This window comes from Kitasatospora sp. NPDC052896, assembly GCF_044547075.1.
GTDB lineage: Bacteria > Actinomycetota > Actinomycetes > Streptomycetales > Streptomycetaceae > Kitasatospora.
In genome coordinates, this window is the sequence record NZ_JBITZU010000036.1 from 1 (window position 1) to 51,586 (window position 51,586).

Consider the following 51,586-nt stretch of genomic DNA (forward strand, 5'->3'; position numbering starts at 1 on the left):
GGGTGAGGTGATCAAGACCGTGCCGGAGTCGAGGATCGTGGAGACCCTGATCGAGGAGGCCCTCAAGCTCGCCGAGGAGATGCAGGCCGAGGGCGTGGCCTCCGGCACGCCGACCGTGGTCGCCGCCGACTGACCGCTCGTCAATCCGCGCGGGGTCGTCCGTCCGCGGACGGACGACCCCGCGCCCGCCGTGTGCTGCCCTGGGGATAGGGTGCGGCGGAAGCCGTTGAATGAGGTGCCGTGCTCGATCGAGGTGTGATGCTGCCCAGCTCGCTGCAGGCCGCACGGGGCCGTGGCGGTCCCCCCGGCCGGAGGCTGGGGGAAGCCACCCGGGTCCTGGAGAGCGCGGATCTCGCGGACACCCTCGAGGTGCTGCACCGCGACCCGGTGGCCAACGCCTTCGTCGCCACCCGGGTCGAGGCGGTCGGGCTCGACCCCTGGCGGCTCGGCGGCGAGATGTGGGGCTGGTTCGACCAGGACGGCCGGCTGGAGTCGCTCTGCTACGCGGGCGCCAACCTGGTCCCGGTGAACGCCGGGCCGGAGGCGGTCCGGGCGTTCGCCGAGCGGGCCCGTCGGCAGGGCCGCCGCTGCTCCTCGATCGTCGGCCCGGCCGAGGCCACCGCCGGGCTCTGGGCACTGCTGGAGCGCAGCTGGGGCCCGGCCCGCGAGGTGCGCGGGCACCAGCCGCTGCTGGCCACCACCGAGCCGTCCGCCGAGGTCGCCCCGGACCCGCTGGTCCGCCGGGTCCGCCGGGACGAGATCGAGCTGCTGATGCCGGCCTGCGTGGCGATGTTCACCGAGGAGGTCGGGGTCTCCCCGCTGGCCGGCGACGGCGGTCTGCTCTACCAGGCCAGGGTGGCCGAACTGGTCTCGACCGGACGCTCGTTCGCCCGGGTCTCGGAGGACGGCCAGGTGGTCTTCAAGGCCGAGATCGGCGCGGTCACCAAGGGCGCCTGTCAGATCCAGGGGGTCTGGGTCGCCCCCGAGCACCGCGGGCGGCGGCTCTCCGAGAGCGGCATGGCGGCCGTCCTGGAGATCGCGCTGCGCGAGGTCGCGCCGGTGGTCAGCCTCTACGTGAACGACTACAACCTGCCCGCCCGGGCCGCCTACCACCGGGTCGGCTTCCGCGAGATCGGCGCCTTCATGTCGGTGCTGTTCTGAAAGCGGAGTAACGTCCCGGGCATGGAGCAGCTGACCGAGGTGACCATCCAGCCGATCGACCTGGCGGCCTGGGCCCCGTACGCGCTGGAGGTCCAGTCGGCCGCCTTCGGGCTCACCCCGCAGGAGGTCGCGGTCCGACTGCACATCGTCGCCCGGCACGCGCAGCAGCCCGGGGTGCTCGCGCTGGGGGCGCTGCAGGGCAACCGGCTGGTCGGTTTCGGCTACGGGATGCCCAACCGGCGCGAGCACTGGTGGAGCACGGTCATCGAACCGCACCTGGAGGCCGGCGGCTTCGGCGACTGGCTGGACGAGGTGTTCGCGATCACCGAGCTGCACGTGCTGCCCGAGTTCCAGGGACACGGGCTGGGCACCTCGCTGATCCGCAGGCTGTGCGAGCGCTCCGGCCTGCCGCGCAGCATCCTCTCCGCGATCGACGCGGAGACCCCGGCCCGCCGGCTCTACCGCTCGCTCGGCTACCGGGACCTGGCCCGGGCGGTGCGGTTCCCCAACACCGACCGCCCGTACGCGGTGATGGGCGCCCGGCTGCCGCTGCTCGGACAGCAGTAGGGCTCAGAGCCAGCCGGCGAACTCCAGGTGGAGTTCGCCCCGGCCCCGGTCGCCGGCCGCCAGGCTGGCCAGGCCGGCCTCGACCGAGCGGAACAGGGTCCAGCCGCGCAACCGGTCGCGATCCACCTCGACCGCCTCGGAGAGCAGGTGCAGCCGGCGCCGCAGGGCGGCCTGCGGGCCGGGGGTGCCGGCCAGCGTCTCCGAGCGGTCCTGCGCCAGCCAGGCCAGGTCGTAGGCGCGCTCGCCGACCAGCGGTTCGGGGTCGATGGCCAGCCAGGGTGCGCGGTCGGCGGCCATCACGTTGCCGTGGTGGAAGTCGCCGTGCAGCACGAACCGCTCGGTGCCGGAGGCGAGCAGCTCGGCCGCGGTCTCCAGTGCCTCGTCGACCAGCGGCTGGGCGTCCAGCCGCTCGGCCAGCGGACGGCGCTCGCGCAGCCGCCGGCACTCCTCGCCGACCCGCTCGGCCACCGAACCGAACGGGTGCTGGGCGTTCGGCGGCGTCCAGAGGCGCTGCAGCAGGCCGACCGCCTCCAGCATCGCCTTGGCCTCGGCGAGCGAGAGCAGCGGGATGTCGCCGTACAGCCGCTCCAGCAGCAACAGGCCCTCGGCGGGCTCGGAGTTCAGCAGCAGGACGGCGCCGCGGCCGGCCCAGTGGGCGAGCGCGGCGGACTCCTGCGCGGTCTCCGGGGTGACCAGGCCGGCCTTCAGCACCGCCGGACTGCCGTCGTCCCGCCGGACGTAGCCGACCAGGCTGAGCCGTCCGCCGGGCTCGCAGATCCGCTCCAGGGTGAGGTCCCAGCGGGTGAGCTGCTCGGTGAACCGGGCGGGTAGCCGGCTCAGCCAGGCCGCGCCGCGCTCGCCCTCCTGATCGAGGACGTGGTCGCGCAGCCGGTCCGGGACGCTGATCTGCCTTGCTGCTGCCGCCATGCTGGCCTCCCGGCTGGGCGTGCCCCCTGGTACCCGTCCATTGTCGGGTATCGGGGCCTGCGGCGACCGGTCGGCGGCGCTGGTCAGGCGGGCCCGGACGGGCCGGCCGAGGCGGTCGGCGGCCCGCTGTCGGCGGTTTCGGGCAGGCCGGGCAGCGGGCCGCTCGTGGTGCCCCACTGCTGGGCCGTCAGCACGCACTCGCGCAGCGCGGCGGCGGCGGACAGCCGGACCGCCCCGCTGCTGCCGGCGACCAGGTCGGCGTAGACGGCGGTCAGTCGGGTCTCCAGCTCGGCGCCGAGCCGGGCGGCGTCGGCCGCGTCGGTGACGGCGAACGGGAGCTGGTAGCCGGGGGCGGCCTGGACCGGGGTGGCCCCGGCGGCGGAGAGCAGCCGTTGCCAGGCGTCCCGGCGGGCCTGGTGGGTGGTGTAGTCGGCCCAGGCCTGGTCGTGCGCGGGGCCGGTGGGCGGGACCTTGGCACCGATCACCCCGTAGCCGTAGACCGCGGCGTGCTCGGCGGCCAGCGCGGCCTGCAGGGCGGCGGTCCCACCGGTGGACGCCGTGGTGGGGGCGGCACGGACCGGGGACGGGGACGCGGTGGCGCCCGGCACGATGGCCGCGGTGTTCGCGGCGAGCGGGGGGACCACCAGCGCGGTCCGGTCGCCGAGCAGCACCGCGTGCCGGGCGCCGGCCGCCGAGACCGAGGCCAGCAGCCGGGCCAGCCCGGGGGAGGCGGCGGTCAGGTCGGCGAGCCGGTCCTGCGCGGTGGTCCGCTCGGCGGTGGCCAGCGCGGCCAGCGTCGGGGCGGGGGCCGGCGCCCCGGTGGGCGAGCCGGACGGTCGGGGCGGGTGCGAGGCGGACGGGCTCGGCGAGCCGCCGCCGGGCAGTCCGGCGGCCAGCGCCGCGCGTTGCCGCAGGGTCTCGTCCCGCAGCGGCCGCAGCCGGGGGTCGGCGCCGGCCGGCCCGGCCAGCACCGCGGCGTACCGCTCCAGCAGCGCGTCGCTGGCGGCGACCGCCCGCATCCGCAGCGGCTGGTCGGGGTCGGCACGGACCGGCGGGGCGGGGGCCGGCCGCGCCCCGCCCGTGCACCCGGCCAGCAGCGCGGCGACGGCCAGCGTTCCGGCGGTCAGCAGGGTGCGCCGGCTGGGTGACTGCATCGACGTGCTCCCGCGGGATCGTGCGAGTGCCACCGGTGCCCCCGCTGCCGTGTCGGTGAGGGGGTTCTGAGTTCTCGTCAGCCCTCGTCAGCCGTCGCGCCCCCGCCCGGACGCTACCGTCCGGTCGCCGTCCGTGTCACGGCGGTGTCACGCTCGCGACACGGTTGACCGCCTGGGGTGCCGGGCGGAATCGGCGGTTCGGGGGTGGACCCGATAGGCTTTGGGACGAGTTACGACCTTCTGACAACAGCAGACGCGGCCGAGGAGTCACCCGGATGAGCACCACCCCCACCGATCGGTTGCGTGCCCTGTTGGAGCCGCTGGCCGAGCAGGCGGGCCTGGACCTTGAGGACGTCAAGGTGAGCCAGGCCGGTAGCCGCCGCCAGGTCCAGATCGACGTGGACGCCGACGGCGGTGTGGACCTCGACGCGATCGCCGAGTTCAGCCGCGAGGTGGGCCAGGCGCTGGACGAGTCCGATCTGATGGGCAGTGCCGCGTACGTGCTGGAGGTCGGTTCCCCGGGCGTCGACCGCCCGCTCACCGAGCCGCGCCACTGGCGTCGCAACACCGGCCGGCTGGTCAAGGTCCAGCTCGCCGAGGGTGGCGAGCTGGTCGCGCGCATCCTGGAAGCGGACGAGGACGGCGCACTGGTCGAGGTGCAGCCGGTCAAGGGTCGCGGTCGCGCCAAGGAGCGCCGGCTGGCCTTCGCCGAGGTCGCCAAGGCCCGGATCCAGGTCGAGTTCAACCGCAAGGAGGACGAGCAGCTGCTCGCCGACGACGCGGAGGCGGATGTCGATGGCGCCGACGACACCAACGACGACGAGCAGTGAGTAAGAGAGCAGAGGAGGCGTAGCCGTGGACATCGACATGAGTGCCCTGCGCGGGCTGGTGACCGAGAAGAACATCCCGTTCGACCTGTTGGTCGAGTCGATCGAGTCGGCGCTCCTCATCGCGTACCACCGGACCGAGGGATCGCGCCGCCGGGCCCGGGTCGAGCTGGACCGCAAGACCGGCCATGTGACCGTGTGGGCGCTTGAGGACGCGGGCGAGCTGGAGGAGGGCGTCGAGCCCAGGGAGTTCGACGACACCCCGAGCGGCTTCGGCCGGATCGCCGCCAGCACCGCCAAGCAGGTGATCCTGCAGCGCCTGCGGGACGCCGCCGACGACCAGACCTTCGGCGAGTACGCGGGCAAGGAGGGCGACATCGTCACCGGTGTCGTCCAGCAGGGCAACGACCCGAAGAACGTGCTGGTCGACATCGGCAAGCTGGAGGCCATCCTGCCCCCGCAGGAGCAGGTCCCCGGCGAGGACTACAAGCACGGCACCCGGCTGCGCTGCTACGTGGTGGCGGTCCGGCGCGGTGTCCGTGGCGCTTCGGTGACGCTCTCGCGCACCCACCCCAACCTGGTGAAGAAGCTCTTCGCGCTGGAGGTCCCGGAGATCGCCGACGGCAGCGTCGAGATCGCCGCGATCGCCCGCGAGGCCGGGCACCGCACCAAGATCGCGGTGGTCTCGCGCCGTTCGGGCCTGAACGCCAAGGGCGCCTGCATCGGCCCGATGGGCGGCCGGGTCCGCAACGTGATGGCCGAGCTGCACGGCGAGAAGATCGACATCGTCGACTGGTCGGAGGACCCGGCCGAGATGGTGGCCAGCGCGCTGTCGCCCGCGCGGGTGACGAAGGTCGAGATCGTCGACTACGCGCAGCGCTCCGCCCGGGTTATCGTGCCGGACTACCAGCTGTCGCTGGCGATCGGCAAGGAGGGCCAGAACGCCCGACTGGCCGCCCGCCTGACCGGCTGGCGGATCGACATCCGGCCGGACACCGAGGCCGGGACCGAGGACCGGAACGGGGAATCGGTGGCCGAGTAAACACGTTGTCATTCCATAACCACGGCCCCGTCCTGATAGGCGGGGCCGCGGTCAGTCCCTGCGGAGGGGTAGACTTGATGGTGTCCGGCCGGACGCGTGTCCGCGCATGCCCTGAACGCACTTGCGTGGGCTGCCGCAAGCGAGCGGCCAAGCACGAGCTGTTGCGTGTCACGGCGGTCGAGGGCGTCTGCGTCCCCGATCCCCGCGGGACGCTGCCCGGGCGGGGCGCGCACCTGCATCCCGACCTGACCTGCCTCGACCTGGCAGTCCGCCGCCGGGCGTTCCCGAGGGCCTTCCGGCTCCAGGGCGCGCTCGACACGGAGGCGCTGCGCGCACACGTCGAGGCCCGGGCAGAAGGGGCCCCGGCGTCCTGAGGGTCCCCCTCGGGCCGGCTCGGAGGGCGACGCAGACCCCCGCCCGCGGGGGAGAACCACCGCAATGAGCACGGCGCGCGCACCCCGGTGCGGCGCGCCACCAGTCAGGTACCTCGCGAGATGGAAGTAGGTCGAGATTGCGATGAGCACTCGATGAGTACGCGATGAGTACGCCCATGAAGTAGCGACGGTCCGGCGGACGATCACCCCGGACTTATAGACAGGAGCGAAGTGGCTAAGGTCCGGGTATACGAACTCGCCAAGGAGCTCGGTTTGGAGAGCAAGGCCGTGATGGCCAAGCTCACCGAGCTGGGTGAGTTCGTCCGTTCGGCGTCCTCGACGATCGAGGCGCCGGTCGTGCGCAAGTTGACTGACGCTTTGGGAGCGACTCCGCCGTCCGGTGGTTCCTCCGCGAAGCCTGGCCCGCGGAAGCCCGCGGCGCCCACGCCCGCCGGCGGTGCCGGTGCGGCCGCACCCAAGCCGGGTGCCCCCACGCCGGGTCCGCGTCCCACCGCGACCCCCGGCCCCCGGCCCACGCCGGCGGCCGGCCCCGCGGCGGCCGCTCCGGCCGCCCCCGCCGCGCCGCGCCCGGCCACCCCGGCCCCGCGTCCGGCGGCCCGCCCCGCCGCTCCGGCGGCCCCGGCCGCCCCCGCGGCCGAGTTCTCCTCGCCGGCTCCGGCCGGTGACGCCGCCCCCGCCGCGCCGCGTCCGGCCACCCCGGCCCCGCGTCCGGCGGCCGGCCCCGCGGCCGGTGGCGCCCGTCCGGGCCCGCGTCCGGCCGGCCCGCGTCCGGGCAACAACCCCTTCACCTCGGGCAGCGCGACCGGGATGGCCCGCCCCGGCGACCGTCGTCCGGCCGCTCCGGGTGGCGACCGTCCGCGTCCGGCTGGTGCGCCTGGTGGTGAGCGTCCGCGTCCGGGTGGCGACCGTCCGCGTCCGGCTGGTGCGCCCGGTGGCGAGCGTCCGCGTCCGGGCGGCGACCGTCCGCGTCCCGCTGGTGCGCCTGGCGGCGAGCGTCCGCGTCCGGGTGGCGACCGTCCGCGTCCCGCTGGTGGTCCCGGTGCTGGCGCGCCGCGTCCCGGTGGCGACCGTCCGCGTCCCGACGGCATGCCCCGTCCGGCCGGCCCCCGCCCGGGTGCGCCGAGCCCGTCCGGCATGCCGCGTCCCAACCCCGGCATGATGCCGCAGCGTCCCGCCCCGGGCGCCGGCCCGCGTCCGGGCCCCGGCGGCCGTGGCCCGGGTGGCCCCGGCGGCCGTCCCGGTGGTCCGGGTGCCGGTGGCGCCCGTCCGGGCTTCGCCGGTCGTCCGGCCGGTCCGGGCTCGCGTCCGGCCGGTGGCGGCTTCGGCGGCCCGCGTCCGGGTGGCGGCGGTGCCGGCGGTGGCTTCGGTGGCGGCCCGCGTCCGGGTGGCTTCGGTGGTCGTCCCGGTGGTCCGGGCGCCCGTGGCGGCACGCAGGGTGCCTTCGGTCGTGGCCCGGGCGGTCGTCCGGCCCGTGGCCGCAAGTCGAAGCGTCAGCGTCGCCAGGAGTACGAGGCCATGCAGGCCCCGTCCGTCGGCGGTGTGATGCTGCCTCGCGGCAACGGGCAGACCGTCCGCCTGTCGCGTGGTGCCTCGCTGATGGACTTCGCGGAGAAGATCAACGCCAACCCGGCCGCGCTCGTCTCGGTGATGTTCAACCTCGGTGAGATGGTCACCGCGACCCAGTCGGTCGCCGACTCGACCCTCGAGCTGCTGGCCGGCGAGATGGGCTTCGTGCTGGAGATCGTCAGCCGGGACGACGAGGACCGTGAGCTGCTCGAGTCCTTCGACATCGACTTCGGTGCCGACGAGGGCGACGAGGACGAGCTCATGCCGCGTCCGCCGGTGGTGACCGTGATGGGTCACGTCGACCACGGTAAGACCCGCCTGCTCGACGCGATCCGCAAGACCAACGTGGTCGCCGGCGAGGCCGGTGGCATCACCCAGCACATCGGTGCGTACCAGGTCTCGGCGGAGGTGAACGGCGAGGAGCGCCGGATCACCTTCCTCGACACCCCGGGTCACGAGGCGTTCTCCGCCATGCGTGCTCGTGGTGCGAAGTCCACCGACATCGCGATCCTGGTGGTCGCGGCCAACGACGGCGTCATGCCGCAGACGGTCGAGGCGCTCAACCACGCCAAGGCCGCCGGCGTGCCGATCGTGGTCGCGGTCAACAAGATCGACGTCGAGGGCGCCGACCCGACCAAGGTCCGCGGCCAGCTGACCGAGTTCGGCCTGGTGGCCGAGGAGTACGGCGGCGACACCATGTTCGTCGACATCTCCGCGCGCCAGGGTCTGCACATCGACCAGCTGCTGGAGGCCGTGGTCCTGACCGCGGACGCCTCGCTGGACCTGCGGGCCAACCCGGAGCAGGCCGCGCAGGGTATCGCCATCGAGGCGCACCTCGACAAGGGCCGCGGCGCCATGGCGACCGTCCTGGTCCAGCGCGGCACGCTGCGCGTCGGCGACTCGATCGCGGTGGGCGACGCCCACGGCCGCGTCCGGGCGATGCTCGACGAGAACGGCAAGAACGTCGAGGAGGCCGGTCCGTCCCGTCCGGTCCTGCTGCTCGGTCTGACCTCGGTGCCGCGCGCCGGCGACAGCTTCATCGTCGTCGACGACGACCGCACCGCCCGCCAGATCGCCGAGAAGCGCTCGGCCCGTGACCGCAACGCCATGTTCGCCAAGCGTCCGCTGCGGATCTCCCTGGAGAACCTGGACCAGGCGATCGCGGCCGGCGGCATCCAGCAGCTCAACCTCATCATCAAGGGTGACGTCTCCGGTTCGGTGGAGGCCCTGGAGGACGCTCTCGTCAAGCTCGACGTGGGCGAGGAGGTCGAGCTCCGGATCCTGCACCGCGGTGTGGGTGCCATCACCGAGTCCGACGTGGACCTGGCGATGGGCTCGGACGCCATCATCATCGGCTTCAACGTCCGCGCCGAGGGCCGTGCTCGCACGGCGGCCGAGCGCGAGGGCGTCGACGTCCGGTACTACTCGGTCATCTACCAGGCGATCGAGGAGATCGAGGCGGCGCTCAAGGGCCTGCTCAAGCCCGAGTACGAGGAGGTGCGCCTCGGCTCCGCGGAGATCCGCGAGGTGTTCCGCAGCTCCAAGTTCGGCAACATCGCGGGTGTCATCGTCCGCGAGGGCCTGCTGCGCCGCAACGCCAAGGCCCGCCTCATCCGCGACGGAAAGGTCGTGGCGGAGAGCCTCACCATCGAGGGTCTGCGCCGCTTCAAGGACGACGCGACCGAGGTCCGCGAGGGCTTCGAGGCCGGTGTGACCCTGGGGTCGTTCAACGACATCAAGGTCGACGACATCATCGAGACCTTCGAGATGCGCGAGAAGCCGCGCGCCTGAGCCGCGTAGCAGCCGGGGCCGGTCGGCCGGGAAATTTCCCGTCGACCGGCCCCGGTCTCGCTGTGTAGGGTCCTGGCACGAGCTCCCGCTCGGGCGGGGGCGCCCTACGAGGCCTTCAGGTCGGCGAGACCTGCCTTACATGTTCGTGGGAACACTCACCTTCGACCTGCTCCTGGGCGACGTCCACTCGCTCAAGGAGAAGCGCTCGATCGTGCGGCCCATCGTGGCCGAGCTGCAGCGCAGGTACAGCGTGTGCGCAGCGGAAACCGGGAACCAGGAGCTGCACCGCAGGGCCGAGATCGGCCTGGCGGTGGTGTCCGGCGAAGCCGGGTACGTCACCGAGATCCTGGACAGCTGTGAGCGGCTGGTCGCCGGCCGCCCCGAGGTGCAACTGCTCTCCGCACGCAGGCGCTACCACGGCGACGACGATGAATGAGCTCGGGGTGCGGCGGACGACTGGGGAACAGTCGCCACCGTCACACCCGGAGGACGACCGAGAGCGCTCACAAGGCTGGGCGCGGGCCGGTACTTTGGGGCATGGGCCCCGACGGGTGAGCAGTCGACCCGGGTACTGTGCCCACTGCACGAGGAGGCAACGTGACCGACACCGCAAGGGCGCGCAAGCTCGCCGACCGCATCCAGGTGGTCGTCGCCCAGACCCTGGAGCGGCGGATCAAGGACCCGCGGCTCGGGTTCGTGACCATCACCGACACCCGCGTCACCGGTGACCTGCGGGAGGCCACGGTCTTCTACACGGTCTTCGGTGACGACACCGAGCGGGAGGCGACGGCCGCCGCGCTGGAGAGCGCCAAGGGCGTGCTCCGCTCCGAGGTCGGCAAGCAGACCGGGGTGCGCTTCACCCCGTCGCTGACCTTCGTCGCGGACGCGCTGCCGGACACCGCCCGGACCATCGACGACCTGCTCGACAAGGTCCGGGCCTCCGACGCGGCCGTCCGGACCGCCGCGGCGGGCGCGACGTACGCGGGCGAGGCGGACCCCTACAAGGCGCCGGCGTCCGAGCGCGACGCCGCCGACGAGGACGAGTAGGCCATGGCCGGCGAGCCGGCGGCGGCCGGTTCGGTGAGGGCGTCCTCCACCAGCACGGTGGAGGACGCCCTCGCGGTGCTTCCGGGCCCTCGCACCGAGTCACCGCTCGGTTCCGGGCTGTCCGAGCCGTCCGGTCCGGCCGGTTGCGGCCCGGGCGGTCGGTTCGAGGAGGAGTGGCAGCGGGTGGTCGCCGAGATCGGGCGAGCCGGCTCGATCGACCTGATCTGCCACATCAGCCCGGACGGTGACGCGCTCGGCTCGGCCCTGGCGGCCGGGATCGCGCTGCGCGGGCTGGGCCGGGAGGTGCGGGTCTCGTTCGGCGACGACCCGCAGGTGATCCCGGAGTCGCTCTCCTTCCTGCCCGGGCAGGAGCTGCTGGTCCCGGCGGCGCGGGTGCCGGACGCCCCGGACCTGGTGCTCTGCTTCGACGTGGCCGCCGAGGGGCGGCTCGGACTGCTGCACGCCAAGGCCTTCGCGGCCCGCACCCTGGTGGTCATCGACCACCACGCCTCCAACCCCGGCTTCGGCACCCACCGGCTGATCGACCCGACCGCGCCGGCCACCGCCGTGCTGGTGGACGAGCTGCTGCGGCGGCTCGGCGTGCCGCTCGACCAGGAGTTGGCCACCTGCCTCTACACCGGGGTGGCCACCGACACCGGCTCGTTCAAGTACGCCAGCACCACGCCGGCCACCCACGAGCTGGCCGGGCGGCTGCTGGCCACCGGGATCCGGCACGACCTGATCTCCCGGCAGCTCTGGGACACCTCCTCCTTCGGCTACCTCAAGGTGCTCGCCGCCGCGCTGGAGCGCGCGGTCTACGAGCCGGCGGCGGTCGGCGGGCGGGGCCTGGTGTGGACCTGGGTGCCGTACCAGGACCTGGCGCTGTTCAGCGTCACGGTCGAGGAGATCGAGGGCCTGATCGACATCCTGCGCCGCCCGGCCGAGGCCGAGGTCGCGCTGGTGCTCAAGCAGGACCCGGACGGCACGCTGCGCGGCTCCTGCCGCGCCCGGGGAGCGGTCGACGTGGCCGCCGCCTGCGCCGAGCTGGGTGGTGGCGGGCACACCCACGCGGCCGGGTTCGCGGTCCGCGCGGACGTGCCGAGCACGGTGGCCCGGTTCCGGGCCGCGCTCGACCCGACCGGCTGACCCGTGTGGCCGGCCGGCCAGTTGACCACTCGGTCAGTTGACCGATCGCAGAGAAACGAACTGATGAAGCGCAAAGGCACCGGGCCCGACGGCCTGGTCATCGTCGACAAGCCGGAGGGCATCACCTCGCACGGGGTGGTCGCCAAGACCCGTTGGCTGGCCGGGACCCGCAAGGTCGGGCACGCGGGCACGCTGGACCCGATGGCCACCGGGGTCCTGGTGGTCGGGGTCGAGCGGGCCACCCGGCTGCTCGGGCACCTGATGCTCACCTCGAAGACCTACGAGGCGACCATCCGGCTCGGCCAGACCACCGTGACCGACGACCGCGAGGGCGAGGTCACCGCGTCGGTGCCGGCCACGGCGGTGACCCGGGAGGCGATCGACGCCGGGATCGCCGAGCTGACCGGCGAGATCCTGCAGGTGCCGTCCAAGGTCAGCGCGATCAAGATCGACGGGAAGCGCTCGTACCACCGGGTCCGGGAGGGCGAGGAGTTCGAGATCCCGGCCCGGCCGACCACCGTGCACTCCTTCACCGTGCACGAGCAGCGGGCCGCGGTGGCCGAGGACGGCACGCCGGTGGTGGACCTGGACGTCACCGTCGAGTGCTCCTCCGGCACCTACATCCGGGCGCTGGCCCGGGACCTCGGCGCGGCTCTCGGCGTCGGTGGCCACCTGACCGCGCTGCGGCGCACCAAGGTCGGCCCGTACGGGGTGGAGTCGGCGCGCACCCTGGAGCAGCTGGAGGAGAAGTTCGAGGTGCTGCCGATCGCCGAGGCGGCGGCCGCGGCCTTCCCGCGTTGGGACATCGGTCCGGACGAGGCTCGACTGCTCTCCACCGGGGTCCGGTTGAAGGCGCCGGGGCTCGGGGTGGAGGGGCCGATCGCGGTGTTCGGGCCGGACGGGACCTTCCTCGCGCTGGTGGAGGAGAAGGCCGGGCAGGCCCGGCCGGTGGCGGTCTTCGTCGGCTGAGCCGGGGCCGTCGATCGAACCGTCGCCCGTGCCAGCTCGGGGACTTGCCCACGAGTCAGTGGGCTGACGCACCGCTTCACCCGAACGGGCGAGCGCGCGAAGTGAACGCCCGGGGTGAACGGGGTGGCCGGGGTCGCCCGGCCCGCGGCGTGGGCAAGGTTCCCCGCGGCGAGCACGGGAGCGGTCAGAGGGCCCAGCAGGAGCCCGCCCGGCCCGCCGGGGGAGGGCAGCACGGATGGCGGGTGGCCTGGCGGACGGAGCGGCGGAGGGATCCTGGCGGTCCCTGCTGAGGATCCGCGGCCTGGACGGCCGGCCGCGCGGTTACGGGATCGCGGCCGATCCGGACGGCACGGTACTGACCGGCTACGAGGTGGTGGCCGACGGCCGCGGCCTGTTGCTGGAGACGGCCGGCGGGGAGTGCCGGGAGCTGCCGGCGGAGCGGGTGACCGCGCTGCCGGAGCACGGCCTGGCGCTGCTCGACGCGGGCGGGCCGGTCGGGCCACCGCTCGTCCTCGGGCCGTACCGGGCCGGGCAGCCGGTGCTGCTGCTCCGCCCCGACGAACCGCCCGAGTCGTCGTTCGCGTTCCTCGCGCAGCAGGGGCCGACCGGCGCGGTGCTCGCGGGCGCGCTGCTGGGCACCGGTTCGGCGCTGCTGCCCGGCCCGGGCCGACCCCTGCTGCTGGAGGGCACACTGCTCTTCGACCTGCCGGAGGCGGTGGCCGGGCCGATGGCGACCGCGTCGGCCGGGCTGCCGGTGCTGGACGCCGAGTGCGGCGCGGTACTGGGTCTGCTCGCGCCGGGGCTGCGCGGGGTGGCGCCGGGGGTGCCGGCCGCCGTGCCGGTCCAGCCGACCGGAGCCGCCGGTCCGCTCGCCGCCCTGCTGGCGCGCAACGCGGCGACCGTTCCCGGCTACGGCCGGGCGCTCAACCTCGGCGGGGTGCTGGAGCTGGCGTCCCGGCAGCTGGCCGGCGCCGCCGCCGGCCCGGCACGGATCGCCGACCTGGCCGCGGACCGGGTGGACCGGCTGGACGGGCTGGCCGGCGAGGAGCCGCGGGCCGAACTCACCGTGCTGGTCGGCGAGCCCGGCAGCGGCCGCAGCACCGAACTGGCCGCGCTCGCGGTGCGCCGGGCGGACGGCCCCCGGCCGCTGCCCACGCTCTGGCTGCGCGGCGCCGACCTGCGGGCCGGCGACCGCTCGCCGGCCGAGGCGGTCGGCCGGGCGCTGGCCCGGGCCGAGGCGGGCATCCCGGGCGCGCGGGCGACCGGCGGCGAGGCGCTGGCGGAGGCGGTCGCCCGGGTCGCCGCGACGGCGGGTCGGCCGCTGCTGGTCGTGCTGGACGGCCCGGAGGAGGCACCGGCCGCGTTCGGCCCGGCCTGGCACCGGGAGACCGCGCGCTGGCTGCGCGCCCTGGGGGTCCGGCTGCTGCTCGCCTGTCGCCCGGAGACCTGGGAGCAGTACGCCGACGGGGTCGAGGCCGGCAGTGTCCAGCTGCACCGGCTCGGCCCGCTGAGCGGCGAGGCGGCCGAGCGGGTCGCCCGGCGTTACGGCGTGCCGCCGCCGACCGGACCGGTGGACCCGCTCGCGCTGCGGTGGGCCGGCGAACTGCGCGCCGCCGGGGTGGATCGGCCGGCCCCCGACCGTTCGGCGCTCTGCTCCGCCACCCTGGACCTGGCCTGCCTGCGGATCGGCCGGCGGATCGCCGAGACCGCGGCCGCCCAGCCCGGTCGCCCGGGCACCCACCGGCGCGGCGGCCAGACCCGTCCGGCCGCGCCGCCCTCGCCCGGGCAGTTGCGCCGGCTGGCGGCCGTCGTCGCCGGGCGGGTGCACGAGGCGGCCCGGCGGATGCTCGGCCCGGGCCAGGGCGGGCTGGGCCGGGCCGCCTTCGAGGAGCTCTTCCCACCGGACACCGGCTGGGCGCGGGCGGTGCTCGCCGAGGAGCTCTTCGTCCCCGCCGGGGACGGCTACCGGCTGGCGCACGAGGAGCTGGCGGACTGGTTGCAGGGCCTGCACCTGGACCTGGACGGCGCGCTGAGGCTGCTGCTGGACGAGGACGAGGGCCGGTCCGGCGTCCCGGCCGGACCGCCGGGGCGGACCGTGCCGCGGCACCGGCTCGGCGCGGTCGCGGCGGCCCTGCGCACCATCGGCGGGACCCGTGGCCCGGTCGCGCTCGACCTCTGGCTGCACCGGCTGCTGCGGGCGCTGGAGAGCTCCCCACCCGGCGGTGAGCCGCACTGGTGGGCGGCCCGGCTGCTGGCGGTGAGCCTGCGCGCGGTCCCCGACCCGGCGGTCCACCGGGCGCTGCTGGACCGGCTGGCGGCCCGGCTGGCCGAGTCGGCGGGGCAGCCCGCGGCCGGCCCCGATCCGTTCGGTCCGGTGTTCTGGGCCGCACTGCCGCTGCAGCCGCCCGACCGGCTCGACCTGCTGCGCTCGCTGGTCCGGGCGGACGGCCCCGAGCAGGGCTTCCTGACGGCGGCGGCCGGCCTGCTGCGGGCCGACCCGCCGACCGTGCTGCCGCTGCTCTGCCGCTGGTTCGACGACGGCCGGCTGCTGCCGGGCCGGCCGGGGGCGAGCGTCGCGGACCTGGCCCAGGACCTGCTCCACGCCCACCGCGCCCTGGCCGTGGACGAGTTGACGGAGGCCCTGGTCGAGGCCGCGCACCCGCGGGCGGACGCGCTGCTGACCGTGCTGGCGGTGGAGGAGCCGTCGGCACTCTGCCGGGCGGTCGACCGGTGGAGTCACGACCGGCGCCCGGAGCGGCACGTGGCGGCCGCGGTGCACGCGCTGCGCGCGGCGCCGTACGCCACCGGCGCCGGCCGCGAGCTGCTCCGGCACGCCGCCGCCGCGCTGCTGGCGCGGGAGGACGAGCCCGGCCTGCACGGCGCGGCGCTGGCGCTGCTGGTGCGGGACCCGGGCACCCGGGCCGCCCGGCTGCCCGCCGCGCTGGCCGCCTACCGGGCGGACGACCCGTTCGTCACCCCGGACGTGCTGGCACCGGCGCTGGACGGTCACCAGGAGGCGGTGCTGGCGGCCTTCGAAGCGCGACTCGCCGAGCCCGGCGGCGGGGTGGCCGCGGTGCTGCGGGTGCTCGCGGTGGCGCCGCCCGCCGGCGTGGGCCGTCCGGTGCCGGACGGGTTGCCGGACCCGGCCACCCGGCTGGCCGGGCGGCTGCTGCGGGACCGGCCGGAGCGGGCCGAGCTGGTCGCCGAGTACCTCGGGCAGCGGCTGGTCCGCGGCACGGCGGCGCGCGGCGACCTGACCGCGCTGCTCGGTCCGCGGCCGGCCGACCGGCCCGCACCGGTGCGCCGGGCGTTCGCACTGGTGCTGGCCGCGCCCGGGCCCGCCGACCCGCTGCGCGAGGAACTGCTGGACCGGTTGCTGGCCGCCGAGCCGGACCCGGCCGTGCTCGGGCCGGTGCTGGAACGGCTGGCGCTGACCTGCGCGGCGCACCGGCCGGATCGGCTGCGCGCGGTGGTCCGGCGGATCGCCGACTCCTGGGACCGCGCCCGGGCCGCGGCACTCGACGCCGCCCTGGTGCGCTGCGCGGGTCGCAGCGCCGGCTTCGCGCTGCTGCTCGCCGAGTGGCCGGCCGACGCCCGACCGCCCGTCGGCGGTCCGCTGCTGGCCCGGATGCGCATCCTGGTCGCCGAGGGACGCGACCCCCAGTTCGCCGCCGCCGAGGCCGAGCGGGCCCCGGTCCGGACCGCGCCCGTGCCGGCCCCGGCGGCCTCGGCGGGTGTTCCGGTGCCGGGGCTCGGTCGGGCGCATGGCACGCTATAGGGGTTCGAGTTCGAGCGTTCGAGCACCGGAGCGGTGCGCGCGGCGGAAGAGGAGCGGTCAGGGTGCAGCGCTGGCGTGGCCTGGAGGAGATTCCCGGCGACTGGGGACGTAGCGTCGTCACCATCGGTTCCTTCGACGGTGTGCACCTGGGACACCAACTGATCATCAACCGCGCGGTGGCCCGGGCCCGTGAACTCGGGGTCAAGGCCGTGGTGGTGACCTTCGACCCGCACCCGCGCGAGGTGATCCGCCCCGGCAGCCACCCGCCGCTGCTGGCTCCGCACCCGCGGCGGGCCGAGCTGATGGCGATGCTGGGCGTGGACGCGGTGCTGGTGCTGCCGTTCACCGCGGAGTTCTCCCGGGAGTCGCCGGAGTTCTTCGTCCAGCAGGTGCTGGTGGACGCCCTGCACGCGCGGCTGGTGATCGAGGGGCCGAACTTCCGCTTCGGCCACCGCGCGGCCGGGGACGTCGCGCTGCTGACCGAGCTGGGCCGGGCCGCCGACTTCGAGGTCGAGGTGCTCGACCTGCAGGTCCGCGGCGAGGCCGGGGGCGGCGAGCCGTTCTCGTCCAGCCTGGTCCGGCGGCTGGTGGCGGAGGGTGACGTTGCCTCGGTGGTCGAGGTGCTGGGCCGCCCGCACCGGGTCGAGGGGATCGTGGTGCGCGGGGCGCAGCGCGGGCGGGAGCTCGGCTACCCGACCGCCAACGTGGACACCGTGCCGCACAGCGCGATCCCGGCTGACGGCGTCTACGCCGGGTGGCTGACGGTGGGCGAGGAGCGGATGCCGGCGGCGATCTCGGTGGGCACCAACCCGACCTTCGACGGCCGGACCCGCACGGTGGAGGCGTACGCCATCGACCGGGTGGGGCTGGACCTGTACGGGCTGCACGTCGCGGTCGACTTCCTCACGTTCCTGCGCGGGATGGAGAAGTTCGACTCGATCGAGGCGCTGCTCGACCGGATGGCGGCCGACGTCAAGCAGGCCCGGGAGCTGACCGGGGCCGGCTGAGCGGCCGCGGTTGCTCGAGGTGCTGGTTGCCTGGAGCGCTGGTCCGGAAGGGCCCGCCGGGAATCCCCGGCTGGCCCTTCGGGCTTGCTGGCTACTGCCGGTGTTGCTGGGGCGGGTAGCCGTAGCCCTGTGGGGGTGGCCCCGGGTGGTACGGCTGCGCGGGCGGGACCGGGTGGCCGTGCTCGTCGGGGCGCGCGTACGGGTCGGGGTGTGCCGGGCCGGGCTGGCGCGGATCCGCCTGGCGGGGATCGCCGTGCTGCGGGTCGGCCTGGTGGGGGACGGCTTGGCGGGGGTCGGCCGGGCCGGGCCAGGGCTGGCCGGGCTGCGGGTGGCCGTACCCCTGGGGCGGCGCGGGCCACTGCTGAGGGGGTTGCTGCTGCGCGGACTGCTGGTACGGGGGCTGCTGGTAGGGCGCTTGCGCCTGCGGCTGGGCGGCCTGCTGCCAGCCGCCGCCGGCACCGGCGATCGCCTGCTGGGCCCGGATGATGTCCTCGCCGACCAGGGTGGCCAGCTCGAAGTAGGCCTCCCGGACCTTGGGCCGCATCATGTCGAGGTTGACCTCGGCCCCAGCCGCCAGGCTCTCGTCGAACGGGACCACCACCACGCCCCGGCAGCGGGTCTCGAAGTGCGCCACGATGTCCTCGACCCGGATCATCTTGCTGGTCTCGCGCACCCCGGAGACCACGGTGATGCTGCGCTGCACCAGCTCGGCGTAGCCGTGCGCGGAGAGCCAGTCGAGCGTGGTGCTGGCGCTGCTCGCGCCGTCCACGCTCGGGGTGGCCACGATGATCAGCTGGTCGGCGAGGTCGAGCACGCCGCGCATCGCACTGTAGAGCAGGCCGGTGCCCGAGTCGGTGAGGATGATCGGGTACTGGCGGCCCAGTACGTCGATGACCTGGCGGTAGTCCGAGTCGTCGAACGTCGTGGAGACCGCCGGGTCGACGTCGTTCGCCAGGATCTCCAGGCCGGAGTGCTGGTCCTGCGAGGTGAACTGACGGATGTCCATGTAGCTGTGCAGCCGCGGGATGGCCGTCACGAGGTCGCGGATGGTGGCGCCGGTCTGCCGCTTGATCCGGCGACCGAGGGTGCCGGCGTCCGGGTTGGCGTCGATCGCGATCACCTTGTCCTGGCGCTCGCTGGCGAGGGTGGCGCCGAGCGCGGTGGTGGTCGTGGTCTTGCCGACCCCGCCCTTCAGGCTGATCACCGCGATCCGGTAGCAGCTGAGTACCGGGGTCCGGATGATGCCGAGCCGGCGCTCGCGCTCGGCCTGCGCGGCCTTGCCGCCGAACCTGATCCGCGGGAGCTGGCGCGGCTGCTTGGGCTGGCTGCGCAGCAGGCGGTCGGAGGAGAGTTCGACGGCGGCGGTGTAGCCGAGCGGGGCGCCCGGGGCGCCGGGCTGGGCGAAGGCGGCGGGGGCCGCCGGCGGGTAGGGCTGCCGGCCGGGGTTGGCGCCGGGGTGGCCGGCGGTGTTCGGCTGCGGCCAGCCGCCGGTCCGCGGGTCGGTCCGCGGGTCGGCCGGGGCGGCGGGCTGCTGGGGCCAGGGGGCGCCGGGGCCGGGGCCGGGCTGGGGCTGCTGCGGGGCGTGCGGCGCCTCGGTCGCGTGCGGGCCGGGCTGGGCTTGCGGGGGGCCGGGCTGGGCCGGGAAGGGCTGCTGCCGCTCGCCGGACGGAACCGGCTGCTGGTACGGCGGGTACGGGGTGGCGCCCGCCGTCTCCGGCCCGGGGTGGCCCGGCTGGTACGGCGCGGGGGGCTGCTGGAACGGCGGCTGCTCGGTGCCGGGCCACGGGGTCGGGGCCGCGGCGTCCTGGGGCGTCACCGGTGCGGCCGACTGCTGAGGCACGGACTGCTGGGGCGCGGACTGCTGGGAGATGAGGGCGTCCAGGTCCAGCGCGGGCAGCTTCGCCGTGGGCGCGACCGGCGACGTCGGCCGGGGCGCGAGGGGTGGCGCGGGCTCGGCCTGCTCCTGCTCCTGGGGGTCGGCCTCGGTCCGGGCCTGGTTCGGCAGCCGGGGCGGCGCGACGGCCTCCGCGGGCTCGGACTGGGGCTGGGGCTGGGACTTGGGTGCCGGCTCGGCGGCGGGCTCGGCCACGGGCGCCACGGGTACGGCGTCCTGCGGCGGGGTGCTGACCCGGGCGGGCTCGCCCTGGGTGTACCAGGAGGGGGGCGTGTAGTCGGGGGTGTCCGACCAGTCGTCCTCTTCCGGCGGGTTGCCGCCGACGTAGACGCCGTCCCGATCGCTGCTCACCCTGGACTCCCTCGTGTTCGCCGCCGCTGTCCCGCAGTGTCGTGGGCACCAGACTAGAACCTATGCCGCCGGCGGCTCACGGCCCGGACCGTCTTCCGGCCCCGGCCCCGACCCCGGCCCGGCCGTTCACGCCGTCCCGACCGGTCGCGAGCGCGGACGGTCAGTCAAGCCTGCGGGCCGGGCCGAGGAGTTGCCGCTCTGTGGCGGTCGCGACGGTCCGCACCAGGCACCGGTGCCCGCCGGCGTCCCAGAGCGCCTGGTCCTCCCCGAGCCGGGGGAGTGCCTGGACGTCCGCCGCCGGCAGGCCCAGCGCGCAGCCGGCGGCTGCCGCCTCGGCCGGCGAGAGCCGTTGCAGGGCGACCAGGTCGGCGCCGGCCGGCAGGTGCTCCGCGTCCGGCGCGAGGAACGGGAGCAGGGTGAGCGTGATCTGCCAGGGGAGCGCGGCCGGCCGATGGCGGCCCGGTCGGGCGCCGCGGTCCAGGACCACCAGCACCGGCCGGGCCGCGCTCGCGTCCTGCTCGCCGAGCCGGCCGACGCTCTGGACGCTGACGGCCGCCCGGTCGAGCCCGTGCCAGTCCCGCGGACGGCCGGTCTCCACCACCACCCGGGCGCCGAGCGCGACCGCCCGCAGGATGAGGACCTGGGTGAGCCACCGGCCACCCAGCACGACCAAGTCCAACGGGCCGTCCCGGAACAGCCCGCAGCGCACCGGCTCCCCGGTGGGGTCGACGCCCAGCGGCAGCCCGTCGTCGCCGAGCGGCAGCGTCGCCGAAGCGGCACCGAGGTCGACCCGGTGCCGCGGCCGGCGCGGGCCGAGCAGGCCACGGCCGGGTGCGGGCGGGACGCCGGTCGAGCGGGCCGGGCTTGCCGTGGCCATCAGCGGGTACCGCCCAACGGCAGGGTGGCCAGCACGCCGGGCAGCTGCTCACGGTCCAGTCGGACCAGCAGCGCACCGGAGTTGGTCGCCGCAGTGCTCAACTCGTCACTCAGCAGGTCGAGTTCGTCGGAGCTTTGGGTCACCAGTCGCAGGTTGCCGGTCAACTCGGCGGTGCCGTACGGGCCGTCGCCGACGGTGATGCTGAGCACGGTGGCGAGTGCCGGCAGCGCCGTCAGTCGCCGGGTCAGCTCCGGCAGTGCGCCCGGTGCGAGCTCGGGCCATCGGCCGAGCCAGAACACCGAGTGCCACCGGTTGCCGCACTGCCAGTGGGTGGCGGTCTCCGTGCTGCGCTGGTGTCTGTCGGCGGTGTGTGTGCACGCACACGATTCGGTGTGTGTGCACGCATGCGGCTTGATGCACGTGCACGCACGCGGTTGGGTGTGTGTGCATGCACACGGTTCCCCGCGTCGGCATGCGCACAGTTCGGTGTGTGTGTCCGCACATGGTTCAGTGCGTGTGCCCACACACAGTCCGGAGTGTGTGTGCACGCACAGTGCGGTCCCGAGCGCCGCGAGCAGCCCGGCCTCGTCGAGCAGCACGGCCTCGAAGCCGGACTGCCGCACCGCCCGGGCCAGTTGGTCGGCGGCCAGTACGACGCAGCGTCGCGCGCCCAACTGCCCGCCGCCGCGGGCGAGTACGGCCTCCGGGCAGAGTTCGGGGGCGAGCTTGAGGCAGAGCCAGCTAAGCCGTACCGCAGGGGGCGCCAACCCCGGCTGCTCCGAAGCCAGTCGCGGTGCGGGGCCGGGCTGGACGTACTGCAGCAGCTGGACCGACTCCAGCCGGACCTCCGCGGTGCGCAACGCGCCATGCAGCAGCGCCAGATCGAGCGAGGGCTGCTCGCGGGCGGTGCGCAGCGGCGAGCCCGCCGGGCGCACCGCGAGCACGGCGGTCAGGAAGGTGCCGTCGCCGACCAGGCCGACCGCGCGGCCGTCCCGGCCCTGGTGGGTCAGCGTGCGCAGCGCCGGTTCGCACTCCAGTAGGGCGGCGAACGCCCCAGTGCCGTCAGCGGTTTCGCCCCGTCGATCGGCCACGCGCCGGCGTCGGCGCAGGGCCCGGAGCTGTCCGAACGGCCGCCGTTCCGGCTCGGGCAGCAGCCCGGCCAGCACCAGCACCGCCAGCACGACGGTGGGCACCAAGGCGCGCGGGGCGCACACCCGGACGGCGGCCACCGCCCCGACCGCGACCTCCGACAGCACCAGCCGCCGCACCCGCTGCCCCGGGGTGCGGGCGATCAGCGGCACCGCCGGGGTCGCTCGTCCGGGTGATGCCGGTGGCAGGGCCGCGCGAGGTCGCGGCTCGCGGCCCGTGCCGATCGGACGGTGACGCGGCCTGGTGGCGTCGGACATCCCCCGGATCCCTCCGTTGCGATGGCAGCCCGGCACCCTGCGCACGTTCCGGCCTGGTCGCGGTGGGCGGCTTCGGCATAGTAGGCGCCCGAACCGGCCGACGGCGTCCGGTCGGTGTGGTGTCGGCGCGGTGTCGGCACGCCGTTGCGGCAGCCGGAGACCGCCTGTAGCGACGGCCGGAGCGGCCGACGGCGAGGCGGCCGGCGAGGATGGGAGGGAGTGGCCGTGGTCACCCGAAAGGATCAGCTCAACGCCTACGCCTTCGCCCGCCGTCGCACCGTCGCGGCCTTCCTGCAACCCGCGCTCACCGCCACCGAGGCCCCGCCGCCGAGCGCGCTCGGTGCGCTGCTGCCGAGCGTGCTGGCCGGCGTGCTGCTGCTCGCCGCGTTCGGCGCCTGGGGCATCTTCCGGCCCGGAGCCCCGCCCGGCTGGGCCACCGTCGGCGGCAACGTCCTGGTGGGCAGCCGGTCCACCACCCGGTACGTGGTCCTGGAGACCGACGGCGTCCGCGAGCTGCGTCCGGTGCTGAACCTCGCCTCGGCCCGCCTGCTGCTGGACCCGGCCAGGTTCCGGGTGCTCAAGGTCGACGAACGGGTCCTGGACGGCCCGACCCTGCCGCACGGCCCGGCCATCGGCATCCCGTACGCGCCGGACCGGTTGCCCGAACCCCCGGTCGCCGCCGAACCGAAGGTGTGGGCGGTCTGCGCGCAGCCCACCACCGCCGGCTCGGGCCGGGCCGCCCGGCAGGAGGTGTTCGTGCTGTCACCGCGCCAGGCGGGGCAGGCGCTGACCGCCGCCGGCACGCTGAGCGGCAGCGCGGCGCTGTACGTCGAGGGGCCGGACGGCCGGCGCTACCTGGTCGACGCCGCGGGCACCGCGTTCCCGCTCGGCGGCGCCACCGACGCCGAGCGCTCGCTGTTGGCCCGGTTGCTCTTCGGCCAGGGCGTTCGCCCGCGGCCGGTCGGCGCGCAGTGGCTGGCGGTGCTCGGTCGGGGCACCCCGCTGGACATCCCGACCGTGCCGGGGGCCGGCCTGACCTCCACCGCGCCCGGGCTGGACGCGCGGAGCAACCAGGTCGGGACGGTCGTCGAGGCCGCTTCCGGCACGGCCACCCACAAGTACGTGGTGCTCACGGACCGGATCGCCCCGGTCTCGGACCTGACCGCCCACCTGCTGCTGAACGGTCCGCAGGCGGTCGGCCGCTACCCCGAGGGGCGGGTGGCCGCCATCCCGGTCGCGGCGGCGTCGGTGGCCCCGGACAACGCCGCCTTCGACGCCGACCGGGGTTGGCCGGCGTCGGTCCCGACGGTGGTCAACGGTGTTGCGGCCGGGCTCGACGGGACCACGGGACAGCCGACCGTCTGCGCCGTGCTGCACCAGGGCCGGACGGACGGACCAGGCCGCCCGGTGCTCGGCGCCTGGGCGGGTGCCGGGTTCCCGGTGGCCGCGCTCGCGGCGACGTCGAGCGTCTACGTCTCGCCCGGGACGGGGTTGCTGTACCGCGAGCTGAGCGGCCCGGCGGGCGGGGAGCCGGAGGAGTCGTACGCCCGCTCGGGGCCGCTCTACCTGCTGACCGACACCGGTCTGCGCTATGCGCTGGCGGGTGACGGATCACCGGGCGACCAGGCCAGGACCAGGCTCGGCTACGACCGGATCGAGCCGACCGCCGTCCCCCGGCCGTGGTCCGACCTGCTGCCCAGGGGACCCGTGCTCGACACCGCCACGGCCCGCCGGGCGCGGCAGCCGTGACTACGCAGCGCCGACTTTCCACTACGAACCGTGTTGATCGTCACCCGCCGTGTTGGCTAAGGTGACGGCCGAACGACCGGACGTCTTCCCGGAGTTCGTTCGCCGCGTCCAGCGCGAGGGGTCCCGCATGGCAGAGCAGTTCACCACCACCGAAGCCGAGATGCGCGCCTTCTCCGCCCGCATCGACGCGGTCAACGGGCAGGTGCAGGCCGAGATCGCCCGCCTGCAGGCGGTCGTCGACACCATCACCTCGGGCTGGCGCGGCGCCGCCGCCGGCGCGTACCAGGCGCTGCAGGCGGAGGTGAACCAGGACGCCACCCGGCTGAACGACATCCTGCGTGGCATCAAGGACGCGATCGACGTCACCACGACCAACTACGCGCGCAGCGACGAGGAGCAGCGCGCCGACCTGGCCGGCCTCGCCTCGCAGGGCAGCGTGTTCGGCTGAACCGATCCACTCGGCGAGCCGTCTTCGGCGAGCCATCTGGCGTCTGAGGCAAGGAGTTCGGACCGTGTCCGGAGCACCCATTCTCGTCAACTCGCAGACCATCTCCCAGGCCGCCCAGGACATCCGCACCACGGCGGGGAACATTCAGGGCCAACTGGACGAGCTGGCCGCGGGCGTCAGCCGCGTCGCGCAGAGCTGGGAGGGATCCGCGCAGACCGCCTACCGGGCCAGGCAGGCCGAGTGGGACCGGAAGGCGGCGGCACTGCGGGCCACCCTGGAGCAGATCGCCGGCAAGCTGGACGCGGCCGCGGAGAACTACTCCGCCACCGAACGCGCCAACACGAGCGTGTGGCACCAGGACTGACCGGCCGTGACGCGGTGGTGGCCGCTCGCCGTGGGCCCACTCCTGACCGGCGCACTGCTCGCCGTCGGCCCGGGTGCCACCGCGGCCGACGGCGGCGACTGCGGCTTCCCGGCCAAGCCGATCCCCGGTACCCCGTGGGCGCTCCAGCGCATCCCGCTCGCCGAACTGCGCGAGCAGTCCACCGGCCGGGGTGTCAAGGTCGCGGTCATCGACAGCGGGGTGGACGTGGTGAACCCGCAACTCGCCCCGGCCGTCTCCACCGGCGACGGCTTCGACGTGCTCGACCCGGCCGGCAACGGCACCAGGGACGACTTCGGCCACGGCACGAAGGTGGCCGGCATCATCGCGGCCCGCCCGCTGGCCGGCACCGGCTTCGTCGGACTCGCTCCGGAGGCCGCTCTCATCGCCGTCCGGCAGAACGACGGGCACGGCAACGGCCCGGTCGAGGGGCTGGCCACCGCGATCGACCGGGTGGTGGCCGAGGGCGCGAAGGTCGTCAACATCAGCCAGGAGACCGCCCTCGACCAGGATCCGCCGCCCCTGCGCCGGGCCGTCGGCAACGCCCTGGCGGCGGACGTGGTGATCGTCGCCGCCGCCGGCAACGACGGCGCCACCGGGCGGTCCAAGGTCAGTTACCCGGCCGCCTACCCCGGGGTGCTGGCCGTGGCCGCCACCGATCGCGACAACGAACGCGCGCCCTTCTCGCAGCGGGGTGGCTTCGTCGGGGTCGCGGCGCCCGGCGTGGACATCGTCTCCACGGTCCCGGCCGGCGGCCACTGCACCGACCAGGGCACCAGCTTCGCCGCCCCCTACGCGGCCGGCGTGGCCGCCCTGATCCGAGCCAAGCACCCGAGCTGGACGGCCCGGGAGGTCGTGGCGCAGATCGAGCAGACCGCGCAACGCACCGACGGCGGCCGCAACGACTCCGTGGGCTGGGGCGTGGTCGACCCGCTGGCCGCCCTCACCAGGGACACCGCCGGCCCGGTCGAGGCCCCGACTCCCGACCCTGACCCGCCCGCCCCCGCGGGCGGTGTCACCCCCGTCGCCGTCTCAACCGCGGCCCCGGAGTCCGGGCGCCGCATCCGGGACGCGACGTGTGTGGTGGCCACTGGGTTCCTGGCCATCGTTCTGATCGCCGGGGTCGCGACCGTCCAACGCGACCTGCGAGGCCACCGTGACCGCCGTGACTGCCGTGACCGCCGCCGAGAAAGAGGAACCGCACCATGAACACCGTGGACCGCTTCACCGTGGACCTGAGCGCGCTGGAGGAGGTCCGGCGCCGGCTGAGCACCATGCTCGGCCAGCTGGACGGGACCGCCGTGGACGCCAAGTACAAGACGACGATCCCGGCCGGCTGCCTCGGCGCCCGCGAAGACCGCTTCCAGGAGGCAGCCGGCCTGCGCCTCGCCCACGACACGGCGAAGGAGTCGATCGGCGCGATCGTCACCCACCTCACCAGCCTCATCGACAGCTACCGCACCAAGACCGGGATCGTGCACGGCAGTTACCAGGACAGCGACGCGGCAGCCAAGCACCTGATGCAGTAGGGGAGTTCGAAAATGCCCGACGGTGCCTGGGACAGCAAGGCCATCAACGCCGGTGCCGACGACCGCGCAGCGGCGAAGGCCCAGAAACACCGCGCGAAACTCCTCCGCGAAGCCCGCGCGAAGCCGGCGAACAGGGCCCCGAAACCGGACAGTTGCTTCACCAACCTCCGCCTCGACCAACTCAAGGCCCTGATCGAGAACGCCGACCCCGGCCAGGTGGAAACCATCGCCGGTCACTGGGACAACGTCCACGACGCCTTGATCGGTCCCGGCGGCATCAGCGACCAGCTCAACTCCGCCGTCTCCCGGACCCTGACCACCTGGACCGGTCCCGCCGCCGACGCCTTCGCGACAGAAGCAGCCTCGATCGCCACCCAACTCACCAACGGCGCGGGCTACGTCGCCAACACGAGCAAGGCCCTGAAAGGCGCAGCCGACTCCCTCCGCCAGGCGCAGGGCGCAATCGCCGCGATCCACACACCGAGCGAGGCCGCGAACGTGATGCACGCGATGACGACGAGGTACGACGACCGCCAGTTGACTAAGGACCTGGCCAACCCGGAAATCGACACGGCAACGGCCCTGGAACTGAACCGGGGCACGCTGTCACTGGGGAGGCAGCAGGAGTTGAGGGCGGCGGTGGTGTTGGAGGGGTTGGCGAGTAGTTATAAGGGGTGGCAGGAAGTGCTGGGATCGCTGCCATATGTGGACAACAGTGCTACGACGATCCCTCCAGCGCCTGCATTTTCCTCGCCTTCTGAAGTAGCATTCCCCTCCAGTGGTGTGGGGAATTCTATTTCTCGTTTTGAGGGCAGGCGGGCCGTGGCAGGGGAGTCACGGGGATCGGCTGGTGAGAGAAAACTGTTGCAACCGAGCAGGAACGACCATGGATTCTATGGGTCAATGCTAGTTTCATCTGCCAGCAAAGGTAATGGTGCGGGGCTCAGCGATGGCCTTGGGCTGGAGTTGGGAACTGTCCCAGAAAAAAGCAGCCCAGTTGCTATTTCCAGCGGAGGTCCTGCTTCTCTCCTTGGGGCCATCAGTCCTGGAATCTCGGGGGATAGCAGTGCTGCGAGGGAATCGGATGGCTACCTTGCCGACAGCTCCGGGGGCATTTATGGCTCGAGTGAAGTTTCGGCAGATAAGTTCATCGAAAGCGGTCTGGATAGAGCTGAAGAAGCTACGGTTAGCAGCTGGTCGGAAGAATCTTCCGGAGTCACCTTTCGAGGTGAAGAAGGTGTGGGGGATGATCCTCGTTTCGCAATTGTGACAGGTCGTTCGATGGGCCTCCCCGGCATTGATGGCGCAACAAGCGCACCTGGGGATCATGACCCTACGATCCGTGATCCCGTCGCTGATCCTGGTCTACATGGAGGCCAGAGTGGGGGGTATGGAATTGGGGGCAATGGAATAGCGCCTGGAATGCCTGGCGGAGGGCGGAGAAAGAATCGAAGAGTGGGTGGGGAGAATTGTCCGAGCTACTTGGTTGAGGATCGGGAGAAATGGCTGCCAAAACTGGAAACTATTCCCCCAGTTATCAAGTAGTTTGTGAGGTTCGGCGTTGCTTTAAGTTATCGCGAATCCGCCTCAGCGGGTGTTGCTGGTGGCGGGCTGCGAGTGTTTCCTGTGCGCCATTGATAGTGGCCTTTGTGTGGCTAGCGTCTAATTCGGCGATTGCGGAAGACTGCTATCGCAGTAAGCAGTGGGCCCTCTCTGCTTTTAATGTGGACGTAGTTTGGAAAGTCTCAACTGGTGTTGGAGTAGTTGTCGGAGTGCTCGATAGTGGAGTGGATAGTGGCCATCCTGACTTGGTTGGGCAGGCCTTGCCGGGTATTAGCGTGATTCAAGGAGGGGGTCTTGCAAATGTGGCAGATAACTTTGGTCATGGCACCCGTATCTCGGGGCTAATTGCCGCCAAGGGTCATGGTCCTGATGGCAGTCAAGGGGTCAAAGGATTGTCCCCGGGTGCCAAGATTCTCCCGGTAAAGCTAAGCGATGGTGACTCGACCTATGGCCCCGGAAATCCCCTTGCCCGTGGCATCCGCTACGCAGTGGATCACGGTGCCAAGGTCATCAACATCTCAGCCCTGCTCAACGTCCTCGGCCAGCCCGAGCGCGACGCCCTGCAGTACGCCCATGACAAGGACGTCATCGTCGTTGTCGGCATCGGCCAGACCGCCACCGAGAACGACATCGGCCTCCCCGCCTTCCCCGGCGTAGTCTCCGTCGGCGGGGTTGACCAGAACGGCGAGCTTTGGCGTGAGTCCAACTCCAGCCGTTACCTCACCCTCCTCGCGCCCGCCGTGGGGATCGTCTCCACCGCGCCCCACGGGGCGTACAGCCAAGCCGATGGCACCTCCGACGCGACCGCCTACGTCTCCGCGGCCGCCGCGCTCGTGCGGGCCAGGTTTCCCCATCTCACGGCCGGTCAGGTCGTGAACCGTCTGATCAGGAGCGCGGGCCTGCCCCCGTCCGTCCAGGGCGCGCATCTCGCGCTCCCCGATCCGCGGCTGGGGTACGGCTTCGTCCGGCCGTACTCCGCGCTGACCATGGACATCGATCCCGGGCCGGCGGCCGGCCCGCTCCCGCAGCCCGCCGGCACCCCCACCCCCGCCCCCACCGCGAGTCCGGGAAGGCCCGGCACCGCATTCACCGCCGGTGCGACGACCCTCGCGCTGGGCGGCTTGCTCGGTGCGGCGTACGTGGTGATCCGGCGGCGCAGGGAAGTCCACCGATCTTCCCAATCCTCCCGATCTTCCGAGGAGCCGTCGTGAGCACCGATTTCAGCGTCGACCTCGCCGAGCTGGACAAGCTCGTCGCAGGCCTCAGATCCAGCGCCGACGACCTGGCGTCCGCGCTGGACGGCCTCGGCCTCGCCGATGGCCATCGCACGGGCACCGAGTCGATCGACCAGGCCTGCGAGCACTTCAGGGGCAGGTGGCAGCACGGCCTCGGCCGGCTCCGGGACTGCGTGCAGGCGCTCGACGGTGGCCTGGCCGCGGTCAGGCGGAACTACCAGCAGACCGAAACCGAGGTAGCCGCCTCGATCGGCAAGGAGACGAGCCCTTGAGCACCCCGTCCTTGAGCACCCCCTCCCCGAGCACCGCGGCGACGCCCTGGCCCGGCCTCGGGTTCGATCCGGCACCGGGAGATCCCGCGAGCGTGCAGGCCCTGGCCGCCGGCCTGGGCAAGGTGGCCGATCACCTGGTCTCGGTGCACGACACCCTCTCCACCATCGGCAGGAACGACGGCGAGTGGACCGGCCCGGCGGCCGAGGCCTTCGCGGCCAAGCTCGGCGAACTGCCCGGCTACCTCCGGCGGGCCGGCGACTCGGTGCGCCAGGCGCGCGACGCGCTCAGCGCCTGGTGGACGGAGCTCAACGGCAACCACGCCAAGGCGGCCGACCTGGAGCGCCAGGCGGCCGGCGCCCGGGCCGAGTTGGCCGACGCCCGAGCGTCCCACCAACGGGCCGCCGCCGACCCCGACCTGAGGCTCGTGGACCGTGCCCGCACCTACCCCGATCCCGACGCGCTCGCCGCCGCGCAGCATCGCTACGACCGGGCGGTCGCCGTGCTGGGCGACGCGCAGACGCGACTCGACACGGCGACGACCTCGCTCGACGCCCTCCTCGCCGCCGCCGACCGCCTCCAGGACGAGCACCAGCGCGTCGCCGAGGCCCGAGCGGACCTGATCCGCGAGGCCGCCGACAGCAAGGCGCCGCCCGAGCCGGACTGGCTCGACCAGGCCTGGGAGTGGGTGGAGTCGCACTCGGACTGGCTCAGTGTGGCGGCCGGGATCAGCGGGGCGATCGCGGTCTTCTGTCCGGCGTTCGCGGTGCTGACCGTCGGACTCAGCCTGCTGGCGCTGGGAGTGCACACCACCCAGTACGCCACCACCGGCCGGCTGTGGCCGCCGGGACGGCACATCGGCGACTATCTGACGCTCGGCGGTGACCTGTTGGGGGCGGTCCCGGGGATCGGGCCCGCGGCCAAGGGATTCACGGCGGCTCGGACGGCTCGGGCGGCAGCCGCGGCCGAGGAGGGCACGGTCGCCGGCCTCCGGTCCGGAGTGACCGTCGGAGTCCGGGAGTTCGCCGGCTGGGCCAAGGCCGACGATCCGACCAACCCGCTCGTCACCAGGCTGCCGGAGGCGTTGGCGAGCCGGCTCGGCGCGTCGCCGGACGCCGTGCAGCTGACCGGTGACGTGGCGCAGGCGGGGACCGGTGTCGCGTTCGCCGCGCCGACCGCCTGGGCGGCCTACGCGGAGGACGAGGAGGGCGGCGACCCGACCGCCACCGACGCCTCGGTCTACGCCACCGGTGGCGGCAACGTCGTCACCGGCGTGCCGATGTCGGCGGAGCGGAACAGGGTCGCCGCGATCGCCGGCGCCGGCGCGGCGATCGGCAGCACCGTGGGCCTCGGCAAGTGGTACGCGAGCCATGCGCACCAGCACTGAGCAACCCCCGTACTCGCCACCGGCGTTCTGGTTCACGCTGCCCGCCGGTTTCCTGGAGATCCCGCTGACGGGGGCTCCCGAGAACCGCCTGCCGACCTTCGCGGACGCCCTCGCGCCGCTCTTCCCGGACGCCACCCCCCAGCAGAAGCTGAGCCTGCTGCGGAGCAGCGAGGCCGCTGCCCGGCGATTGCTCGCCGCGGGAACGGGCTACCTGGCCGGCTGTCTGTTCCGGACGGACGGCGGTGGGCTCACCACCGCCCTGCTCGCGGTCCAGCTCGTCGGGGCGCGCTGCCGCGACCGGCGGCGGTTCGCCCGGAGCACCGCGCGGCAGTGGGCCGGCGAGGAGGCGGCCGAGCTGGAGGCGGGCGTGCTGGAGGTGCCGTACGGGCCGGTCGCGCTGCTCGCCTCCCGTCGTGAGGTCCTGGTGCCGGCAGCGGTGTTCGGGGTCGGGCATCCCCAGGTCGAGCAGGTCTACCAGCTGCGGGCCGGCCTGCCGCTGCTCACGCACGACCGGGCCGCGATCCTGACCCTGACCACCCGGGACGCGGACAGCTGGAGCGACTACCTCGGGGTGTTCTCGCACGTCCTGGCCAGTGTGTCGGCGACGGAACCACGGGACGGGGAGCCGTCATTCGTGACTACGGCGACCGGAGCGGTGACGGTACGCGATGATGTGCGTAGCGTATTCGGATGAGGGGACCGGCGTTGAGTACTGAACCGGAGTTGAGTACCGCAGCGGCGCGACCCGCCCCGGCCGGGCCGCGCCGGCGGAAGTTACTCGCCCTGCGCCGGGCACTGGTGATCATCGTGCTGGTGCCGATCGGCGCGACCGGCCTGACCTTCCTAATGCCGTACCTGGGGATCGTCCCGCAGGTGGTGCTCTGGATCGCCTTCGCGGGCCTGGTGTTCCTGCTGCAGCGGGACGCCCTGCGGGCCAACCGGATCGGCGGCACGGTGATGGTGATGACCGGCTGTCTGATCGGTGCGGCGACGGGCAGCCACGCGGCGGACCTGGCACTGCTGGCGCTGCACGGCCGCCAGGTCCAGGTGGTGACCGTGCAGGACGCGGTGTTCCACAAGAACTACCGCGACCCGCAGGACAGTTACTACACCTGCAAGGTCACGCACCTGGACGGGAGCCCGGTGCCGGGCGGCCCGACCACCAACTGCCGTGACCGTCACGCGGGGGAGACCCTCACGGTCCTGGAGGACCCGGAGGGGCGGGTGGGCCCCGCGGAGCCCGGCGCACTGGCCGCGATCGTTCCCGACAGCAGCCTGCTGGTCCTCTTCTCGCTGATCAGCGTGGTCTCCGCGCTGATCGCGGTGTCCAGCGACGCGGGGCGGCGCCGGCGCTACCCGGTGGTGCTCCCGGCCCCGGCGGTGGTTCCGGCTCCGACCCCGGCCCCGGTTCCCATGAAGGATCCCGACGAAAGCGCCGCCCCGAACGAGGCGTGAGCGCACCGCACAGAAGGCCGAGGAATGGTCAGATACGCCGTCCACCCGCAGGCGTTGGAGGAGTTCGCCGCGATCGTCGAAGCCCAGCACGAGCGGCTGAGCGCCGCCGGGGCCGCTCTGGCGGACGTCCGGCTCCCGCCCGACGCCTTCGGCCGGCTGCCGGACTCCGCCGTGCTGCACGACGCGTGCGCGCGGCACGCCCGGGCCGGGCAGCGCGACCGCCAGGTCCTGCTGGACGCCCTCGCCCGCACGGCCCGGGGGCTGCGCGACAACGCCCGGGCCTACCGCCAGGCCGAGGACGACGCGGCCGCCGGTCTCAGCGGCGACGGGTAGTGGGACGCCCGACGGACGACGCCTACCGGTGGGCCCGGGACGGCGACCCGCAGCCCCTCCCCGCGCTGCCCGACCCTCCGGAGCCGGCTCCGGCCCCGCCGGACCACGGGCTCGACCGGCTGGTCCGGACCGCCCTGCGGGCCACCGGCCTGCCGGCCCTGCTGGAGTCGGTGACCGGACGGTCCGCCGAGGTCCGGACGGCGGCCGAGGAGTGGCACCGGCAGGCCGTCACCCTGGCGGAGACCGCCGGGGCGCTGCGCACCGGCGCGCTCACCGTCGCCGCCCAGTGGGAGGGGATGGCCTCGGACGCCTTCGGCGGGCACCTGGGCGAGGTCGTCGCGGCGATCGACGCGACGGCCGAGGACGCGGCGCGGACCGCCGGGATCCTGGCGCAGGCCGCGCGGGAGTGCCGGCAGGCCGAGGAGGTGGCGGTCGGGCTGGTCCGGGAGGCGGTCGAGTGGCTGATCGCCGAACTCGCGGCGATGGCGCTGGTCGACGTCGCCAGCGCGGGCCTGGCCGTGCTGCTGGAGCCGGTGCTGTCGGCGGCCCAGGTCGCCGGCTGGGTGGCCCGGGTGGAGCGGGTCTCGGTCCAACTGGGCCTGACACTGCGGCGTCTGGAGCGCGCGGCCCGGGAGCTGCGGCAGGCCGAGCGGGTCGCCGACCGGCTCCGGAAGGGCTGCGAAGCACGCCGGGTGGCGGCGGAGATCCGCCGGGCCGCCCGGGTCGGGCGGTTGCTGCGCGCCGACGTGCCGAAGCGCGACTGGCTGGCGAACCGCCTGGTCGCGAAGGGGGTCGAGAGCGCGGTCGCGGTCCCGCTGCGGGCGGTCACCGGGCCGGACGCCGAGCCTGCGGGCCCGGGCTGGCGGTCCGGGGTGGACCTGCTGGCGCGGTCGCACCGGCACGCCGCCGACCCCGCCGACCCCGCCGATCCCGTCCGGGCGCGGCCGTACACCGTGCCGCGCCCGGAGAGCCCGTTCGGCTGACCGGTCGCCGGAGCGACCGCCCGTCAGCTCGGCGCGTACATCTGGTCGCGCAGCTGCGCGGTGGCGTCGGCGAGCCGGCCCAGTTCGGCGGCCGAGGGCCCGCCGGGGGTCTGGCTGATCAGCGTGACCGTGCCGATGGTGCTCCGGTTCGACCAGGTGCACCAGCCCTCGGTGCCCATGGCGCCGTTGACCTCCATGCCCGTGCACTCGATCGGGACGTCACCGGAGTTGTTGCCCTTCGCGGGGAACTGCAGCATCGGTCCGAGCTGCTGCGCGCCGACCACCTTGATGTTGGCGATCGCCAGCTTCATCCGCGCCGCCGGATCCTTGATGTCCCCGTAGGCGGAGAAGACCTGGTACCCGGGTGCCGAGCCCATCCGCCCGTCCGGGCTGTAGGTGAGGCTGTCCAGCCGGGTCAGCCCGAGGTCCTGCTTGTTGTGCCCGGTCTGGTCGGTCTCCGCGTCCGTCCCCGGCCGGTCGTCGCTGGTGAGCGGCACCAGATTCAGCGGCAGGCCGTTGAGCGTGACGGCCGGCGGCTCGACCAGCTTGTGCATGGCCACGGTGGACTGGGTCTGCCTGCTGATGGCGGGCCAGGCGAGTGCCGTGATCAGGCCCTCGACCACCACGATGATCGGGATGGAGATCCTGACCACCCGCCAGTTGACCGGCCCGAACAGCCTGCGCCCGGCCGGCGGCGCCGGAGCGGGCTGCTGCGGTGCCGGTGGTGCCTGCTGCGCCCAGGCCTGCGGCTGCTGCTGTTGCGCGTACGGCTGCCCACCGGGCCCCAGGTGCTGCTGGTAGTTGCTCATGTCAGTCGAGTCCTCACGCTGCGGGCCGCTGCGGACGGCAGTCGGCGGCAGATAGGTGGTGCTGGGTGGTGCCGGCGGTCGGCGGGGGCGTGCCGGCCGACAGACAACCATGACCCCTGGTCACCTCGACCACTGGCCCGACCCCCTCACCATCTGGAACATCCTCACCGGATTGCGTGCCACCCAGTCTGGACCACGCGCGGCGCTCCCCTTCGCCCGACGAAGACTCCGCGCCCCGGCGGCAGTGCCCGCGGCCTGACGCCGCCGAGCAGCGGGCCCTCGGCGGCGTCCCCGGAGAGCAGCACGCCCTGCGCGCCCAACTCCCGCATCCGCGTGGTCACCGGCTCGAACGAGGCGCGCCCGGCGCCGGCCGAGTTCCGCGCGACGATCACCCGCAGCCCGAGGTCGCGGGCGAACGGGAGGTACTCCAGCAGCGGTTGCAGCGGGTTGCCACCGGCGACCGCCACCAGGTCGTAGTCGTCGACGACGACGAAGGCGTCCGGCTGGTGGTACCAGCTGCGCTCGTCCAGCTGCTCGGGGGTGACGTCCGGTCCGGGCAGCCGGCGGCCCATCGAACCGGCCAGCGAGGTCAGCACCTCCCGCAGCTGCGGCTGCGCGGTGCAGTACTGGTGCAGGTGGCGTTCCGGCAACCGCCCGAGGTGCGCCCGCCGGTAGTCGGCGACCACCAGCAGCGCCCGCTCCGGCGGGTAGCGCTCGGCGATCTGGTGCGTCAGCAGCCGCAGCAGCGCGCTCTTGCCCGACTCCGCGCCGCCGTAGACCAGGAACAGCGGGTCGGTCTCGAAGTCGACGAAGACCGGTGCCAGCGCGTCCTCGTCGATGCCGAAGGCGACCCCGGAGCGTGGCTGCTCGCCGCCCCCGGGCAGCCGGTCGGCGTCCAGCAGCTCGGGCAGCAGCCGCACCCGGGGCGCCGGCGCGCCCGGCCAGGCGTCGCGCACCGCCGTCACCAGGGCCGCGGTGCCGTCCGCGAGGTCCTCGACGACGGCCGAGCCGTCCAGTCGGGGCAGCCCGGCCAGCCAGTGCAGCCGGTCGGGGGTCAGGCCACGGCCCGGCCGGCCGATCGGGACGGTTCCAGCCCGCCGGCGGTCGACCTCGGAGTCCATCGGGTCGCTCAGCCGCAGCTCGACCCGGCCGAGCAGCTGGTCGCGCAGGCCCGGCCGCAGCTCGCCGGGACGGGCCGCGGTGATCACCAGGTGCACGCCGAAGTTGAGGCCGCGGGCGGCGATGTCCTGGACCACCGGCTCGAGCGGCTCGTTCTCGCCGCGGAAGGCGGCCCAGCCGTCGATAACCAGGAAGACGTCACCCCAGGGCAGCTCCGGGAACCGGCCGGCCGCCCGGTGCCGGCGGTAGGTCTCCACCGAGTCGATCCGCTCGGCCCGGAAGAGCTCCTCCCGGGCGTTCAGCACGCCGTGCACCTCGGCGACGGTCCGGCGGACCCGCTCCGGATCGAGCCGAGTGGCGACCTGGCCGACGTGCGGGAGGTCGTCGAGCGCGAGCAGGCCGCCACCACCGAAGTCCAGGCAGTAGAACTGGGTCTCGGTCGGCGTGTGGGTGAGCCCGAACGAGGCGATGACGGTTCGCAGCAGGGTGGACTTGCCCGAGCGCGGACCGCCGACGACCAGCGCGTGGCCGGCCGCGCCGGAGAAGTCCAGCGACCACACGTCACGGCGCTGCTGGGCGGGCCGGTCCACCAGGCCGACCGGCACGGTGAGCCGGCCGAGCGCGGGGTGCCCGGGGGCGGTGAGCCCGCGCTCGGGAGTGGCGACGAGCGGCGGCAGCAGCCCGTCGAGGGACGGGGACCGCTCCAGCGGCGGCAGCCAGACCCGGTGCGCCGGCGGGCCCTGGCCCGCGAGGCGCCGCACCACCGCCTCCAGCACGGTCTCGCCGTCCACCCCCAGCACGGGCGGCTCGACCGCCGGCAGCGGCACCGGCGCGGCGGTGAACAGCGCCGGACGCCGCCCGCCGCCGACCGGAGCGCCCGAACCGCCCGGTCGGTGGGGCCCGGAGACGTATCCGGCGGTGAACCGGACCAGGCCGTCGGTGCCGGTCCTGAGGTAGCCGACGCCCGGGACCGGCGGCAGGTGGTAGGCGTCCGGCACGCCGATCGCCGTGCGCGACTCGGCCGCCGAGAAGGTCCGCAGCCCGATCCGGTAGGAGAGGTAGGCCTCCAGGCCGCGCAGCCGGCTCTCCTCCAGACGCTGCGAGGCGAGCAGCAGGTGCACCCCCAACGACCGTCCGATCCGTCCGATCTGGATGAAGACGTCGATGAACTCCGGCCTGGCGGTGAGCAGTTCACTGAACTCGTCGATCACCAGGAGCAGCGTGGGCAGCGCCGCGAGTGCCGCGCCGGTCGTCCGGGCCCGTTCGTAGTCGGTGAGGTTGGCGAAGTTGCCTGCCGCGCGCAGGAGTTCCTGGCGGCGGGTCAACTCGCCGGAGACGGCCTCGGCCATCCGCTCGACCAGCGCGAGGTCTTCGGCCAGGTTGGTGATCAGCGCGGCCACGTGCGGGAGTTCGGCCAGCTCGGCGAAGGTGGCACCACCCTTGAAGTCGGCCAGGACGAAGTTCAGCGTCTCCGGGGAGTGGGTGGCCGCGAGCCCGAGCACCAGAGTGCGCAACAGTTCGGACTTGCCGGAGCCGGTCGCGCCGACGCACAGGCCGTGCGGTCCCATCCCCTCCTGCGCCGCCTCCTTGAGGTCGAGCAGCACCGGCTCGCCGCCCTCGCCGACGCCGATCGGCACCCGCAGCCGCTCCTGCGCGGCGCGCGGTCGCTCCAGCAGGTCGGTGAAGTCGAGCCCGGAGAGCGGCGGTTCGTCGCCGCCCGGACCGGCGGGCCGGAGCGGCGCGAGCAGCCGGGCCAGCGCCTCGGCCTGGACGCCGCTGATCCGGTCCGGCCCGCCGCGGTACGTCGTGCCGTCCGGGAGTTCCACGGAGAGCCGCTCGGGCGTGGCCGTGAGCCGCAGGTCACCGCGCGCCCCGCCGCGGAGCAGCTCGATGACGGTCACCCCCTGCAGGCCCTCGCCGCCGACCAGCGGTGAGTCACCGGGCACCCGGCCGCCGTCCAGCAGCACCACCAGGTGCGGCCGGTCGAGGACCGGCGGACCGCCCGGGTCGAACCGCGGCCGGCCGGACAACCGGTCCGCCAGCAGGGTCTCCAGTTCGTCCAGGCCGCCCCGGACCAGCCGGCCGCTGCCCGCACCGTCGGCCGAGCCGACGTCCTGCGCGTGCGGCAGCCACTTGGTCCACTCCCACGCCGCCGCCGAACCGGGCCCGCAGGCCACCGCCAGCACCAGGTCCTCGGGCGAGTGCAGGGTGGTCAGCTGGGCGAGCAGGGACCGGGTCACCCCGTGGACGGTCTCCGGGTCGCCGGCCAGCGCGAGGTGGCGGAAGCCGCGCAGCGCGACGGTCATCGGCATCGCGTCGAGCGTGCCGTGGGTGGCGACCAGTCGCTGGACGGCCTGCGCGGTCAGTGGCTCCAGCCGGTCCAGCGGGGCGGTCGGCGGCAGCGTGATCGGCGTGGCGAGCCGCTGGGTGCCGGTGCCGATCCGGACCTGGCCGAAGTCCGGGTCCCCCGGCCGGCGTTCCCAGACCCGCCGGCCGTCGGCGGCCAGCGCCCACAGCTGCCCGGGATCGGGGTGGGTGAAGAGCGCGGCGGCCCGTTGCAGCCGGGCGGTCCGGCGCAGCCCGCGGCGGGCCTGGCCCAGATGGCGCAGGTGGTCGCGTCGGTCGCGCGTCAGGTCACCGGAGTCGCCGCGGCGGGCGTGGACGAGCTGGGCCAGCGCCATCGCCACGGTCGAGGCGGCCATCAGGCCACCCATCACCTTCATGAACCCGGTGGCCCCGGGCAGGAAGAGGAACGCGGCGGAGGAGCCCATGCCGAGCAGCGGCAGCAGTTCGGTCCACCCGCCCCCACCGTCCCGCTCCGGGGGGAGTTCGGGCGGCGCCACCAGAACGACCGGCTCACCCGGCACCCCCGGGGGTGACAGCCTGGGCAGCCGCTTGACGGTGACCACGCTCAACTCGGCACCAATCCTCGATGATTGACGACAGCTCGGCGGCGTCCCGGCCCGGGCCGGGACGATCGTAGTGGGGCCGGGACACCCGGTCGGCGCGCCTAAGGTACGGGGCGACCCCCTGGGGAGGGGCCGGAGAGAGACCAGAGAGAGGTGCCCGCTTGGTGCAGCCCACCGCCGCCGGCTTCTGCCGGCTCACCGTCACGGGGGCCGGGCGGCGGGTCGATCTGGCCCTTCCGGAGGACGTCCCGTTGGCCGACCTGTATCCGGAGGTGTGGCGGCTCTGCGGCGAGCCGGCCGCCGAGGGCGAGCCGGTCGGCCGCCGACTCGTCCGGCGGGACGGCTCGGCGCTCGACCCCTCGCGCAGCCTGGCCGCCCAGCGGGTGCTGGACGGCGAGTTGCTGCTGCTGCGCCCGTGCGGCCACCCGCCGCCCGCACCGATCTACGACGACGTCACGGAGGCCGTCGCCGCGGCCGTCCGGTGCGACCCGCGGCACTGGCACGACGGACGGCTGCTCTTCTTCGGCCTGACCTCCGGGGTGCTGCTGCTGACGCTGGCCGCGCTGCTGCTCTGGTCCGTCGACCCGGTTCGCCATCTGACCCGCGGCCTGCCCGGGACCACCGCGGCGGTGCTGGCCGTCCTGCTGGTCGCCCTCGCCGGGGCCAGGTCCCGGGTGTACGACGACCGGCCGTCGGCGGTCGCGCTCGGCCTCGGTGCCCTGCCGCACGCGCTGGTCGCGGGCACCGCGCTGCTCCCGCCCGACGCCGGGGCGGGACCGGGCCGGTCGCAGCTGCTCGCCGGGTGCACCGCGCTGCTGATCACCTCGGTGCTGCTGGTCGTGCTGCTGCCGCTGGGCGACGCGCCCTTCGTGGCGGCCGCGCTGCTGGCGGCCACCGGCGTGGCGGCCGCCTTCGGGACGATCCTGACCGGCGCCGCACCGAGCGCGGCGGCCGCGGTGGCGGGCGTCGCGGCGGTGGGCCTGATCGGGTTCCTGCCCGGCCTCGCGGCGCGGTTCGCCCGGCTGCCGATCGCCTTCCGCGACCCGCTGGACGGCGGCGACGGCGGCAGTGACAGCGGTGACGGCGGCGGCGACGAGGGTGGCGGCGGTGGTGGCCCGGATCGGCCCGGTGGCCCCCAGCAGCCGGACGCCGAGCGGATCGCGGCGCTGGCCCGGCGCGGGCACGAGCTGCTGCTCGGCCTGGTCGGCGGGTGCGCGGCCGTCCTCGTGGTGGCCGCCGGGGTGCTGGGCGGCACCGACTCCGCGTTCGCCCGGCTGCTCGCGCCGGCCCTGGGCCTGGCCGCGTTGCTGCGGGCCCGGCTGTTCCGGCTCACCGGGCAGGTGGTCGCGCTGCTGGTGGCCGGCCTCGGCACGTTCTGCCTGCTCACGCTCGGCCTGGCGACGCACCCGCCGGCCGGTGCCCGGGCGCTCGGTCCGGTGCTCGCCCTCACCCTGCTCGCGGCGGTCCTGCTGACGGTCGGCGTGCTCGTCCCGCGGGGCGGCCTGACCCCGCGCTGGGGCCGGCTGCTGGAGCTGGTGGACGCCGCGGTGCTGCTCTCCCTGGTGCCGCTCTGCCTCGGCGTGCTCGACCTCTACGCACGGGCCCGCGCGATGGGCGGCTGAGGCCTCCGGCCCCCGGCCCGACAGCCCGACGGCCCGGGCACCGTGGGGGAGGTGCCCGGGCCGTCCGGGGCGGGCGGGGTCAAGCGGCGGTCAGATCCGCTCGTCCTCCGGAAGGGTGATCACCCAGTGGCTCTCCGGGCGCGGGCGCAGGAAGAAGACCCAGTAGAGGCTGGCCACCGCGGTGATCCCGCCGGTCCAGATCAGCGCGGTGGTGTCCAGCTGGGTCAGCACGTAGCAGAGGACCAGGATCAGCAGCGCCGGCAGCACCGGCCAGAGCGGCTGGCGCCAGGCCGGTACGTCCTTGTGCTGCGCCCGGCGGGAGAGCAGCGCGGCGACGGCGACCAGCAGGTAGAGCGCGGCGACCGCGACACCGGTGATGTTGGTGAGCAGGGTGCCGGGAACGAAGCAGAGCGCCGCGCCGGGCACGCCGACCGCGAGGGTGGAGACCCAGGGGGCGTTGAACTTGTTCAGGGTGCCGAAGGCCTTGTTGACCGGCGCCGGCCAGGCCTTGTCGCGGCCGGAGGCGAAGAGCACCCGGGAGTTCTGGATCACCATGACGATGCCGGCGTTGATGATCGCCAGCGCGATGCAGAGGCTGATGAAGGTGCCGAGCGCGGAGTCGCTCCAGCCGGCCACCATGCCGGAGATGTCGCCACCGGTCAGGGTGGCCAGGTCGGGCGCGCCCAGGGTGATCGCGATGACCGGGACCATGATCACCACGGCCGAGAGGCCGAGCGTCCACAGCACGGTCCGGGCGACGTTGCGGCGCGGGTTCTCCAGCTCCTCGGAGAGGTAGATCGCGGTGCTGAAGCCCTGGGTGACGAAGAGCGCGGTGCCCATCGCGGCGAAGATGGCGCCCAGGCCGACCGGGCTGGTCACCCCGTGGGCGTCGGCCAGCACGCCGTGGAACAGGCTGCCGACGCCGCGCTGGCTGTGCGCGAAGCCGAGCACCGAGACCACGCCGGCCGCGATCACCTCCAGCACCAGGAAGATGCCGGTGATCCAGGCGTTGGCGCGCAGGTCGAGCAGGCCGGCCACGGTGGCGGCGAGCATCACGCCGGCGCCGGCCACCGCCGGGCTGAGGTGCACGATCGGCGCGAGGTAGGCGGCCGTGCCGATGGCGATCACCGACGGGACGATCATCACGACGATCAGCGACTGGATGAAGACCAGCCAGCCGGCGAACCGCCCGGCCAGCGTGCCGACCATCGCGTACTCACCGCCGGCGCTGGGGATCAGGGTGCCCAGCTCGGAGTAGCAGAAGGCCACCGCGACGCAGAGGACCGCGCCGATCCCGATGGTCAGCGCGGTGGCCGTGCCCAGAGCGTTGAAGAGCGAGGGCACCAGGACGAAGAGCGAGGAGGCCGGGGTGACGCAGGAGAGCGTCAGCAGCGTGCCGCCGACCACACCGAGGGAACGCTTGAGCGTCTGCGGGGCTTCGGTGGTACGGACCGTCACCGGCGTGGTGGCGGAGGGCGGACGAAGCGTGTCGGTCATGGCGGGGGTCCGATCGGCTCAGCGCGAGGGGCGCGGTCCTGTGCGGTGCTGGGCGGGGAGCGGTATCGCCTCCGGCGGGGGGTGTTCGGCCTCTGTGGTGCAGCTCGCTCCCGGCCGGCCCATGGTGCGTGGGGCGTATTGATCGCGTCAATGGCGGAATTGCTTCGGAATCCGTTGCGTCGAACCGCATGACTATCCAAACCGAAGATCAGCTAAGCCCGTCGCGCTCGATGTCCGACTTGTTACCTTTGGCCAACGGGGCTTGGATCAAAGGTGAACTGCACGTTGCGCACATGAATCAAAGGTCAGCTGCCACACTGGCCACGGCTGGCCCAGGCATGTCAGAGCGCCCCAACCGCCCCCGCGGCCGGCGACGATAACCGCAGCCGACGGCCCGGAAAAAGTTCCCGAAAATCCCGACAGGCGGACGGTCGGCGCCCGTCGCGCCCCCGTCCACCGGTCACCCCCGGTCACCGCGCGGGGGCCGTCCCGGGTTCCGGGTAAAGAGGGGACAACCGGTCGGGCCGGACGGTGCGGAACGGTCGGTCGGGCGGCTGCTGGTACCCTTGGCCTTCGATCCGAGTTCAAGCAGACCCTGTGCCGTAGACCAGAGTCACTCGGTAGGAACCCCAGAAGGAGACGCAGTGGCCCTCGACGCCGCCGTCAAGAAGCAGATCATCGCCGAGTACGGGACCAAGGAGGGCGACACCGGCTCCCCCGAGGTCCAGGTGGCCATGCTCTCCCGTCGCATCTCGGACCTGACCGAGCACCTCAAGTTCCACAAGCACGACCACCACAGCCGTCGTGGCCTGCTGATCCTGGTCGGCCAGCGCCGCCGGCTGCTGCAGTACCTGGCCAAGAAGGACATCGAGCGCTTCCGTACGCTCGTCGACCGTCTCGGCATCCGCCGCGGTGCCGCCGGCGGCGCCCGCTAAGACCGCTGCCTGGGGCGGCTCCCCACCGGGGAGCCGCCCCTCGCGCGTACCGCGCGCCGGACACCGCGCGCGAGCAAATCGCGGTCGCCTCCCGGGGCAGCCGAGGATTGCACCGTAGGGTTGTGGGCATGCCGGGAAATGGCGCCGGTTCATGGCGCCCCACCCGAGCAGTGGCACAAACCCCCAGCGGGCCGCAGGCTTCAAACGGAAGCCGCCCGCGTCCGAGAGAGCGTCCATTCGCCGAGGCGTGCAGCAGCCCGCCGATCAGGCCTGGCAGCCGAGAGGCGCCGGTCCTCGGTAGTGGCCGCCGGGAGTACCGCAGACCGAGCGGTAGCGCCCGGGGGCTTCGATCGAAGACCGGCCCGGCAGGTCAGGGCCCCGCAGGCAGGCAGCGCGGGGGCGCTCTCCCGGAGACGTACGAAAGAGGAGATCTTCCAGGTGGAAGAGAACGTGTTCTACGCCGAGGCCGTGATCGACAACGGCTCCTTCGGCACCCGTACCATCCGCTTCGAGACCGGCCGGCTGGCCCGCCAGGCCGCCGGTTCGGCCGTGGCCTACCTGGACGACGACACCATGGTGCTGTCGGCCACCAGCGCGTCCAAGGCGCCGAAGGAGCACTTCGACTTCTTCCCGCTGACCGTGGACGTCGAGGAGCGGATGTACGCCGCGGGCCGGATCCCCGGCTCGTTCTTCCGTCGTGAGGGCCGCCCCTCCGAGGACGCCATCCTGACCTGCCGCCTGATCGACCGCCCGCTGCGCCCGTCCTTCGTCAAGGGCCTGCGCAACGAGGTCCAGGTCGTCGCCACCGTCATGGCGCTCAACCCCGACCACCTGTACGACGTGGTCGCGATCAACGCCGCCTCCGCCTCCACCCAGCTGGCCGGCCTGCCGTTCTCCGGCCCGATCGGCGGCGTCCGCGTCGCGCTGATCCGCGGCCAGTGGGTGGCCTTCCCGACCCACAGCGAGCTGGAGGAGGCCGTCTTCGACATGGTCGTCGCCGGCCGGGTGCTGGCCGACGGCGATGTCGCGATCATGATGGTCGAGGCCGAGGCCACCGACAAGACCATCAAGCTGGTCGCCGGTGGCGCCGAGGCCCCCTCCGAGGAGGTCGTGGCCGGCGGTCTGGACGCCGCCAAGCCGTTCATCAAGGTGCTCTGCGAGGCGCAGGCCCGGCTGGCCGCCCAGGCCGCCAAGCCCACCGCCGAGTTCCCGGTCTTCCTGGACTACCAGGACGACGTGCTCGCCGCGCTGACCGCCGCCGTCAAGGACGAGCTGGCCCAGGCGCTCACCATCCCGGGCAAGCAGGAGCGCAACAACGAGCTGGACCGCGTCAAGGCGCTGGCCGGCGAGAAGCTGCTCCCCGAGTTCGAGGGTCGCGAGAAGGAGATCAGCGCCGCCTACAACGCGCTGACTAAGAAGATCGTCCGCGAGCGGGTCATCAAGGACAAGGTCCGCATCGACGGCCGCGGCGTCACCGACATCCGCACCCTGGCCGCCGAGGTCGAGGCGATCCCGCGGGTGCACGGCTCGGCGCTGTTCGAGCGTGGCGAGACCCAGATCCTGGGCGTCACCACCCTGAACATGCTCCGCATGGAGCAGCAGCTGGACACCCTCTCCCCGGAGACCCGGCGCCGCTACATGCACAACTACAACTTCCCGCCGTACTCGGTCGGCGAGACCGGTCGGGTGGGCTCCCCGAAGCGCCGCGAGATCGGTCACGGCGCGCTGGCCGAGCGGGCGCTCATCCCGGTGCTGCCGACCCGCGAGGAGTTCCCCTACGCGATCCGCCAGGTCTCCGAGGCGCTCGGCTCCAACGGGTCCACCTCGATGGGTTCGGTCTGCGCCTCCACCATGTCGCTGCTGAACGCCGGTGTGCCGCTGAAGGCCGCCGTCGCCGGTATCGCCATGGGCCTGATCTCGCAGGAGATCGACGGTGAGACCCACTACGTCGCGCTGACCGACATCCTGGGCGCCGAGGACGCGTACGGCGACATGGACTTCAAGGTCGCCGGTACCCGCAACTTCATCACCGCCCTGCAGCTGGACACCAAGCTGAACGGCATCCCGGCCTCCGTCCTGGCCGCCGCCCTCAAGCAGGCCAAGGACGCCCGCCTGCACATCCTCGACGTGATGAACGAGGCCATCGACGCGCCCGACGAGATGTCGCCGAACGCGCCGCGCATCATCACCATCAAGATCCCGGTGGACAAGATCGGTGAGGTCATCGGCCCCAAGGGCAAGATGATCAACCAGATCCAGGAGGACACCGGCGCGGACATCACCATCGAGGACGACGGCACCATCTACATCGGTGCGGTCGACGGCCCCTCGGCGGAGGCTGCCCGTACGACGATCAACCAGATCGCCAACCCGACCATGCCGGAGGTCGGCGAGCGCTACCTGGGCACCGTGGTGAAGACCACGACGTTCGGCGCGTTCGTCTCGCTCATGCCGGGCAAGGACGGCCTGCTGCACATCTCGCAGATCCGCAAGCTGGCCGGTGGCAAGCGCGTGGAGAACGTCGAGGACGTGCTCGGCGTCGGCGCCAAGGTCCAGGTCGAGATCGCCGAGATCGACCCGCGTGGCAAGCTCTCGCTGATCCCGGTCATCGAGGACGCCGAGGGCGGCGAGGCCGCCGCGGCCGAGTGACGCTCGTCCGCTGATCCCGCGGCCCGTACGCCCCTCGCGGCGTACGGGCCGCACCCTGTTGTCACCGCATCACCCCGGAGCCGTGCTCCGGTGAAAGGACGTTCCGTGTCCCAGGCCTCGGCGGCGAAGCAGCGCCCCGGCAGCACCCGGACCCTGCTCAAGGGCGTGGACGGCGCCGGAACGGTGCGCCGCACCGTCCTGCCCGGCGGCCTGCGAGTCGTCACCGAGACCCTGCCGACGGTCCGCTCGGCGACCTTCGGCATCTGGGTCGGGGTCGGCTCGCGCGACGAGACCCCGGTCCTCAACGGCGCCACCCACTACCTCGAGCACCTGCTCTTCAAGGGCACCGCGCGGCGTAGCGCGCTGGAGATCTCGGCCGCGCTGGACGCGGTCGGCGGCGAGATGAACGCCTTCACCGCCAAGGAGAACACCTGCTACTACGCGCGGGTGCTGGACGCCGACCTGCCGCTGGCCATCGACGTGGTCTGCGACATGCTCACCGGCTCGCTGATCCGCACCGAGGACGTGGAGGCCGAGCGCGGCGTCATCCTCGAGGAGATGGCGATGGCCGAGGACGACCCGGGCGACGTGGTGCACGACCTGTTCGCCAAGGTGATCTACGGTTCGACCCCGCTCGGCCGGCCGATCCTGGGCACCCAGGAGACCGTCAACGGCCTGACCAGGGACCAGATCGCCGGCTTCTTCAAGCGCCGCTACCGGCCCGAGCAACTGGTCGTCGCGGCTGCCGGCAACCTGGACCACCGCAAGGTCGTCCAGCAGGTCGAGGCCGCCTTCGCCGAGGTGCTCGCCAAGTCGGCCGCCGCCCCGGCCGAGGTCCGGCGCGGGCGGAAGCCGGTGCGCACCTCCGGCCAGGTCGAGGTGCTCAACCGGGCCACCGAGCAGGCGCACCTGGTGCTCGGGGTGCCCGGCGTGCCCCGGCACGACGAGCGCCGCTGGGCGCTGGGCGTGCTCAACGCGGCGCTCGGCGGCGGGATGAGCTCCCGGCTCTTCCAGGAGGTGCGGGAGAAGCGCGGGCTGGCCTACTCGGTCTACTCGTACTCCTCCTCCTACGCCGACACCGGCCTGTTCGGCGTCTACGCCGGCTGCCAGCCCAAGCGGGTCGAGGAGGTGCTGCGGATCTGCCGCGAGGAGCTCGCCAAGGTGGTCGCCGAGGGCATCACCGAGGAGGAGCTGCGCCGCGCGATCGGCCAGATCTCCGGCTCCACCGTGCTCGGCATGGAGGACACCGGCTCGCTGATGAACCGGATCGGCAAGGCCGAGCTCTGCTACGGCAGTCACCTGTCGGTCGACGACATGCTGGCGAAGATCTCCGGGGTCACCCTGGAGGATGTCCAGCAGGTGGCGCGTGATGTGCTGGGGGCGTACCGGCCCTCGCTCGCCCTGATCGGTCCGATCACCGACCGGCGGGCCGCCAAGCTCGTCGACCTGCTGGCCTGAGCCGGCCCGACCCTCCGAAAGGACCCCCATGACGCTGCGCGTCGCCGTGATCGGCGCCACCGGCCGGATCGGCTCCGAGGCCGTCCGGGCCGTCCAGGCCGCGCCCGACCTGGAGTTGGTCGCCGCCCTGGGCCGGGACTCCGGGCTGGAGACCCTGGTCGAGAGCGGTGCCCAGGTCGCCGTCGAGCTGACCCACCCCGACGCGGTGATGCGGAACCTGGAGTACTGCACCGCGAACGGGATCCACACCGTGGTCGGCACCACCGGCTGGACCCCCGAGCGGCTGGAGCTGCTGACCGGCTGGCTGGCCGCCGCGCCCAGCACCGGCACCGGCCCGGTGGGCTGCCTGATCGCGCCGAACTTCTCCATCGGCGCGGTGCTCACCATGCAGTTCGCCCAGCAGGCGGCGAAGTACTTCGAGTCGGTCGAGGTGGTCGAGCTGCACCACAACCGGAAGGCCGACGCGCCCTCCGGCACCGCCACCCGCACCGCGCAGCTGATCGCGGCCGCCCGCGAGGCCGCCGGCCGCCCGCGCCAGGAGGACCCGACCAGCCACGGCCTGCCCGGCGCCCGCGGCGCCGACGTGGACGGGGTGCCGGTGCACGCGGTCCGGCTGCGCGGCCTGCTGGCGCACCAGGAGGTGCTCTTCGGGGACACCGGGGAGACCCTGACCATCCGGCACGACTCGCTGCACCACAGCTGCTTCATGCCGGGCATCCTGCTGGGCGTGCGGCGGGTGACCGAGACCCCGGGGCTGACCTTCGGCCTCGAACACTTCCTGGACCTGTGAGCCGACCATGACCTCACGCACCGGGTTCTTCATCCTCGCCGCCGTCCTCCTGCTCGTCTCGCTGATCTGCATCGGCGAGGGGGTCCAACTGATCGCCACCGGCAAGCCGTTCGGGATCGGCATCGGGGTCTGCGCGTTCGTCATCCCGGCCATCGGGATCTGGTTCCTGTGGCAGACCGTCAAGTTCGGCCGGGTCACCGAGGCGATGTCCCGCGAGCTGGAGGCCGAGGGCGGCCTGCCGGTGGACGAGCTGCGGCGCACCGCCGGTGGCCGGATCGACCGGGACTCGGCCGACGAGGTCTTCGCCAGGCGGCAGGCCGAGGCCGAGGCCGAGCCGGCCGACTGGCGGGTCTGGTTCCGGCTGGCCGTGGCGTACGCGGACGCCGGCGACACCCCGCGGGCACGCAAGACCATGCAGCATGCGATCAAGCTTCGAGGGTGACGCCGGGCGCACGCCCTAGGCTGTCGCCGACGACGGTGAGAAAGAGGAGTAACGCGTGACCGACAGTGCGGAGACCACCCCGCTGTTCCGCAGCGATGTCACGGTGGAGCTGGTCCGCAGCGCCGCCGCCGACTCGGACGTGATCTGGGCGGCCCGGGTCTCGACCGCGGGCGAGCAGTCCCTGGAGGCGCTCCAGCAGGACCCGGAGAAGTCCAAGGGCCTGATCAACTACCTGATGCGGGACCGGCACGGCACGCCGTTCGAGCACAACTCGCTGACCTTCTTCATCAGCGCGCCGATCTTCGTCTTCCGGGAGTTCCACCGGCACCGGGCGGGCTGGTCGTACAACGAGGAGAGCGGCCGCTACCGCGAGTTGGAGCCGGTCTTCTACGTGCCGGGCGAGGAGCGCCGGCTGGTCCAGCAGGGCCGGCCCGGCAAGTACGAGTTCCACGAGGGCACGCCGGAGCAGTACAAGACGGTCACCACCGCGATGGAGCGCTCCTACCAGCAGTCGTACGAGGCCTACCAGGAGATGCTGAGCGAGGGCGTGGCCCGCGAGGTGGCCCGCGCGGTGCTGCCGGTCGGTCTCTTCTCCTCGATGTACGCCACCTGCAACGCCCGGTCGCTGATGCACTTCCTGTCGCTGCGCACCAAGGACGAGCGCGGTATCGTGCCGACCTTCCCGCAGCGCGAGATCGAGATGGTGGCCGAAAAGATGGAGGCGGAATGGGCCAAGCTCATGCCGCTCACCCATGCGGCCTTCAACACCCATGGCCGGGTCGCACCCTGACCTGGGTGGATAGGCATATGGATGTATCGGTCCGGCATGTCCGGATTGCAGCGGTTCTGGGCCGTCCCTAGGCTCGGGGCACGGATTCCGGTGCTGCTTGAACCCCCGAGCGGGCAGCGCCGGAATCCTATGGTTTGCCCGGTTTATCCAGGGCGGACGTCCGAAGACTGGACCGGCCTGGCCGCCCCCTCACCGGCTACGAGTATTTTTGGACCCATGGCTCCGACCTCCACACCGCAGACCCCTTTCGGCCGGGTGCTGACCGCGATGGTGACCCCGTTCACCGCTGACGGCGGCCTCGACCTCGACGGCGCCCAGCGCCTGGCCGCCCACCTCGTCGACGAGGGCAACGACGGCCTGGTCCTCAACGGCACCACCGGCGAGTCGCCGACCACCACCGACGCCGAGAAGGCGCAGCTGGTCCGGGCCGTGGTGGCGGCGGTCGGCGACCGGGCGCACGTCATCGCGGGGGTCGGCACCAACGACACGGCGCACAGCGTCGAGCTGGCCCGGCAGGCCGAGGCCGCCGGCGCGCACGGGCTGCTGGTCGTCACGCCGTACTACAGCAAGCCGCCGCAGGAGGGCCTGTACCGGCACTCGGTCGCGATCGCGGACAGCACCGGGCTGCCGGTGATGCTCTACGACATCCCCGGGCGCAGCGGAGTCGCGCTGGAGCACGAGACCCTGGTCCGGCTCGGCGAGCACCCGCGGATCGTGGCCAACAAGGACGCCAAGGGCGACCTCGGCGCCGCCGCTTGGGCGATCGCCCGCTCCGACCTGGCCTGGTACTCCGGCGACGACATCCTGAACCTGCCGCTGCTCTCGGTCGGGGCCGTCGGCATCGTCAGTGTGGTCGCCCATGTCGCCGCCGGCCGGCTGCGCGGGATGATCGAGGACTTCACCGCCGGGAACGTCGCCGCGGCCACCGCCGCCCACCAGGCGCTGCTCCCGGTCTTCAGCGGGATGTTCCGCACCCAGGGCGCCATCCTCACCAAGGCCGCACTGAGCCTCCAGGGCCTGCCCGCCGGTCCGGTCCGGCTGCCCCTGGTGGACGCCACCGCCGAGGAGATCGCCCGCTTGAAGGAGGATCTCGCCGCAGGCGGGGTACACCTGTAACAGACAGAAACGTGCGCGCCCCCGGCTCGCCGGGCCCCTGCACCGAGGGGCCTGCCGCTGGACCGGATCACGGCGTGAGGGCACAGCAGAGCCAACCGCTCGGAGACGGGCGGACGACCCAGTAGGTAGCCAACGAAGCCGCACGCCATATGTCTCCAGGGGGAGGTCCCCGGGCATATGGCGTGCTGCGTGAGGAGAGTCTTTTGAGCCACCCCCATCCCGACCTCGGCGCGCCCCCGGCCCTCGCCCCGAACGCCATCCGGATCACTCCGCTCGGCGGCCTCGGTGAGATCGGCCGCAACATGACGGTGCTGGAGCACGCCGGCCGGCTGCTCATCATCGACTGCGGTGTCCTCTTCCCCGAGGACGAACAGCCCGGCATCGACCTGATCCTGCCGGACTTCTCGTCCATCCGGGACCGCCTGGACAAGATCGACGGCATCGTCCTCACCCACGGGCACGAGGACCACATCGGGGCCGTCCCGTACCTGCTCCGGGAGAACCCGGACATCCCGCTGATCGGTTCGAAGCTCACCCTGGCCCTGATCGAGGCCAAGCTCGCCGAGCACCGGATCCGCCCGTACGTGCTGGAGGTCGAGGAGGGGCAGCGCGAGCAGATCGGCCCCTTCAACTGCGAGTTCATCGCGGTCAACCACTCCATCCCGGACGCCCTCGCGGTCGCCGTGCGCACCGCCGCCGGCATGGTGGTCGCCACCGGTGACTTCAAGATGGACCAGCTGCCGCTGGACGGCCGGCTCACCGACCTGCCGGCCTTCGCCAAGCTGGCAGAGGAGGGCATGGACCTGCTGCTGGTGGACTCCACCAACGCCGAGGTCCCCGGCTTCATCCCGCACGAGCGGGACATCTCGGCCGCGCTGCGCAACGTCTTCGCCAACGCCGAGCGCCGGATCATCGTCGCCTCCTTCGCCAGCCACGTGCACCGGATCCAGCAGGTGCTGGACGCCGCGCACGAGTACAAGCGCAAGGTCGCCTTCGTCGGCCGCTCGATGGTCCGCAACATGGGCATCGCCCGTGACCTCGGGTACCTCAAGGTGCCGGGCAACCTGATCGTGGACGTGAAGACCCTGGACGACCTCCCGGACAAGGAGATCGTGCTGATCTGCACCGGCTCGCAGGGCGAGCCGATGGCGGCGCTGTCGCGGATGGCCAACCGTGACCACCAGATCCGGATCGTCGAGGGCGACACGGTGGTGCTCGCCTCGTCGCTCATCCCGGGCAACGAGACCGCGATCTACCGGGTGATCAACGGTCTGACCCGGTGGGGCGCGAACGTCGTGCACAAGGGCAACGCCAAGGTGCACGTCTCCGGGCACGCCTCGTCGGGCGAGCTGCTCTACTTCTTCAACATCTGCCGCCCGAAGAACCTGATGCCGGTGCACGGCGAGTGGCGCCACCTGCGGGCCTGCGCCGACCTGGGCATCAAGACCGGTGTTCCGAAGGAGCGCACGGTCATCGCCGAGGACGGCGTGGTGGTCGACCTGGTCGACGGCGTCGCGCGAATCGTCGGCAAGGTGCAGGCCGGGTACGTCTACGTGGACGGCAGCTCGGTCGGCGACATCACCGAGTCCTCGCTCAAGGACCGCCGGATCCTCGGCGAGGAGGGCTTCATCTCGGTCTTCGTGGTCGTCGACTCGACCAGCGGCAAGATCGTGAGCGGTCCGACCATCCAGGCCCGCGGTTCGGGTATCGAGGACAACGCCTTCGGCCCGGTGGTGCAGAAGCTGGAGGAGGCGCTGCGCAAGTCCGCCGACGTCGGCGTGCTGGAGCCGCGCCAGGTGCAGCAGCTGGTGCGCCGCACCATCGGCAAGTGGGTGGCCGACAACTACCGTCGCCGGCCGATGATCCTGCCGGTCGTGGTCGAGGTCTGACCCGTCGGGGCCTGACCTCGCTTGACCGCACGAACCGGCCCCGGGCGCTCGCCCGGGGCCGGTTTGACTTCGTCGGTGGGGGTGCGTAGTGTTCTCCGAGTTGCCCCGGCCGCCTGGTGGTGGTGGGAGAGCGACAAAACCCCATCCCGATTATGCGATGAGCATTCGGTGTCTGCATGTCCTTTTCGAAGGAAAGTGCGGTGCGGAAACTCTGGTAGAGTCGGGGTAGCGGAAAGCCGGAAGGCCGGAAGCGAAATTGCGGGAAGTGAGTCGGGAAAGATTCGCGGGAAACACTGCGGATCGGGTCTGATAAGCTGAATGC

The 51,586-nt window shown here is 73.4% G+C and carries 42 protein-coding genes and 1 pseudogene; 35 read left to right on the forward strand and 8 right to left on the reverse strand.

Annotation, left to right across the window (positions count from 1 at the left end):
* From ACIGXM_RS35070 to ACIGXM_RS35080, 3 genes and pseudogenes are all read left to right on the forward strand, one after another.
* Window positions 1–133: pseudogene (locus ACIGXM_RS35070) on the forward strand (4-hydroxy-3-methylbut-2-en-1-yl diphosphate synthase); the annotation flags it as partial.
* Between the two features lie 107 nt (window positions 134–240).
* Window positions 241–1,161, forward strand: coding sequence for a GNAT family N-acetyltransferase (locus tag ACIGXM_RS35075; RefSeq protein WP_396568167.1), 921 nt, complete (start codon window positions 241–243; stop codon window positions 1,159–1,161).
* A gap of 21 nt (window positions 1,162–1,182) precedes the next feature.
* Window positions 1,183–1,728, forward strand: coding sequence for a GNAT family N-acetyltransferase (locus ACIGXM_RS35080; protein WP_396568168.1), 546 nt, complete (start codon window positions 1,183–1,185; stop codon window positions 1,726–1,728).
* Window positions 1,729–1,731: 3 nt separating this feature from the next.
* Here ACIGXM_RS35080 and ACIGXM_RS35085 read toward each other — a convergent pair whose 3' ends face one another.
* Entirely contained in the window at window positions 1,732–2,655 is a 924-nt protein-coding gene (locus ACIGXM_RS35085; RefSeq protein WP_396568169.1) for an aminoglycoside phosphotransferase family protein, read from the reverse strand.
* 83 nt (window positions 2,656–2,738) lie between these two features.
* Complete coding sequence (locus tag ACIGXM_RS35090; protein ID WP_396568170.1) at window positions 2,739–3,809, reverse strand: ferritin-like domain-containing protein; 1,071 nt, start codon at window positions 3,807–3,809, stop codon at window positions 2,739–2,741.
* A gap of 275 nt (window positions 3,810–4,084) precedes the next feature.
* On the opposite strand from ACIGXM_RS35090, the gene rimP reads away from it, so the two are divergent.
* The 10 genes from rimP to ACIGXM_RS35140 all read left to right on the forward strand — a co-directional run bounded on the left by rimP (window position 4,085) and on the right by ACIGXM_RS35140 (window position 17,377).
* A complete protein-coding gene (gene rimP / locus ACIGXM_RS35095; protein ID WP_396568171.1) occupies window positions 4,085–4,639 on the forward strand; it encodes a ribosome maturation factor RimP in 555 nt (184 codons plus the stop codon).
* A 25-nt stretch (window positions 4,640–4,664) separates the two neighbouring features.
* Window positions 4,665–5,678: a transcription termination factor NusA gene (nusA, locus tag ACIGXM_RS35100; RefSeq protein ID WP_396568172.1), complete on the forward strand. Its 1,014-nt coding sequence runs from the start codon at window positions 4,665–4,667 to the stop codon at window positions 5,676–5,678.
* An 80-nt stretch (window positions 5,679–5,758) separates the two neighbouring features.
* Window positions 5,759–6,052: a YlxR family protein gene (locus ACIGXM_RS35105; protein WP_396568208.1), complete on the forward strand. Its 294-nt coding sequence runs from the start codon at window positions 5,759–5,761 to the stop codon at window positions 6,050–6,052.
* Window positions 6,053–6,283: 231 nt separating this feature from the next.
* Window positions 6,284–9,430 carry a translation initiation factor IF-2 gene (gene infB / locus ACIGXM_RS35110; protein ID WP_396568173.1) on the forward strand — a complete coding sequence of 1,049 codons (3,147 nt, stop codon included), beginning with the start codon at window positions 6,284–6,286 and terminating at the stop codon, window positions 9,428–9,430.
* Window positions 9,431–9,569: 139 nt separating this feature from the next.
* The gene (locus ACIGXM_RS35115; RefSeq protein ID WP_396568174.1) at window positions 9,570–9,866 is read left to right on the forward strand and encodes a DUF503 domain-containing protein; all 297 of its coding nucleotides are present in this window, start codon (window positions 9,570–9,572) and stop codon (window positions 9,864–9,866) included.
* A gap of 161 nt (window positions 9,867–10,027) precedes the next feature.
* Window positions 10,028–10,477, forward strand: a complete 450-nt coding sequence (gene rbfA, locus ACIGXM_RS35120) for a 30S ribosome-binding factor RbfA (protein WP_396568175.1) — start codon at window positions 10,028–10,030, stop codon at window positions 10,475–10,477.
* 3 nt (window positions 10,478–10,480) lie between these two features.
* Window positions 10,481–11,623 (forward strand): bifunctional oligoribonuclease/PAP phosphatase NrnA, encoded by a 1,143-nt coding sequence (locus ACIGXM_RS35125; protein ID WP_396568176.1) that lies wholly within the window; start codon window positions 10,481–10,483, stop codon window positions 11,621–11,623.
* A gap of 63 nt (window positions 11,624–11,686) precedes the next feature.
* Window positions 11,687–12,592, forward strand: a complete 906-nt coding sequence (truB, locus tag ACIGXM_RS35130; protein WP_396568177.1) for a tRNA pseudouridine(55) synthase TruB — start codon at window positions 11,687–11,689, stop codon at window positions 12,590–12,592.
* Window positions 12,593–12,827: 235 nt separating this feature from the next.
* The gene (locus ACIGXM_RS35135; protein ID WP_396568178.1) at window positions 12,828–16,370 is read left to right on the forward strand and encodes a serine protease; all 3,543 of its coding nucleotides are present in this window, start codon (window positions 12,828–12,830) and stop codon (window positions 16,368–16,370) included.
* A gap of 62 nt (window positions 16,371–16,432) precedes the next feature.
* A complete protein-coding gene (locus ACIGXM_RS35140; RefSeq protein WP_396568179.1) occupies window positions 16,433–17,377 on the forward strand; it encodes a bifunctional riboflavin kinase/FAD synthetase in 945 nt (314 codons plus the stop codon).
* Between the two features lie 91 nt (window positions 17,378–17,468).
* On the opposite strand, the gene ACIGXM_RS35145 is transcribed toward ACIGXM_RS35140, so the two are convergent.
* The 3 genes from ACIGXM_RS35145 to eccE form a co-directional block, all read right to left on the reverse strand.
* Window positions 17,469–19,622: an AAA family ATPase gene (locus ACIGXM_RS35145; protein WP_396568180.1), complete on the reverse strand. Its 2,154-nt coding sequence runs from the start codon at window positions 19,620–19,622 to the stop codon at window positions 17,469–17,471.
* Window positions 19,623–19,782: 160 nt separating this feature from the next.
* Window positions 19,783–20,499 (reverse strand): hypothetical protein, encoded by a 717-nt coding sequence (locus tag ACIGXM_RS35150; RefSeq protein ID WP_396568181.1) that lies wholly within the window; start codon window positions 20,497–20,499, stop codon window positions 19,783–19,785.
* A complete protein-coding gene (gene eccE / locus ACIGXM_RS35155; protein WP_396568182.1) occupies window positions 20,499–21,800 on the reverse strand; it encodes a type VII secretion protein EccE in 1,302 nt (433 codons plus the stop codon). The genes ACIGXM_RS35150 and eccE overlap by 1 nt, the downstream gene beginning before the upstream one ends.
* Window positions 21,801–22,130: 330 nt before the next feature.
* Here eccE and eccB point away from each other — a divergent pair, with 330 nt between their 5' ends.
* The 13 genes from eccB to ACIGXM_RS35220 all read left to right on the forward strand — a co-directional run bounded on the left by eccB (window position 22,131) and on the right by ACIGXM_RS35220 (window position 33,239).
* Window positions 22,131–23,654: a type VII secretion protein EccB gene (eccB, locus tag ACIGXM_RS35160; protein ID WP_396568183.1), complete on the forward strand. Its 1,524-nt coding sequence runs from the start codon at window positions 22,131–22,133 to the stop codon at window positions 23,652–23,654.
* A gap of 127 nt (window positions 23,655–23,781) precedes the next feature.
* Window positions 23,782–24,102: a WXG100 family type VII secretion target gene (locus tag ACIGXM_RS35165; protein WP_396568184.1), complete on the forward strand. Its 321-nt coding sequence runs from the start codon at window positions 23,782–23,784 to the stop codon at window positions 24,100–24,102.
* Window positions 24,103–24,166: 64 nt separating this feature from the next.
* Entirely contained in the window at window positions 24,167–24,466 is a 300-nt protein-coding gene (locus tag ACIGXM_RS35170) for a WXG100 family type VII secretion target (protein WP_396568185.1), read from the forward strand.
* Between the two features lie 30 nt (window positions 24,467–24,496).
* Window positions 24,497–25,693: a type VII secretion-associated serine protease mycosin gene (gene mycP, locus ACIGXM_RS35175; RefSeq protein ID WP_396568186.1), complete on the forward strand. Its 1,197-nt coding sequence runs from the start codon at window positions 24,497–24,499 to the stop codon at window positions 25,691–25,693.
* Window positions 25,690–26,013: a hypothetical protein gene (locus ACIGXM_RS35180; RefSeq protein WP_396568187.1), complete on the forward strand. Its 324-nt coding sequence runs from the start codon at window positions 25,690–25,692 to the stop codon at window positions 26,011–26,013. The genes mycP and ACIGXM_RS35180 overlap by 4 nt, the downstream gene beginning before the upstream one ends.
* 12 nt (window positions 26,014–26,025) lie before the next feature.
* Window positions 26,026–27,558: a WXG100 family type VII secretion target gene (locus ACIGXM_RS35185; protein ID WP_396568188.1), complete on the forward strand. Its 1,533-nt coding sequence runs from the start codon at window positions 26,026–26,028 to the stop codon at window positions 27,556–27,558.
* Complete coding sequence (locus ACIGXM_RS35190; RefSeq protein WP_396568189.1) at window positions 27,516–28,787, forward strand: S8 family serine peptidase; 1,272 nt, start codon at window positions 27,516–27,518, stop codon at window positions 28,785–28,787. The genes ACIGXM_RS35185 and ACIGXM_RS35190 overlap by 43 nt, the downstream gene beginning before the upstream one ends.
* Window positions 28,784–29,083 (forward strand): hypothetical protein, encoded by a 300-nt coding sequence (locus ACIGXM_RS35195; RefSeq protein WP_396568190.1) that lies wholly within the window; start codon window positions 28,784–28,786, stop codon window positions 29,081–29,083. Before ACIGXM_RS35190 ends, ACIGXM_RS35195 begins: the two co-directional genes overlap by 4 nt.
* Window positions 29,080–30,468 carry a putative T7SS-secreted protein gene (locus ACIGXM_RS35200; protein ID WP_396568191.1) on the forward strand — a complete coding sequence of 463 codons (1,389 nt, stop codon included), beginning with the start codon at window positions 29,080–29,082 and terminating at the stop codon, window positions 30,466–30,468. The genes ACIGXM_RS35195 and ACIGXM_RS35200 overlap by 4 nt, the downstream gene beginning before the upstream one ends.
* Window positions 30,452–31,162, forward strand: a complete 711-nt coding sequence (locus ACIGXM_RS35205; protein WP_396568192.1) for a hypothetical protein — start codon at window positions 30,452–30,454, stop codon at window positions 31,160–31,162. Before ACIGXM_RS35200 ends, ACIGXM_RS35205 begins: the two co-directional genes overlap by 17 nt.
* A 119-nt stretch (window positions 31,163–31,281) precedes the next feature.
* Window positions 31,282–31,923: a hypothetical protein gene (locus tag ACIGXM_RS35210; RefSeq protein WP_396568193.1), complete on the forward strand. Its 642-nt coding sequence runs from the start codon at window positions 31,282–31,284 to the stop codon at window positions 31,921–31,923.
* A 24-nt stretch (window positions 31,924–31,947) separates the two neighbouring features.
* Window positions 31,948–32,256 (forward strand): hypothetical protein, encoded by a 309-nt coding sequence (locus ACIGXM_RS35215; protein ID WP_396568194.1) that lies wholly within the window; start codon window positions 31,948–31,950, stop codon window positions 32,254–32,256.
* The gene (locus ACIGXM_RS35220; protein WP_396568195.1) at window positions 32,256–33,239 is read left to right on the forward strand and encodes a WXG100 family type VII secretion target; all 984 of its coding nucleotides are present in this window, start codon (window positions 32,256–32,258) and stop codon (window positions 33,237–33,239) included. Before ACIGXM_RS35215 ends, ACIGXM_RS35220 begins: the two co-directional genes overlap by 1 nt.
* A gap of 23 nt (window positions 33,240–33,262) precedes the next feature.
* On the opposite strand, the gene ACIGXM_RS35225 is transcribed toward ACIGXM_RS35220, so the two are convergent.
* Both ACIGXM_RS35225 and eccCa read right to left on the reverse strand, forming a co-directional pair.
* The gene (locus ACIGXM_RS35225) at window positions 33,263–34,048 is read right to left on the reverse strand and encodes a hypothetical protein (RefSeq protein WP_396568196.1); all 786 of its coding nucleotides are present in this window, start codon (window positions 34,046–34,048) and stop codon (window positions 33,263–33,265) included.
* 164 nt (window positions 34,049–34,212) lie between these two features.
* A complete protein-coding gene (eccCa, locus tag ACIGXM_RS35230) occupies window positions 34,213–38,082 on the reverse strand; it encodes a type VII secretion protein EccCa (RefSeq protein WP_396568197.1) in 3,870 nt (1,289 codons plus the stop codon).
* Between the two features lie 155 nt (window positions 38,083–38,237).
* Between eccCa and eccD the strand changes: the two genes are divergently transcribed.
* Window positions 38,238–39,698, forward strand: a complete 1,461-nt coding sequence (eccD, locus tag ACIGXM_RS35235; RefSeq protein WP_396568198.1) for a type VII secretion integral membrane protein EccD — start codon at window positions 38,238–38,240, stop codon at window positions 39,696–39,698.
* Window positions 39,699–39,788: 90 nt separating this feature from the next.
* Here eccD and ACIGXM_RS35240 read toward each other — a convergent pair whose 3' ends face one another.
* The gene (locus ACIGXM_RS35240; RefSeq protein WP_396568199.1) at window positions 39,789–41,195 is read right to left on the reverse strand and encodes an APC family permease; all 1,407 of its coding nucleotides are present in this window, start codon (window positions 41,193–41,195) and stop codon (window positions 39,789–39,791) included.
* A gap of 644 nt (window positions 41,196–41,839) precedes the next feature.
* Between ACIGXM_RS35240 and rpsO the strand changes: the two genes are divergently transcribed.
* The 8 genes from rpsO (at window position 41,840) to ACIGXM_RS35280 (ending at window position 51,264) form a co-directional block, all read left to right on the forward strand.
* Window positions 41,840–42,130, forward strand: coding sequence for a 30S ribosomal protein S15 (rpsO, locus tag ACIGXM_RS35245; RefSeq protein WP_396568200.1), 291 nt, complete (start codon window positions 41,840–41,842; stop codon window positions 42,128–42,130).
* A gap of 438 nt (window positions 42,131–42,568) precedes the next feature.
* Window positions 42,569–44,779 carry a polyribonucleotide nucleotidyltransferase gene (locus tag ACIGXM_RS35250; RefSeq protein WP_396568201.1) on the forward strand — a complete coding sequence of 737 codons (2,211 nt, stop codon included), beginning with the start codon at window positions 42,569–42,571 and terminating at the stop codon, window positions 44,777–44,779.
* Window positions 44,780–44,884: 105 nt separating this feature from the next.
* Entirely contained in the window at window positions 44,885–46,237 is a 1,353-nt protein-coding gene (locus ACIGXM_RS35255) for a M16 family metallopeptidase (RefSeq protein WP_396568202.1), read from the forward strand.
* A 28-nt stretch (window positions 46,238–46,265) separates the two neighbouring features.
* The gene (dapB, locus tag ACIGXM_RS35260; RefSeq protein ID WP_396568203.1) at window positions 46,266–47,027 is read left to right on the forward strand and encodes a 4-hydroxy-tetrahydrodipicolinate reductase; all 762 of its coding nucleotides are present in this window, start codon (window positions 46,266–46,268) and stop codon (window positions 47,025–47,027) included.
* 7 nt (window positions 47,028–47,034) lie between these two features.
* Entirely contained in the window at window positions 47,035–47,469 is a 435-nt protein-coding gene (locus ACIGXM_RS35265; RefSeq protein WP_396568204.1) for a hypothetical protein, read from the forward strand.
* A gap of 55 nt (window positions 47,470–47,524) precedes the next feature.
* Window positions 47,525–48,259 carry an FAD-dependent thymidylate synthase gene (gene thyX / locus ACIGXM_RS35270; RefSeq protein WP_396568205.1) on the forward strand — a complete coding sequence of 245 codons (735 nt, stop codon included), beginning with the start codon at window positions 47,525–47,527 and terminating at the stop codon, window positions 48,257–48,259.
* A 216-nt stretch (window positions 48,260–48,475) separates the two neighbouring features.
* Entirely contained in the window at window positions 48,476–49,375 is a 900-nt protein-coding gene (gene dapA, locus ACIGXM_RS35275) for a 4-hydroxy-tetrahydrodipicolinate synthase (protein WP_396568206.1), read from the forward strand.
* A 203-nt stretch (window positions 49,376–49,578) separates the two neighbouring features.
* Window positions 49,579–51,264 carry a ribonuclease J gene (locus ACIGXM_RS35280; protein WP_396568207.1) on the forward strand — a complete coding sequence of 562 codons (1,686 nt, stop codon included), beginning with the start codon at window positions 49,579–49,581 and terminating at the stop codon, window positions 51,262–51,264.
* Window positions 51,265–51,586: the final 322 nt, after the last annotated feature.

Bases quoted from the DNA above. Each gene is read 5' to 3' on its own strand.
- ACIGXM_RS35135 (WP_396568178.1), top strand. From the start codon at position 12,828: ATGGCGGGTGGCCTGGCGGACGGAGCGGCGGAGGGATCCTGGCGGTCC.
- ACIGXM_RS35090 (WP_396568170.1), bottom strand. From the start codon at position 3,809: ATGCAGTCACCCAGCCGGCGCACCCTGCTGACCGCCGGAACGCTGGCC.
- ACIGXM_RS35165 (WP_396568184.1), top strand. From the start codon at position 23,782: ATGGCAGAGCAGTTCACCACCACCGAAGCCGAGATGCGCGCCTTCTCC.
- ACIGXM_RS35265 (WP_396568204.1), top strand. From the start codon at position 47,035: ATGACCTCACGCACCGGGTTCTTCATCCTCGCCGCCGTCCTCCTGCTC.
- ACIGXM_RS35085 (WP_396568169.1), bottom strand. From the start codon at position 2,655: ATGGCGGCAGCAGCAAGGCAGATCAGCGTCCCGGACCGGCTGCGCGAC.
- ACIGXM_RS35125 (WP_396568176.1), top strand. From the start codon at position 10,481: ATGGCCGGCGAGCCGGCGGCGGCCGGTTCGGTGAGGGCGTCCTCCACC.
- dapA (WP_396568206.1), top strand. From the start codon at position 48,476: ATGGCTCCGACCTCCACACCGCAGACCCCTTTCGGCCGGGTGCTGACC.
- ACIGXM_RS35205 (WP_396568192.1), top strand. From the start codon at position 30,452: ATGCGCACCAGCACTGAGCAACCCCCGTACTCGCCACCGGCGTTCTGG.
- rimP (WP_396568171.1), top strand. From the start codon at position 4,085: ATGAGCACCACCCCCACCGATCGGTTGCGTGCCCTGTTGGAGCCGCTG.
- ACIGXM_RS35185 (WP_396568188.1), top strand. From the start codon at position 26,026: ATGCCCGACGGTGCCTGGGACAGCAAGGCCATCAACGCCGGTGCCGAC.
- ACIGXM_RS35190 (WP_396568189.1), top strand. From the start codon at position 27,516: ATGGCTGCCAAAACTGGAAACTATTCCCCCAGTTATCAAGTAGTTTGT.
- ACIGXM_RS35080 (WP_396568168.1), top strand. From the start codon at position 1,183: ATGGAGCAGCTGACCGAGGTGACCATCCAGCCGATCGACCTGGCGGCC.
- ACIGXM_RS35150 (WP_396568181.1), bottom strand. From the start codon at position 20,499: ATGGCCACGGCAAGCCCGGCCCGCTCGACCGGCGTCCCGCCCGCACCC.
- ACIGXM_RS35240 (WP_396568199.1), bottom strand. From the start codon at position 41,195: ATGACCGACACGCTTCGTCCGCCCTCCGCCACCACGCCGGTGACGGTC.
- ACIGXM_RS35215 (WP_396568194.1), top strand. From the start codon at position 31,948: ATGGTCAGATACGCCGTCCACCCGCAGGCGTTGGAGGAGTTCGCCGCG.
- ACIGXM_RS35180 (WP_396568187.1), top strand. From the start codon at position 25,690: ATGAACACCGTGGACCGCTTCACCGTGGACCTGAGCGCGCTGGAGGAG.
- dapB (WP_396568203.1), top strand. From the start codon at position 46,266: ATGACGCTGCGCGTCGCCGTGATCGGCGCCACCGGCCGGATCGGCTCC.
- truB (WP_396568177.1), top strand. From the start codon at position 11,687: ATGAAGCGCAAAGGCACCGGGCCCGACGGCCTGGTCATCGTCGACAAG.
- ACIGXM_RS35115 (WP_396568174.1), top strand. From the start codon at position 9,570: ATGTTCGTGGGAACACTCACCTTCGACCTGCTCCTGGGCGACGTCCAC.
- ACIGXM_RS35225 (WP_396568196.1), bottom strand. From the start codon at position 34,048: ATGAGCAACTACCAGCAGCACCTGGGGCCCGGTGGGCAGCCGTACGCG.